Raw genomic sequence first — 56256 nt, 5'->3', positions numbered from 1 at the left:
CGGATCTCCGCGATGGCGTCGGCATCGCCGGAAAGGACCGTGTCCTGGGGCCCGTTGACGGCGGCGACGGCGACCAGGTCGGCGCGGGAGCCGATGGCCCGCTCGGCGGCCTGCGCGTCCAGTTGTACGGCGAGCATCGCGCCGGGCGCGGTCACCGACTCCATCAGCCGGGCCCGCAGGGCGATCAGCCCGAGCGCGTCCTCCAGGTCCACCGCTCCGGCGACGCACGCCGCCGCGTACTCGCCGACGCTGTGGCCGATCACGGCGGCGGGGCGGACGCCCCAGGACGCCCACAGCTCGGCGAGCGCGAATTCGACGGCGAACAGCGCGGGTTGGGTGTAGCCGGTCCTGTCGAGCGAGCCGTCGGGCTCGACGGGGTGGACGACCTCCAGCAGCGGTCGGTCCAGGACCGGGTCGACGATCTCGGCGCAGCGCTCCAGAGCCTGCCGGAACACCGGCTCGGCCTCGTACAACTCCCGTCCCATGCCCGCGAACTGGGCGCCCTGGCCGGTGAACATGAAGGCGGTCTTCACGCGGTGCGCGGCTTGGGCGCGGCGGGGGGCGGGACCGCCGTCGCCGGTCCCGAAGTCGTGCAGCCGGTCGGCGAGCGAGGCGGTGTCGCGGGCGGTGAAGGCGGCGCGGACCTGCTGCGGTGAGCGGCCGGCGGCGATGGTGCGGGCCACGGAGTCCAGCGGGGTCGCCGGGTTGGCGCGCAGGAAGTCGGCCCAGCGCAGGGAGAGTTCACGCAGCGCCGGTTCGCTGCGGGCCGACGCGACGAACACTTCTGCCTGCCGCCCCGGCCGCGGGTCCGGCTCGGGCTGCTCGGTGGTCATGGCGGGCGGTTCCTCGATGACGAGGTGGACATTGGTGCCGCTGGCGCCGAACGAGCTGAGGCCCGCGGTGCGCGGCTGCCCGTCGGACGGCCACGGGGTGTGCTCGGCGGCGACCCGCAGGTGCAGCGCGTCCCAGTCGACGTTGGGGTTGGGCGTGCGGAAGTGCAGGCTCGCCGGGATCTCGCCGTGGCCGACGGCCAGCACGCTCTTGATCAGCCCGGCGATGCCCGCCGCCGCCTCCAGATGGCCGACGTTGGTCTTCACCGACCCGACGTAGACGGGGTGATCCGCCGAACGGCCGGTGCCGAGGACGGTCTCCAGGCTGCGCAGTTCGATGGGGTCGCCGAGGGCGGTGCCGGTGCCGTGCGCCTCGACGTAGCCGATCCGGTCGGCGGCGACTCCCGCGTCGGCGAGGGCCGCGCGGATGACCTCCTGCTGCGCCTTGCCGCTGGGTACGGAGATGCCGCTGGCGTGGCCGTCGTGGTTGACGGCGCTGCCCCGGATGACGGCGAGCACCCGGTCGCCGTCGGCCACCGCGTCGCTGAGCCGTTTGAGCACCACCAGACCGCAGCCCTCGCCGCGTGCGTAGCCGTCGGCGGAGGCGTCGAACGCCTTGCAGCGGGCGTCGGGCGAGACCGCCCCGGCCTTGCTGACCAGCACGAAGCCGTACGGGGACAGGATGACGTTGACCCCGCCCGCCAGTGCCAGATCGGTCTCGCCCAGGCGCAGGGCCTGGCACGCCTGGTGGACGGCGACCAGTGAGGAGGAGCAGGCGGTGTCGACGACCTGCGCGGGTCCGCGCAGCCCGAAGGTGTGCGCGATGCGTCCGGCGATGAAGCTGTTCTCGCCGAGGAGTTGGTAGCCGTCGATCGCGGCCGGGTCGCCGTACTGCTGCCGCAGCCGTACGTAGTCGCTGGTGCTCGCGCCGATGTAGACGCCGGTGCGTGAGCCGTCCAGCGAGTCGTGCGGGATGCCGGCCCGCTCCAGCGCCTCCCAGGCGACTTCGAGCGCGATCCGCTGCTGGGGGTCCATTCCGAGCGCTTCGCCCGGCGCGATCCCGAAGAGCTGCGCGTCGAAGGTGTCGGCGCTGTCCAGGAACCCGCCTTCCACGACGTACGCCTTCGCGGGCGCCTCGGGGTCGGGGTCGTAGTACGGGTCGGTGTCCCAACGGTCACGCGGGAAGGGGCCGATGGCGTCCACGCCGTCGCGCAGCAGGTCCCACATGCGCTCGGGCGAGTCGGCGCCGCCGGGGAAGCGGCAGCCGACACCGATGACGGCCACCGGGCTGTGCAGCGCGGCCCGTTGGTCCTCGACCATCGTGCGCAGCCGCCCGATGGTCTCCAATGCCTGGGCGAGGCGGGACCGTTGGTCCGGTGCGCGCTCCGGCGTACGGTCCGATGTGCGGGGTCCGGCACCGTCGGTGGGCTGGTTCATCGCTTGTCTCCCTCGATGAGGGCGTTCACGGCGGCGACTTCGGCGTCCAGACGGGCGAAGAGGTCCGCGTCGTCGGGGTCGTCGTAGTCGTCTTCATCGGTGAGGTCGCCGGTGACGGTGGCGTTGTCCGCGGTGCCTTCGACGCCTTCGGTCCTTTCGGCGCGTCCGGTGGTCGCGGCGTTCTCGGCGCGTCCGGTGTCTTCGGTACGGGTGGCGCTGCCGGCGGCGGGCTGCGGCGCGTCAGACCGCTCGTCGCCCGATCCGCCGACCACCTCGGCGGCGAGGAATCCGGCCACGGCGTCGCCCGTCGGGTATTCGAAGGCGAGGGTCGCGGGGAGCGCGCTGCCGAAGCGGCGCTCCAGCCGTACCTTCATCTCCAGGGCCGTGATGGAGTTCAGGCCCAGCTCGAAGAAGCCCTGCCGGGGCTCCAGTTCGCCGGGTCCGTCCAGGCCGAGCACCACCGCCACCTCCTCCAGGACGCACTCCAGCAGCAGATCGCCGCGCGCCGCGTCGGGCAGTGAGCGCAGCTTGTCCAGCAGCGCGCCGGAGTCACCGGGCGCAGCCGCCGCCTCGGCGGCCAGGGCGTCGAAGAGCGGCCAGGGGCGGGCCTGTTGGTAGAGCGGCAGCAGCAGGCCCCAGTCGGCGTCGGCCGCGGCGGCGCCGGTCAGGCCGGCCGCGGTGATCCGGTCGAGCAGTTCCACGGCGATGCCGGGCGGGAGCGGGCGCATGCCGCTGCGCGTCAGCCGGTTGGCGCTGTCGCGGTCCAGCAGATCCACGTCGAGCCAGGGCGCCCAGGCGATGCCGCAGACCGGCAGGCCCAGGGCGCGCCGGTGCCCGGCGAGGGCGGTGAGCAGCGCGTCCACCGGGGCCTGTACGCCCGCCCCGATCGCCGCCCAGGCCGACGCCACGGTACCCCACACCTGGAAGAGGTCCAGGTCGGTACGCGTGTCGAGCGCTGCTTGGTGCAGCAGCCACGCGCCGCGGGCGCGGTCCTCGACCGCCTCGGCGATCGCGGCGGCGGTCGGCTCCTGGTCGATCGGCAGATTCCAGCCGACGCCGAGCCAGATCACGCCCGCGACGGGGTGTCCGGCCGCGGCCTCGTCCTCGATCAGCCGGGTCGCCTGCTTGGCGTCCTCCACGCGGGGCACGACCAGCGTGCGGCCCGCGCCGCGCGCGGTCAGCCAGGCGGCCACCCGGTCGGGCAGCGGTCCTTCCGCGCCCGCCACCAGATAGCTGCGGTCGGCGGCCAGTTCGACCGGCTCGAACAGCGGCGGCGGGGCCGGGGCGCGCAGCACCCGGGCGGTGAGCCTGCGTCCGGCGCGCAGCGCGATCTGGTCCTCGACGTCCTCGCCTCCGGCGCGGTCGGCGCCGTGGGCGAGCAGTTCGGCCGCGACGGCCGCCGCGTCCTCCTCCACACCCGAGGTCAGCGGGTCCAGGTCGAGCGCGGCGCCCCAGGCGGTGGGGCGTTCCACGCCGGAGACGATCGCGGACTGCCGCAGCGGTGCCTGTGCGGCGGCGGGCAGTTCCAGCTCGTCCACCGCGACCGCGCCCCGCGTCACGTACAGCACGCGTGCGCCGCTGCCGACCGCCGCCGTCACGGAGGCGACCGCCGTCACCCCCGCGCACGCGTCGGCCACGGCGAGGGGGTCGGGCTCGTCCCGCTCCGGCAGGTCCAGCGCCCCGAGGTGCACGACGTCCCGGCAGCCGGGCCCGGTGCGCAACTCCCGCAGCGCGTCGGCGAGTCGCTGCCGTACGGCGTCGGGCTCGCCGTCGGCCGCCAGCAGGGTCGTGGGCCGCCCTCGTGCGGCCAGTGCCCGTGCCAGTTCTTCGGCGACGCCGCCGCGGTCGGCGAGGACGACGGTGACGGGTCCGGTCAGGAGCGCCCCCGCTCCCCCGGCGGCTGTGGACGGGTCGTCGTCGGTCCGCGATGCGCCGAGGCCGTCCCGCTGGGCGGGGACATGGGCGGTCAAGCCGCGCTGCGGAGTCCCGGCTTCGAGCCGAGCCGGGGTTTCGGCCGGCCGCTGCTCAGGCTGACGGACCGTCAGCGGGCGCTCCTGCCAGCCGAGGACGTACAGGCTGGTGGTGAGGCGCGCGGTCTCCTCCTGGTTGAGGACGCGGCCTCGCGGCGGGGCGAGGCGCAGGCCGGTGATCTCGGCGAGCGGCCGGCCCTCGGGGGTGGTCAGGCGGATGTCGGCGGTCGGGTCGCCCGCGGTGTCGGGGCGCAGGGCGGCGGTGACGAGGACGCGGTCGTCGGGGGCCGCGTACAGGGTGAGGCTGTCGAGGGAGGCGGGGAGCGGCGCCGGGTCGGCCGGGTCGGCGGACAGCAGGAACGCGGGCAGCCGCAGGGCGAGTTCGAGGAGGTCGGGGGCGAGGTGCCAGCGCATGGTGGCCGGGCGCAGCCGCAGTTCCAGTTCGATGCGGCCGTCGGCGGTCCGGGCCGATTCCGGGGTCGGCGCGCAGTCCCCGGTGGCGTGCCGGGCCACCCAGGCGCGCAGGGCCTCGTCGACCGGGCCGCGCGGGTGCGGCGGGGCGTCCGCAGCGGTGTCGGACGGCGCGCGTCCTGGCAGGGCGCGGCCCGAGACGAGGCGGCGGGGGCGCGGCGCGGCGTCGCTGGCGGGCTCCCACAAGGTGAGCGCCAGACCCGGCCGGTCGCCCGACGCGGCGCGTTCCAAGCTGAGTTGGGTGGTGACGGAGCCGTCGGCCGGGACCAGCAGGGGGCGGTCGAGGGTGATGTCCTCAAGGCGGACGGGGCGGCCGGGGCCGAAGGCGGTCCCGGCCGCGGCGACGGCCAGCTCCAGCCAGGTGGCGCCGGGCACCCGCAGCGCGGCGCCGACGGGTTCGGCGCCGAGCCGGGTGGCGGTACGGGCGTCGAGGTCCGTCTCCACGACGCGGCCCGACGGGGTGCGGACGTCGCGGGTCAGCAGCGGGTGGGCGCCCTTGTTCGCGGGGGCGGCGTCGCGCTGGTCGACCCAGTACCGCTTGTGCTCCCACGGGTAGGTCGGCAGCTCGGCGAGCGGGCCGTTCCCGGGGTGCAGCCGCGGCCAGTCCACGGCCTGGCCGCCGACGTGCAGGGCGCCGAGTCCGGTGAGCAGCGACTCCGGGCCGTCCTGGTCGCGCAGCAGTGACGGCACGAACAGTCCGTCGGTGCCCGCGGCCCGCAACTCCTGCTCGATGGGCACGAGTTGGATGGGGTGGGCGGACAGCTCCACGAAGGTGTCGTGTCCGTCCGCCGCCGCTGCGCGTACTGCGTCGGCGAACCGTACGGTCTGCCGCAGGTTCCGGCCCCAGTAGGCGGCGTCCAGGGGGGTGTCGGCGGCGAGCGGAGCGCCGTCCACCGAGGAGTACATCGGCAGGCGCGGGGCGGCCGGGGCCAGGCCGGTCAGGGCGTGTACAAGCTGTTCGCGCAGCGGCTCGGCCCAGGGGCTGTGGGCCGGGCCGCCGGCGTTGACCGCACGGAAGAACACGTTGCGCGCGCGCATTCGGGCGCCCAGTTCCTCCAGTGCGGTCGTCTCTCCCGACACCACCGTCGACTGTCGGCTGTTGACCACGGCGACGCACAACCGGTCGCCGTACGGTGCCAGTTCGTCCTCGGTGCGGTCGGCGTCGAGGCCGACCACGGCCATGCCGCCCTGGCCGACCAGGGCCCGCAGCAGGTGGGTGCGGCGCACCATGATCTCCGCGGCCTGCGCCAGGTCGAGCGCGCCCGCGCACAGGGCGGCCGACACCTCGCCCATGCTGTGGCCGAGCACGGCGGCGGGCTCGACGCCCAGGGCGCGCCAGCTCGCCGTCAGGCCGTACTGGGTGGCGAAGAGCATGATCTGCTGGTCGAGTTCGTTCGAAGGCTCGCGCGCGGATTCCAGCGCTTCGCGCACCGACCAGTCCAGGTGGCGGGCGAGCGCGGCGTCGCAGTCCGCGATCGCGTCCCGGAACACCGGGTCGGCGGCCAGCAGGGAGCGGCCCATGGCGGGCCAGTAGGAGCCGTGTCCGGAGAAGACGAAGACGGGTCCGCGTGCGCGTGCGGCGGCCTTGCCGAGGACAGTGCCGGGGACGCTGTCACCGTCGGCGACGGCGGTCAGGCGTTCGGCGAGCGCGGCGCGGTCGCGGCCCACGACGACCAGCCGGTGGTCGAGGTGGGAGCGGTGTACGGCCAGGGTCCGTGCCACGGCGGCCGGTTCCGCGCCGTGCGCGTCCCGTGTCGCGTCGCCGTCCGGCTCGGCGGTGAGCAGTGAGCGCAGGGCGGCGGCCCGGTCGCGCAGTGCGGCGGGGGACGCGGCGGACAGCGGCAGGACGTGGAGGCGGGCGGTCAGGGCCGCGCCGTCGTCCGTGTCAGAGGTGCCGGAAGCATCGGGGATGTCGGATGCGTCGGAGGCGTCGGTCGCGGGGGCCTCGGCGAGCACGATGTGCGCGTTGGTGCCGCTGAAGCCGAAGGCGCTGACCCCGGCGACCCTGCGGCGCTCGCCGCGGGCCCACGGGCGGGCCTCGGTCGGGACGTCCAGGGGCAGTTCGTCCCAGGGGATGTCGGGGCTCGGCCGCGTGAAGTGCAGGTGCGCGGGCACCGTCTCGTGCCGCAGGGCCAGGACGGTCTTGATGAGTCCCGCGATGCCGGACGCGGCTTCCAGGTGGCCGATGTTGGTCTTCACCGAGCCGACCAGGCAGGGCTGCTGGGTCGTCCGTCCGGCCAACGCGGCGCCGAGCGCCCGCAGTTCGATCGGGTCGCCGAGCGGGGTGCCGGTGCCGTGCGCCTCGACGTAGTCCATGTCGTCGGCGCCGACGCGGGCGTCGGCGAGTGCGGCGCGCAGCAGTGTCTCCTGCGCGGGACCGTTGGGGGCGGTGAAGCCGCTGCTGGCGCCGTCCTGGTTGACGGCGGAGCCGAGGATCAGCGCCAGGACCCGGTCGCCGTCGCGCCGGGCGGCGGACAGCGGCTTGAGGATGACGGCTCCGCAGCCCTCGCCCCGCGTGTATCCGTCGGCGGTGGCGTCGAAGGTCTTGCACCGGCCGTCGGCCGCGAGGGCCCCGGCGGCGTCGCTGGCCCGGTGGATGGTGGGGCCGAGGATGAGATTGACGCCCGCGGCGACCGCGAGGTCGCTCTCGCCCGAGCGCAGACTGGCCACCGCGAGGTGCACCGCGACCAGCGAGGACGAGCAGGCGGTGTCGACGGCCAGGCTCGGGCCGCGCATGCCGAGCAGGTACGACAGGCGGCCGGCGGCGGCGCTGAAGGAGGTGCCGGTGCCGTAGAAGGCGTCCACGTTGTCGGGGTGGCTGCCCACGATCTGGGCGTAGTCGGTGGAGTTCATGCCGAGGAAGACCCCGGTGCGGGACTCGGCGAGCGAGGTCGGCGGGACGCCCGCGTGTTCCAGCGCCTCCCAGGCCACTTCGAGGAACATCCGCTGCTGCGGGTCCATCACCTTGGCCTCGCGCGGCGGGATCCGGAAGAACGGCGCGTCGAAGCCCGCCGGGTCGTCGTCCAGGAAGCCGCCCCACCACACGCGCGGGTCGTCGAAGCGGCCGTCGGGGGCGCGGCGTACGGCGTCGCGGCCCGCGGTCAGCAGCCGCCAGTAGGCGTCCGGGCCCTCGGCGCCGCCGGGGAAGCGGCAGCCGACGCCGATGACGGCGATCGGCTCGGGCGCGCCGGGCGTGCCGGTCGGCGCGGACGGAGCCGCGGGCGTGTCGGTCGTACGGGACACGGCCGCCGTGTCGGTCGTGCGGGCCACGGCGGGCGCGGGAGCCGGGGCGTCGCCGAGCAGGCCGTCGAGGTAGTCGGCGAACCGCCGCACGGTGGGGTGGTCGAAGGCCGCGGTCTTCGGCAGCCTCAGCGGCACGGACCGTTCCAGCACCTTGCACAGCTCGACGGCGCCGAGGCTGTCCATGCCGAGGTCGGTGAAGCCGCGACCGCGCGCCACGGTGGTGCCGGAGGCCAGCCCCAGCACCTCCGCGGCGGCGTCCGCGACCAGGTCGGCGAGCTGGTCGCGGCTGGGGCGCGCCGGGGTCGCCGGAGCGGTGGCGGGAGCGGCGTCCACCGGCGCGGGCAGGGCGGGCGGCGCCGTCTCGGACAGCGGCGCGCCCGGAGTGCTCAGGCGCAGCCCCACGGTCTCGGCGACGAGCCGCCCGGCCTCGTCGTACAGCTTCAACTCACCGTGCAGTGCGCTCAGTTGCGGCAGGGTGTCGCCATCGGCGTTCGCGTCGGGCGCGGGGATGTCGAACCACAGCTTGTCGCCCTGCCACGGGTAGCCGGGCAGGTCCGTGACGGACGTGGGTCCCGGATTGACCTCGGGCCAGCGGATGTCGACCCCGGCGGCGTAGAGCCTGGCCAGCGAGGTGCGCGCGGTGGCGACGTCGTCGGTGTCGCGGCGCAGGGTGGGGACGACGAGCCCGTCGACTCCCCGGTCCTCCAGGCTCTGGACGACGGGCTGGGCGAGCACCGGGTGCGGGCCCAGCTCCACGAAGAGGCGGTGACCGGCGTCGAGCGCGCGGCCGAGCGCGGCGGAGAAGCGGACCGGCTGGCGGAGGTTGCGTCCCCAGTAGTCGGCGCCGAAGGGGCCCTCGGCGCCCGGCTCGCAGGTGAGGTGGACCGGCACGCGCGGCTTCGCCGGGGTGATCTCGCCGAGCATGGCGACGAGTTCGTCCTGGTAGGGCGCCATCTGCGCGCTGTGGAAGGCGTATTCGCCGGGCATCGCGCGGTAGCCGTGGCCGAGCTCGGCCAGTTCGGCGCCCAGGGCCTCGACGGCCTCGGTGCGTCCGGAGACGACGGTGCTCGCGGGACCGTTGACGGCGGCCACGGTCACGTCGTCGCCGTATGCGGCGAGCAGCGGCAGCAGGTCGGCTTCGGGGAGGGCCACGGAGGCCATCCGGCCGCCGCCCTCGGCCCGTTGGAGGAGGCGTCCGCGGTGCACGATGACGCGTACGGCGTCGGTGAGGGTCAGTGCGCCCGCCACGTGGGCGGCGGCGATCTCGCCCATGCTGTGCCCGATGACGGCGGCGGGCTCCACGCCCCAGGAGCGCCAGAGCGCGGCGGCGGCCACCTGCACGGCGAAGACGACGGGCTGGGCGAATTCGGTCCGGGTCAGCCGGGAGTGCTCGGCGTCCGCGGTCAGTTCGCCGATCACCGACCAGCCCGCCTCCGCGGCGATCAGCTCGTCCACGCGGGTCAGTTCGGTCCGGAAGGCGTCCTCGTGGGCCAGCAGTTCGCGGCCCATGCCCGTCCACTGGCCGCCCTGCCCGGAGAAGACGAAGCAGACCTGCGGCAGGTCGTCGCCCGAGTCGCCCGGGTCGCCGAAGTCCCCGGCGTCCGTGCCGCCCCACTGCGCGCCGCCTCGCTCTTCCGCCGCCAGGTCCGGCACGGCGGAGTCGAGAGACGTCTCCAGCAACGCGCCGAGTTCCTGGGCGAGTTCGGCGGCCGTCCTGCCGGTGACGGCGATGCGGTGCTCGCGGTGCTGGGTGCGCCGGGTGCCCGCCGCCGTGACGTACGCGGCCAGTTCGGCCTCCGGCTGGTCGAGCAGCCGGTCGCGGTGCGCACGGGCCAGTTCGCGCAGCGCGGCGCCGGAGCGCGCGGAGACCGGCAGGAGCAGCCGGGACGGCCGGTCCTGTGCCGCCTCGGCGGGCGGGGCGACCGCTGGCGGTGCCTCGACGATCACATGGGCGTTGGTGCCGCTGAGCCCGAAGGCGCTGACGCCGGCCAGTCGCCGCCCGCCGCCGTCCGGCCACGCGGTGAGGTCCGTCGGCACCCGCACCGGCCAGCGGTCCCAGCGGATACCGGGGTTGAGCCGGTCCAGGTGCAGATGCGGCGGGATCTCGCCGTGCTGTGCGGCCAGTGCCGCCTTGAGGAGCCCGGCCGCGCCCGCCGCGCCGTCGGTGTGCCCGAAGTTGGTCTTCAACGAGCCGACCAGCAGCGGGTGTTCCGCGTCGCGTCCTTCGCCGAGAATCCGGGCGAGCGCACTCATCTCGATGGGGTCGCCGAGCGGGGTGCCGGTGCCGTGCGCCTCGACGTAGCCGATCTCGTCGGGCCGTACGTCCGCGGCGGCCAGGGCGTCCCGCAGCAGCGACTGCTGGGCGGCGGCGCTGGGCACGGTCAGTCCCGCGCTGTGCCCGTCGTGGTTGACGGCGGAGCCGCGGATCACGGACAGCACGCGGTCGCCGTCGGCGAGCGCGTCGGTCAGCCGCTTGAGGACGAGCACCACGCAGCCGTCGCCGCGGACGATTCCGTCGGCCGCCGCGTCGAAGACCTTGCAGTGCCCGTCTTTGGCCATGGCGCCGACCTTGGACATGAACACCGTCAGCTCGGCGGAGAGCAGCAGGTTGACGCCGCCGACCAGCGCGGTGTCGGACTCCCCCGTGAGCAGGCTCTGCCGCGCGAGGTGCACGGCGACCAGCGACGAGGAGCAGGCGGTGCTCAGCGCCACGCTCGGGCCGTTGAGGCCGAGCAGGTACGACAGCCGGCCGGGGCCGAAGCTGGCCTCCTTGCCCGAGGCGTACCAGGGGTCGATGCCGCGGACGCCCGCCTCGCGGGAGTGCCGCAGGAAGTAGTCGACGCTCAGGCCGCCGGAGAAGACGGAGGTACGGGTGCCGGCGAGGCTGCCGGGGACGATCCCGGCGTGTTCCAGCGCGTCCCAGGCGACCTCGATGAGCATCCGCTGCTGCGGGTCGATCTGCCGGGCCTCGCGCGGGGCGATACCGAAGAACTCCGCGTCGAAACGCGTCTCGTCCTCGATGAAACCGCCCCAGCGCGTGTACGTCCGGCCTGGCGCGTCGGGGTCCGGGTCGTAGTGCCGGGCGAGGTCGGAGCGGGACGGCGGGATCTCGGTGATCACGTCCGTGCCGTCCCGCAGCACCCGCCAGAATCCGGCCAGGTCCGCCACGCCGCCCGGGAAGCGGCAGCCGGCACCGATGATCGCCACCGCCTCCGGGGCCTGATCGGTCATCAGAACAGCGCCGCCGCTGAGGGCGCGGACAGGCTGCCCAGGTGCTTGTACCAGAGGTGGTCGGGATCGTTCTCGACCGTGGCGACGATCTTCCGCATCGCGGCGAGCGCGCGCGGTTCGTCGTCGTCGTAGACGTCGCCCTGGAGCATCTTGAGGACGTCGAGCCGGTACCTGGGGTCCTGCACGAAGGCGGTGAACAGGATGTTCAGCCGGTAGTAGATGGAGATGAACTCGTACCAGTTGCTCACCCCGCGCCGCAGCGTCCGCTCGTACTCGGTGAAGCGGGACTTGCTGAAGTCCCCGGCCTCCGCCGCCGCGATGATGTCCTTGGTCGCGATGCGGGCGCTGTTGAGCGCGACGCTGACGCCGCTGGAGAAGATCGGGTCCACGAAGCGCGCGGCGTCGCCGATCAGCACGAAGTTGTCGCCGGTGATCTCCTTCATGCCGTAGCTGTAGTCGCCCTCGGCCTTGAAGGGGCGTACGCGCTCGGAGTCCTCGAGCGCGGCGCGCAGTTCGGGGCGGCTTCCCACGCACTCCCAGAAGAAGCCCTCCAGGTCGTCCTTGGAGGCGGTGAAGTGCTTCTTCTGCGTGACGACGCCGACGCTGGTGATGGTGTCGGTGATCGGGATCTGCCAGACCCAGGTGTCGGTCAGCGGCAGGAAGTGGATGAAGATGTAGTCGGCCTTCTTCTTGTCGTGCGAGAGGGCCGTGCGGTCCAGGCCGTCGAACCAGGTGTGCACCGCGTACTGGTTGAACACCGGGTCGGGGACCTTGAGCTTGAGCTGGCGGCCGAGCATCGTGCCGCGCCCGCTGGCGTCCACGACCATGCGGACGGTGACACCGGTGTCCTTGTCGCGGACGGGGTGGATCACCGGGTGCTCGCCGGAGAAGTCGACGCTGCCGATGCGGGTGTTCTCGAAGACCTTCGCGCCGCAGGATGCGGCGTGCTGGAGCAGGAGCTGGTCGAACTTGCCCCGGTCCACGTGGTACGTGTGGGACTGGAGGACGCCGGGCTGGTCGCGCTCGTCGAATTCGATCTCGGCGGCGCCGAGGCCGTGCGAGAGGCCGCCGAAGCCCATGGTGGGGATGCCGGCCGGTGCCGCGGACGTCCAGGCCGCGCCGAATTTGCGGGGGAATCCGGCCTGCTCGACCAGGTCGAGCGCGCCGATGTCGCGCAGTACGGGGGTGGTGGCGGGCACCAGTGACTCGCCGACGTGCTCGCGGGGGAAGGTCTCCCCCTCGAAGACCGCGACGGTGAGTCCGGCCCTGGTCAGGTATGAGGCCGCGGTGGAGCCTGCCGGGCCTCCACCGATGATCCCGATGTCATAGTCGACTGCGGACAAGACTGCTCCTCTTGAGTCGGATCGGACGGGCCCTGCCTCGGCACGGGCCGCGCTTCCGGTCGGGCGGTTCGCGTCCGCGTCAAAGCGGCGGCGGCACAGCGGCGTCGGACAGAGCGTCAGGCCATGGCGGCGGGGTCGGTCTGGATCCGGACCACGAGCTTGCTGATGGCGTCCAGGCTCTTGAAGTTCCTGCCGACGATGTACTCGGGCGGCATGAACAGCCCGTACCTGTCGTGGATATGGGCGATCAGCTCGGTGGTGTTCAGCGACGTGAGGATTCCGAGCTGGAGCAGCGGGGAATCGGGCTCGATTCCCTCCTCGCCCTCGGGCAGGAATCGCGTTTCGACGAACTCCTTCAGCTCCGCGAGGACTTCGTCGTAGCCGAGCTGCGGATCAGAACTGTCGGACATGCGTAGCGACCTTCCGGAGTCCGGGGTTGACACGGCGGAACCCCCGACTCCACGAAGTCGCGGTCGGCTCGGCCAGGGCCCCAAACGTAGCTACGGGCGCCGCCGGAGGACTTCACCAGACCTGATGAATTACGCCCGCGCACACACGCCCCGAAGTGCGTACTTACGGGGGAGGCGCCGCTTCCGCTTCACGTGCGGGTCCTCATTAATGATGAGTACTCACGGCCGTGGCCCCGTGCCGCCGCAACGGCGAGGATCGAGGGACCATCCGGTGCGCCCGATCACAGGAGGTCCGCGGCCGTGCTGCTTCCCGCCCTACGGCCCCAGTTGCTGTGCCTGCCCCATGCCGGCGGCAGCGCGGTGATGTACCACGCGTGGCGGCCCGGCCTCGCCGAGGTGGCGCGGGTCCGCCCGGTCGACCTGCCGGGCCACGGCAGCCGCAGGGGCGAACCGCTCGCCCAGGACATCGGCACGCTGACCCGTACCCTCGCGGCCGAGCTGGCACCCGGTATCGAGGGACCCTACGCGGTGTTCGGGCACAGCTTCGGCGCCGTGGTCGCCTTCGAACTGACTCACCGGCTCTCGCAGTTGGTCGGGCCGCCCGCCGCCCTGATCGTCTCGGGACGCAATTCGCCCCGCACCCCGCACGCGCTGCCGCCGCTGCACAACGCGCCGCCCGCCCAACTGCTGAGCGGCCTGCGGACGTTGGAGGGCGCGCTGCCCGCCGTCGAGGACAGTCCTGAACTGCTCGACCTGTTCCTTCCGCCGCTCCGCGCCGACCTGCGGATGACGGAGACCTACCGCCGTCCCACCGAACTGCCGCCGCTGTCCTGCCCGGTGCATGTCTTCGCCGGCGACCTGGACCCGGTGGTGGACGCGCCGGGGCTGGCCGCGTGGGCGGCGGAGACCACCGGGCCGTGCCGGGTCACCACCGTGCGGGGCGGCCACATGATGCTCGCCAGCGCCGAACTGCGCTCCGCGCTGGCGGACCTGCTCACGGTGGGCGCGATGTGATCCGCGAGCCCTGAGCCCTGAGCCCTGAGCGCAGCACCCCACCTTCCGTCTCTCCCTCCCTCCCCCTCCCGATGCAGGAGCCAGCGTGGACTTCAGTTGGAGCACCGAGCAGACCGCGCGGTACGAGGAGACCGTCCGCCGGGCCGCCGACGCGTTCCCCGCGGACCGTCCGCGGCGCCCCGGTGAACGGTCCGACTGGCGGGAACTCGGCCGGATCGGCGCCCTGGGCGCCTGCCTTCCCGCCGAGTACGGCGGGGACGGCCTCGGCGCGCTCGACACCGCGCGGGTCATCGAGGCCGTGGGCCGCGGCTGCCACGACACCGGGCTGGTCTTCGCGGCCAGCGCCCACCTCTTCGCCTGCGCCGTGCCGATCGCGGAGTTCGGCAGCGCGGACCTCAAGAAGCGCTTCCTGCCGGAGCTGGCGTCCGGCCGGATGATCGCGGGCAACGCCATGACGGAGCCGGAGTCCGGCTCCGACGTCTCGCGGCTGCGGGTGACGGCGACCGAAGTGCCCGGCGGATTCGTCCTGGACGGCGAGAAGAGCTTCGTCAGCAACGGCCCGGCCGCCGACGTCCTGGTCACGTACGCGACCAGCGACCCCGACTCGGGACACCTCGGCCAGACCGCCTTCGTCGTGCCGGCCGACGCCCCCGGGGTGCTGCGCGGTGAGCCCTTCGAGAAGATGGGTCTGTCCTCCTGCCTGGCGGGCACGGTGACCTTCCAGGAGTGCTTCGTCCCCGACGACCAGGTGCTGGGCGTCGAGGGGATGGGCGCGACGATCTTCCAGACGTCCATGGGCTGGGAGCGCGCCTGCCTCTTCGCGGGCTATCTGGGCCTGATGGACCGCCTGGTCGAGGAGTGCGTCCGATTCGCCAGCGAGCGGCGGCAGTTCGGCCGTCGCATCTCCGGCTTCCAGGCGGTCTCGCACCGCATCGTGGACATGAAGCTGCGGCTGGAGAGCGCCAGACTCCTGCTCTACCGGGCCTGTTGGGAGATGGACCGCGGCGGCAGGGCGACCTTGCCGGTGGCGCTGTCGAAGCTCGCCGTCTCCGAGGCCGCGGTGCAGAGCGCGCTGGACGCCGTACGGATTCTCGGCGGTCGCGGATACCGGTCGGAGTCGGGTGTGGAGGCGGCGCTGCGGGACGCGGTGCCGAGCGTGCTGTTCTCCGGTACCTCGGAGATCCAAAAGGAGCTCGTCGCGAAGGAGCTGGGACTGTGAGGCTGCACGAATTCGTCACCGCCGCCGCCCGCAGGGCGCCGGATTCCCTCGCGGTCGACGCCGTCGACGGACGGCTGACCTACGGCGAACTGGACGCGCTCGCGGCGCGTTACGGCGCGGCGCTGGCCGCGAGCGGGGTGCGGCCGGGCGACCGGGTCGTGCTGTGGAGCGCGAAGAGCCTGCACGTCGTGGCGCTGATGCAGGCGTGCCTGCGCGGCGGCGCGGTCTACGTACCGGTGGCGTCCTCGAACCCGCCGTCGCGGCTGGCGCGGATCGTCGCGGCCTGCGCCCCCGCGCTGGTGGTGACCGACGAGGACGGCGCGGACGCGGCGGCCGACGCGGGCTGGGACGCGGCGCCCTGCCGTACCTTCGCGGACCTGCTGGCGACGGGCGAGGGCCAGCCCGTACCGTCGCCGGTCGAGGGCTCGGAGCACGATCCGGCGTACATCCTGTTCACGTCGGGTTCGACCGGTGAGCCCAAGGGTGTGTGCCTGAGCCACCTCAACGCGCTGGCGTTCGTGCGGTGGGCGGCGGCCGATCTGCGGCTGGTCCCCTCGGACCGGCTCTCCAACCACGCGCCGTTCAATTTCGACCTGTCGGTCTTCGACCTCTACGCGGCGTTCCTGGCGGGCGCCAGCGTCCATCTGGTGCCCGAGGCGCTGGCCTACGCGCCGGCCCAGCTCGTCCGCTTCATGGACGAGCACGCGATCACCGTCTGGTACTCGGTGCCGTCGGCGCTCACCTTGATGATCACCAAGGGCGGGCTGCTGGACGGGCCGCCGCCGCGCGCGCTGCGGGCCTGCGTCTTCGCGGGCGAGGCGTTCCCGATCGCCCATGTGCGGCGGCTGCGCTCGGCCTGGCAGGACGTCAGGCTGCTCAACTGGTACGGCCCGACCGAGACGAATGTCTGTACGTCGTACGAGGTCTGCGCCGCCGATCTCGACCGCGCGGGCGCCCTGCCGATCGGCGCGGTCTGCTCGGGCGACACCCTGGAGCTGGGCCCCGAGGTCGCGGGCCAGGCGGGGCGGGAGCTGCTGGTCTCGGGCCCCACGGTGATGCTCGGGTACTGGGGCCATCCGCCGCAGAGCGGCCCGTACGCGACCGGCGACCTAGTGCGGTACGACGACGCGGGCATGCTGGAGTACCTGGGGCGCCGCGACCACATGGTGAAGATCCGCGGCAACCGGGTGGAGCTGGGCGAGATCGAGAGCGTCCTGAGCCTGCACCCGCAGGTCAGGGACGTGGCCGTGGTCGTGCTCGGGACCGGGCTCACGGCACGGCTGCACGCCGTGGTGGTCCCGGCCCCGGACAGCGCTCCGGGCCTGCTCGCGCTCAAGCGGTGGAGCGCCGAACGGCTCCCCACCTACATGCTCGTCGACAGCCTCAGCCTTTTCGACGAGATACCCCGAACCGGGAACGGCAAGAAAGACCGTTCCCAGGTCGCGAAAATGGTGTCACATACTGGTACCGACTAAAGATTCTAAATTGCCGCCGGCTCTGACAATTCCTTTTTCATAAGCATATATAACGGCGTGCACTCGATTGCGCAGAGCCAGCTTGTCCAGCATGCGCTGAACGTGTGATTTCACGGTGCTCTCACTCAGAAAAAGTGCTTCTGATATTTCCGCGTTCGAATAGCCGCGGATGATGAGCTGGAGCACGTCGCGCTCACGCCGGGTTATTCCACTGGACACCAGATCGGTCTCCGATGTTTCCGCTTGCGGCGGTTCCGGCGTGATGGCCGCCGCGGTGGCGGCGGCAGTGGCGGCCCCGACGGTGGGAATCACCAGTCGGTAACCGGCGGCGACCATCCGGACAGCGGCGATGATCCGCTCCGGACTCGCCTGACTGTCGAGCACACCCCTGGCACCGGCCGCCTGCCAGTGCTGAGCGCACTGCTCCAGGCTCTGGACCAGGGCTAATATCTTAGGGCAGCCGTCGGCGCCGCCGACGATGAGCTGCTGGATGGCATGCGGAACATCCGGCGCCACATCCAGCGCGTCGATGATCACCACATGCGGAGACAACCTTGCCACGCAGGGCAGAGCGTGCCGAATATCGGCAACCTCGCCCACGACTTCCAGATCGGTTTCCCTGCTCAGCAGGACACTGAGTCCCACACGGGAAACCGCTCTGGAGTCGACGAGAAGAACTCTCGTGATCCCATCCTGAAGCATCGAGCCCCCGACCTTCAGCAAACAGCACGTTATTTCGACTCTAGCACGCACGCCTGACCAGCATCAACATGGAACATTTGAGCTCGTTATGATTGAAAGTTAAATCTATAGCCCTTTCGGGCAATGCCCCGAGCCGCCGCACAGGTCACGGCGCGCCGATAAACTCCCCTCGCGGACAGGTCGCCCGTTTGCGTCCCAAAGAGGTTTCAAGCGACCCTCGCGGGTAATTCTTCCGGGTTCGGCGAGGCGTGTCGAGCGCCCGGCGGGCGGCCGGGCCGCGTCGGCGCCGGACCGGACCGGCGCCCGGTCCGCACGCGGTCCGCGCCCGCGGCGCCGACGGTGGCCGGCGCACGGCCGGCGGGTGGTTGGCGTTTCACCCCGCCGAGGCTACTCTCATAAATCACCGAACGGTGAATTTACGTGACAGGGCGGCGGTCATGGGAGAGGCGGTCACCGGACGGCCCGGCCGACGGCCGGGCCGCAGCGGCAGCAGGGAGGCGATCCTGCGGGCGGCGCGGCTGAAATTCGCCGAGTACGGCTACGAGCGGACGACGGTGCGCGGCATCGCCCGCGAAGCGAAGGTCGACGCGGCGCTCGTGCACCACTTCTTCCGGTCCAAGGAAGGGGTGTTCGCCGCCGCCGTCCACGAGGCGGTGCGCCCGATGGAGTTGCTGCCGGTGCTCGCCGGGGATCCCGCCACCTCGGGCGAGCGGCTGCTGACGACGGTCCTCGGCCTGTGGGAGTCGGCCGAGCGGCACGACGCGCTGCTGGCGGTGATCCGGTCGGCGGTCTCGCACGAGACGGCCGCCGGGATCCTGCGGGAATTCCTCGGCCGCGAAGTGCTCGGCCCGCTGGCCCAGGCACTGGCCGAGCCACAACGCGCTTTGCGCTCGGCCCTGTTGGGCTCTCAGCTCATCGGTCTGGTCATGGCCCGCTACATCATCCGCGTCGAGCCGCTGGCATCCGCGAGCACGCCGTCGCTGATCGCCGTGTACGCGCCGGTGATCCAGAATTCCCTCACCGGCGACCTGCCGCTCCCCCGCACGGCCGACCGTCCGGGCGGCGCGGGCTGAGCCGCGCCCGGCCCGGTCCCTCACCATTCGCCGCGCAGTACACCGGTTCGTGATTCACCATCGCCGCGCAAAGCCTTTACGCGAGCTACGCGATCCGGGCTGGTGATTCGCCGTCACAATGGTGATTTAGCGTCATATCGAGCCAGCCCGGGGCCCGTTGGCCATGCATCGACCGCGCACGAATCTTGGTGTAGCGTCTGCCGCCAAGCAGCGTGTCCTTCAGGGGAAAGGGCCCGAAGAGAAGCCTGCCCCGAACACCTTTGCCGCATTCATCGGCGAATGCACAAAAGGGTAACGGGACAGCTCGGCTCCGGGTATCGCCCCAGGTCTTCGCCCTGCGCGTGTCGCAGTCGCGTCGATACGAGGAGTCACAGGATATGGTCACGGTCGCGGCATTCGCCAGCCGTAAGAAGACCCCCGCGCTCAGCGGTGCTTCCCGTCTTCTGCTGGTGCTTTTCTCGGTATTGGTGCTTTTCACGGTGGGGTTGCTCCTGGCGCGCGGCACTTCCGCCGCCGCTCCCATCCCCGGTTCCCCGCTGGACGCGTACGACAAGCAGGTCCCCTACGACATGGGCGTCCACAAGATCGCGCGACTCGCGGCTCTGATCGCGTATGTGCTGATGGTGGCCACCGTCGTCCTCGGTGTGCTGCTGCGGCTGAGATTCCTGCAGCACGCGGTCAACCGGGCCACCTTCTACGGCGCGCACATGACGCTGGCGCTCTCCGCGATGATCTTCGGTGTCGTGCACGGCGCGACCTTTCTCTACCAGCCGGTCTGGCGGATCGGCGGCCGTGAGCTGACCGTGCCGTTCACCGGCGGTGTGCAGCGGCTCCCGGTGGGCTTCGGCATCCTCGGCACCGAACTGGCCATCGCCGTGGGCTGTTCGGTGTGGCTCCAGCGCAGACTTGGCTACCACCGCTGGCTGAGGACTCATCAGTTCGCTTATGCGGCCTTCGGGTTGATCTGGCTGCACGTCTTCCTGGTGCACCCCGAGCCGCGCCATCTGAATCTGGTGTCGGTCGGCATCGCCACCGGCGCGGGCACGGTGTTGCTGGCCTTCCTGATCCGCGCCTTCCCGTCCCGCTCCCGGCTCAGACAGCGCACCTACCTCGGCAGGCCGGGAGCCGCCGAATGATCCAGCCGCCTCCCCCGGGCCGTGTCCCCCCGGCGCCCTGGCCACCTGGTCAGACGCCCGCCGCCCGGCCCACCACACCCGTCGTCGTCCACCAGGGCCGCCCGCCCGCGCGCACCGCGCCGCCGCTCCCCCAAGCCCCCATCGCCGCCGAGTCGTTCGCGCCCGCCAGGCCCGTACTGGTGCCCGAGGCGGAGCCGGTACGGATCAGCGTCGACAACAACCGGTGCCACATCTACGGCATCTGCCAGCAAGAGGCGCCCGAGGTCTTCCGGATCGCCGAGAGCGGTTCGCTGCACTACACGCGCAGCGTGCCCGCCGACTACGCGGCCAAGGCCCGCCAGGCGGTGCGGTGTTGCCCGATGCAGGCCATCACCGTCCACGGCGGGCAGAGCCCGTCCGGCGCTCCCGCCGCGATCGGGCGGCGGGCGGCGAGGCCGCTGCGCAGCGGCTCCGCGGCGCGGGCGAGCCTGCGGCGGATCGTCGTCGCGGGCGCCGGGCTCGCCGGGCTGAGCGCCGCGACCCGACTCAGGGAGCGCGGTTTCGACGGGGAGTTGGTGATGGTCGGCGAGGAGCCGCACCGGCCGTACAGCCGTCCGCCGCTGTCCAAGCAGTATCTGTCGGGCCGGCTCGCCGAGCAGCAGTTGCCCTTCCGGGCGGACGCGGCGCTGGACGCGCACTGGCTGCTCGACACCCGGATGACGGGGCTGGACCTGGCGAAGTCCGCGGTCGAACTGCGCGGCGGGGAGTATCTGCCGTTCGACGGGCTGGTGGTGGCGACCGGTGTGGACGCCAAGCGGCTGCCCGAGGCGCCGGTGTTCAGCGACCGGGTCCGTACCGTCCGCACGATCGAGGACGCGGCGGCGATACGGCGGGCGATGCACGCGGCGCGCGCCCGTCGGGTGGTGATCCTCGGCGGCGGCTTCATCGGCTGCGAACTCGCCTGCACCGCGCGGGAGAACGGGATGGACGTGACGCTCGTCGTCCACAGCGCGCCGCTGCTGCGCCGGGTGCTCGGCGCCAGGGTCGGCGCGGTGGTCGGCTCGCTCCAGCGCCGCGCGGGTGTCGACGTCCGCCTCGGCACGAAGATCACCGACTGGCAGGACCACGGCGACGGGCTGCGGCTGCGGCTCGACGACGGCGCGGTCCTCGACTGCGACTTCGTGGTGCTCGGTCTCGGCGGCCAGCCCCGTACCGAGTGGCTGCGGGGCAGCGGTCTGGAGATCTCCGACGGCGTGCTCTGCGGGCCGACCTGCCACGCGGTGGACCAGTGGGGCAGGACCACGCCGCATGTGGTGGCGGCCGGGGACGTGGCCCGCTGGCCCAACCCGCGGTTCGACACCGAGCCGCGCCGGGTCGAACACCTCATCCACGCCGTGGAGATGGGGCAGCACGCCGCCGACTCGTTGCTGCGCGGCCCCGGACGCGCGGCGCGCTTCACTCCGGTGCCGCGCTTCTGGTCGGAACAGCACGGCATCCGGATCCAGGCGGTGGGCATCCCCGCGCTCGGCACGGACACCGAGGTCATGGCGGGCTCGATGCGCTCCGACCGCTTCCTCGTCCGCTACTCCCGGCAGACCGCGTACGGTCCGCAGATCGTGGCGGCCGTCGCCTTCGACATGCCGCTGGAACTCCTGCGCTACCGCGACCAGATCGGCCGCACCCTGCCCCATACCCGGCCCACCGGCGGGAGGGGGCGCCGATGAGCCGTCGCGGCGTCAACCGCAGGAGTCGTTCCGGGCTGCTGCTGTCCGGCGGGATGCTGTCGTGGCTGCTCAGTGTCCCCGCCCGGCTGCACCTGCGCTGGCTGATGATCCTGCTCGTGATGGCGGCGGCGATGGCGGCGTACGGCAGGGTGCTGATCACCGCGGCGCCGATGCCGCCCAGCAAACCGCCGGGCGTCCGCTCGGGTTCCCCCGCGTCCCCCACCTACTCGATGCCGCCCGCGACCTCCAGCCCGCCGGACGTGCACTGAGCCGGCGCCGGCGCGGACCGACCCCCGCCGTCCCCGTCAGGACGGCGGGTTGCCCGTCGCGCCCGCGGTGAAGGGGGTGACCACGAACTCGTTGTCGCAGTTCGTGATCTTCCCCGGGAAGACCAGCGACGCCCTGCTGCCCGGCGGGTAGATCCGCAGGCTCGTGGAGGTCGGCAGGCAGGTCCCCTGCTGGTTGACCGTGTGGATGGTGTCACTCGCGGACTCGCCGGGCCGCAGCACGACGGGCCCGTGCGGGAGATTCTGGTACGTGGCGGGGGCGCCGATCTGCTTGCCGTTCGCGTCCAGCAGCGACAGGCCGGGGAAGCCGGTGACATGGCAGACCGTATCGCTGTGGTTGGTGAGCAGCAGGTAGCGGTAGAGGTTGCCCGCGCCCGCGTCGCCGTCGCCGAGGGAGGCGGTGAGCTGCGCGGCCGTGCACAGCGGTGTGGCGGCGGAGTCGGTGCCGGTGCTGGTGCTGGTCGGCGAGGTGGGCGGGGTGGTCCCTGACGGCTCGGACGTGACGGTCGTACCGTCGCCCGGGCCCTTGGTGGGCGTGGTCCGCGTCGGGGTGGGCGCGGGCGGCGGCACGACGGGCGGGGTCGTCGGTCCGGGGGCCGTGGTGACGGGCCCGCTGCTGTTGGCCGGTGTGGGGACGACCTCCTGCGAGTCGTCCCTGTTGAGCGTGCCGGCCACGTAGAAGGCACCGGTGATGACGGCGGCGGCGAGCGTGCCGCCGACCATCGCGCGGGAGCGGCGGCGCCTGGCCGCGCGGCGGCGGATCAGCTCGAACGAGCCCGCGGGCGGCGGCAGATAGACCGCGGGCGGGCGCAGCAGCGGCTCCAGCGGGTCGAAGGGCTCCCCGCCGGGACCGTCGTCAGACAGTCCGGTCATGGTGTTCCCCCAGCCTGGCGCGCAGCAGTTCGCGGGCCGCGTGCAGGTCGGCCTTGACCGTGCCCTCGTTCCGGCCGAGCAGCGCGGCCACCTGCTGTACGGGCAGGTCCGCGTAGTAGTACAGCAGTGCCGGGTCGCGCAGTCGCTCCGGGAGGGACTGGACGAGCATGCGCACCGAGGGGTCGCTGCTGTCCTGCTGCTCCTTCACGGCTTCCTCCGTGGTGAATCGGCGCATGGCGCGGCGCTCGCGCTCCAGTCTGCGCCAGTGGTCCCTGACCAGGTTGGCCGCGGTCACATAGAGGTATCCGCTGGGCTCCTCGACCTTGGTCCAGCGCGCCCACAGCCGGGTGAAGGCCTCGGACGCGATCTCGTGCGCGGTCCCGTCGTCGTCCACCAGACGGCGGCACCAGCCCGCCAGGCGCGGATAGACGGCCTCGAACAGCTCGGCGGCCGCGCGCTCTTGGGACCGGATGGCCGCTCTCCTCACTCGTCGTCCTCGTGGTGATCGTCGTCTGCCCCGGTGGCGCCGGGGCAGACCTCCCGGGCCGCCCGGCGCCGCCCGCCCCGCGCCGGCCCCGGATCGGGGCCGGTGCCGGTGACGTACGCGCGGACCAGGTCCGGTGCGTACGAGCGGTCGGCGTCCGGACGGCGGACGGGTGCGGGGTCCTGTTCAGGTTCCCGCTCCCGACGACAGGGACGCGTAGACGATCACGTTGTCCTGATAGCCGCTCCCAGTGATCCGGGTGCCGCCACAGGTGATGAGACGCAGAGCGGGGTGGTCGACGTTCCCGTACACGCGGTCCGTCGGAAATCGCGCTTTGGCGACCGTCTGGACGGAGTCGACGGTGAAGGCGGCCGTGGCGCCGTCCTTGAGGCCGATCTCGATCCGGTCGCCGGCGGCGAGCTCAGACAGGTGGCGGAAGACGCCGTCGCCGTACTGTCCGACCGTGACGTGGCCGAGGATCACCGAGGGTCCGGTGACGCCGGGCGTCGGCGAGCCGCTGTACCAGCCCGCGGGCGAGCGCGCCTCGATCGGCGGTACGGCCACGGTGCCGTCGGAGTTGAGCCCCAGTGACATCACCGGGGTGTCGACGCCGATGGCCGCGATCCGCAGCCGGACCGGGACCGAGCGGGCCAGCGGTACGGCCCCGGTGGTCGCCGGGGTCGTGCCGCCGGACGACGGCGTCGAGGTCGCGGACGCCGAGGCGGACGGTGTCCGCTCCGTCCCGCCCGGGGTGGCCCGAGCGGGCGGGTCGGACTGGCAGCCGCTCAGCAGCACCAGTACGGCGGCGGCGAGCACGCACCAGGCCCGTACCGGGACGGAACGGCTGAGGGAGGTGACGGTCGGCAACGGTCAGTCCTGTGCCCGGCCGTGCGACCTGCGGCGCATCCCGGTGACCAGGCCGAGGGCGCCGACGGACAGCACACCGGCGCCGGCCAGCGCGAGGGTGTCCTTGTCGTGGGTGCCCGAGGAGTGCGCGGTCTCGGCGAGGCCGGTGTCGGGGGCGCCGCTGGGTACGGCGGTGACCTGCGAGCCGGAGCCGGAGGACGTGGTGGTGGGCGTCGGCGCGGGCGCGGAGTTGGAGGGGTTGCCGCCGGTGCCCGCGACGAGCGGGGTGACGGAGAACTGGTTGTCGCAGTTGGTGATCTTCCCCGCGAAGACCAGCGACGCCTTGTTCCCCGGCGGGTAGATCCGCAGGCTCGTGGAGGTCGGCAGGCAGGTGCCCTGGTGGTTGATGGTGTGGATGGTGTCGCTCACCTTGCCGCCGGGGCGCAGCACGACCGCCGCGTAGCCGTTGTGCTCGCGGGTGGCGGGCGCGCCTATCTGCTTGCCGCTCGCGTCGAGCAGCGACAGGCCGGGGAATCCGGTGAGGTGACAGGTGGTGCCGCTGTGGTTGGTCAGCACCAGGTAGCGGTAGAGGTTGCCCGCTCCGGCGTCCTGACCGCCGAGGGACGCGGTGAGCTGGGAGGTGGCGCACATCGGAGTGCTCGATGTGTCGCTCGCGGGGGCGACGGCGGCCGCCGGGGACGCTCCGAGTACGGCGAAACTGGCCGCGGTCGAGAACGCGGCGGCGCCGACGGCGAGTGAACTCATGCGCATGTCCGGTCTTCCCTTCTCCCCCCGGCTGCCGCGCTCCGGAACGAGCGCCGGCCGGGCCGTAAGGGGATTCGCAGGGGAGAGACGACGCGGGGTGGCGCCGGGTTGTAAAGAGATTGCCAAATCAATCGAGCGGCGAGTGGCGGCACTTCGCGCACGGGGTTTCCCGCGCCGCCTCCCGGCGGGTCCAACGGCGGGCCTGGCAGGATCGGTTGCCATGGGCGCGCATCAGTGGGGCACGCACGCGGTGACGTTCGCGGCCGGCGGCGTGACCAAGCGGTTCCCGGCCACCGCCCACGAGCGCGCCGTGCGCGAGTGGCGGGCGTTGACGCTACTCGACCGGCACGCGCCGGGGCTGGCGCCGCGGCCGTGCTCCTGCGACCTGGGCGACGCGGGGCCGGTGGTCTCGATGTCCCTGCTGCCCGGAGTGCCGCTCCGGGGCGCACCGTTGGACGGCGAGCGGCTGACGCGTCTCGCGCGGACGGTGAACGCGCTGCACGGCGCGCTGCCCGCCGACGTCCTCGCGCGGGTGCCCGTACGGCCGGAAGGCCCGGCGGAACTCGGCGCGCGGCTGCGCGGTTGGGCGCCGCGGGTGCGGGGACGGGTGGACGCGGCCGTGGGGGCCGCTGTCGACGCGGGCCTCGCCTGGCTGGACGCGTCGGGCCTGGACCGTACGGAACAGGCCGCCGTGCCCGCGGTCTTCGGCCCCGGTGACGGCAATCTCGCCAACTACCTCTGGGACGGCTCGCGTGTGCGGGTCGTGGACTTCGAGGACTCCGGCCGCAGCGACCGGGCCTATGAACTGGCGGAGATCACCGAGCATGTGGCGAGCTGGGTGGAACACCCGCTGGACGTCGCGGCGTTCCTGTCGCACGTCGAGCTGACGGCGGCGGAGACCGTACGGCTGCGGGACTGCCGACGGCTGATCGCGCTGGTGTGGCTGTTCCTGCTGTCCTTCGAGGACCTGGCCTCGGGAGATCCCGCCGCCCGGCGCAATCCGCCGGGTACGGCGCGGCGGCAGGCGGGCCGTCTGCTGGCCCTGCTCGGCTGACCGGCCGTACGCCCTCGCGCGGACGGTCCGCCGAGCGCGGTCTCACGGCCGCGGCCACTGCCGCCCTTCGCGGGACTCGATGCTGCGGTTGAAGCGGGCGAGCATGTCGCTGAGGAGTTCCACATCCTGCGGCGACCAGTCGGTCAGGACGCTGTCGATGCCCGCGATGTAGAACGCGCGGTCGGCCGCGAGCCGTTTGGCACCCTCTTCGGTGATGCGGAGCTTGCGGGCGAGGCCGCCGTCGGGGTCGGGGACGCGCTCGGCGAGGTCGGCCCTCAGGAGGGCGGCGGTCTGCCGGTTGACCGTCGAGGTGTCGAGCGCGAAGGCGTCGGCGAGCTGTCCGATGGACATCGGGCCCTCCGAGTCGAGGCGCGCGAGCAGCAGATACGCGGACTTGTCCAGCCGCTCGGCCGAGCTGTCCCGGCGCGTCAGCACATGGTGGCGGGCCACCAGCATCAGTTCCCGCTCCAGCCGCTCCAGCACACCGCCTCCGCATGACGTATGGACGCACGACGTGGGACGTACGAACCCGGGGCGCGCGCCGTGACGTCCGTGCTCCCGCCTCCCGAGAGTACCCACGACCTGGGCAATGTGCATGACGCACATCCTATGTATCATGCACATCTCCCTGCCCACGTCGTCCACGGCCCGCGGCCCGACGACCCCCACCGAAGGCGACGACATGTCCGACTCAGCAAGCGGCACCGGCATACCGGCAGCCGGTCACACCGCCGGTGTCCACCGGCCCGCGAGTGGCGCGGTCGTCGCCGTGCTGGCCTTCGCGGGCATCGTGGTCGCCCTCATGCAGACGCTGGTCGTCCCGCTGCTGCCCGAACTGCCCGGCCTGCTGCACGCCTCGGCCTCCGACACCTCATGGGTGATCACCGCGACCCTGCTCGCCGGAGCGGTCGCCACCCCGGTCACCGGACGGCTCGGCGACATGTACGGCAAGCGCCGCGTCCTGCTGCTCAGCCTCGGTCTGCTGGTCGTCGGCTCGCTGGTCTGCGCCTTCACCTCGTCGCTGGTCCCGACGGTCGTGGGCCGGGCGCTCCAGGGCGGCGCGACGGGCGTCATCCCGCTGGGCATCAGCATCATGCGCGACGAACTGCCCGCGGAACGGCTCGGTTCCGCGATGGCGCTGATGAGCTCGTCGCTGGGCATCGGCGGCGCGCTCGGCCTGCCCAGCGCCGCGCTGATCGCGCAGCACGCCGACTGGCACGCGCTGTTCTACACCTCCGCGGGGCTCGGCGTGGCGGCGATGGCGCTGGTCCTGTTCCTCGTGCCGGAGTCCCCGGTGCGCACGCCGAGCCGGTTCGACGTGCCGGGCGCGATCGGGCTGTCCGTGGGCCTGGTCTGCCTGCTGCTGGCGATCTCCAAGGGCGGCGACTGGGGCTGGGCCTCGGGCACCACGCTGGGACTGCTGGCCGCGGCCGTCGTCGTACTCGTCGGCTGGGGCATGTTCGAACTGCGCACCACCGCGCCGCTGGTGGATCTGCGCACGACGGCCAGGCCGCAGGTGCTGCTCACCAACATCGCCTCCGTCATGGCCGGTTTCTCGCTCTTCGCGATGTCGCTGGTCCTGCCCCAGCTCCTCCAGCTCCCCGAGGAGACGGGGTACGGGCTCGGCCGGTCCATGCTCGTGGCCGGTCTGTGCCTGGCCCCGTCAGGGCTGGTGATGATGGCCGTGTCGCCGCTGTCGGCGCGGATCTCGGCGGCCCGCGGCCCGCGTGTGTCCCTGATGATCGGCATGGCCGTCGTCGCGGTCGGCTACGGGCTCGGCCTGTTCCTCACCCACGCCGTGTGGCAGGTGGTGGTCGTCGCCTCCGTCATCGGCTGCGGGATCGCCCTCGCCTACGCGGCCATGCCCGCGCTCATCATGGGCGCGGTGCCGCTGGCGGAGACCGCCGCCGCCAACGGGCTCAACACCCTGATGCGGTCCATCGGCACCTCGTCGTCCAGCGCGGTCGTCGGCGTGATCCTCGCCCACATGACCACCACGTACCACGGCGCGCCGCTGCCCTCGCTCAGCGGCTTCCGGGTGGCCTTCGCCGTCGCCTGCGGCGCGGCCGTCGCGGCGCTGGTCATCGCCGCGTTCATCCCGGCGCGGCACGTGCGCGCCACGGGCGGCGGTGCGGCGAAGGTCCCGGCACCGGCGCCGGCGGACGAGCCGGTCTGAGCGGTCCTGCGGCCGTACCCGGTCCGAAGATCTCAGGACGTCCCACAAGGTCCCAGAAGCTCAACGTGAGGTCGACCTTCAGGGCAGGATCACGGCGCGGCCGTTGATCTTCCCGGCGTGCAGCCGCTCGTAGGCGAGCGGAGCGTCGTCCAGGGAGTACGTCTCGACGTGGACCTCGACCGCGCCGGAGCGGGCGAGGTCGAGCACCTCGATCAGCTCGGCGCGCGAGCCCCAGTAGGGGGCGCGGACGGCCGCGTCGTAGGCGACGGTGCCGAAGCCGACCGTGGCGCTGCCGCCGCCGATGCCGACGATCGTCACGTCGGACTCGACGGCGGCGCACGCGGTGGCGGTGGCGACCGTGGGGGCGGCGCCCACGAAGTCGAAGACGGCCTGGGCGCCGACGCCGTCGGTCAGCGCGCGGACCCGGTCGGCCGCGTCGGCGTCGGACAGGACGGTCTCGTGGGCACCGACCGCGCGCGCCAGCTCCAGCTTCTCGTCGCTGACGTCGAGGGCGACGACGCGGGCCGGGCTGAGCACGCGCAGCAGCTGCACGGCGACGTGGCCGAGGCCGCCGGTGCCGATGACGACGGCGGTGCTGCCGGGGACCAGCTTCGGCAGCGAGGTCTTGATCGCGTGGTACGGCGTGAGGCCCGCGTCGGTCAGCGGCACCGAGGCGACGGGGTCGAGGTCACCGAGCGGCACCAGGTGCCGGGGGTCGTCGACGATCATGTACTCGGCGATGGCGCCGGGCGCGCCGAGGCCGGGCGGGCGGATGCCCAGCTCCTCGGCGCGCAGACAGTAGTTCTCCTTGCCCTGCGCGCACATCAGGCAGCCGCCGCAGCCCCACGGGCCGTAGACGGCGACCGACTCGCCCGGCTCCAGGCCGCCGACGCCCTCGCCGAGCGCGGCGACGGTGCCCGCGCCCTCGTGGCCGAGGGTGAGCGGCAGCGCGAAGGGCAGGGCCTCGGCGGGCCAGCTCATGACGGCGATGTCGGAGTGGCACACCCCGGCCGCCGTGACCTTGAGCAGCACCTGGCCGGGGCCCGGCTCGGGGCGCGGGACGGTCACCACTTCGGGGGCGGCGCCCACGGTGCGGTACTGAACCGCCTTCATCTCGGCCCTCGGCTCCGCCGTCGTTCCGGCCCGAGTCGTGGCCGTCGTCCCTTCAGGGCTTGCTGATGTCGACATTCGGTGACCTCTCTCCGGCTCTCGCTCCCCCGCTTCTGCTCCCGGTCCCACCGCCGGGACCCCGCTCCCGGCTCTTCGATTTTCCCCCGGTCCCGCGCGCCCCGCTCAGCGAACGCGGAAGGCCCCCGGCGGGTCGCCGGGGGCCTTCGGGCCTACGAGGTCGCTGGTGGGGTGCTTACGCGACGGTGCCGGATGCGGAGATGACGACCTTGGCGGAGGGCGTGCCGCTGCGCGAGCCCTTGCCCTCGATCTGCTTGACCAGTTCCTCGCCCTCGACGACCTCGCCGAAGACGACGTGCTTGCCGTCGAGCCAGTCGGTGACCACGGTGGTGACGAAGAACTGCGAGCCGTTGGAGTTCGGCCCGGCGTTCGCCATCGACAGCAGGAACGGGCGGTCGTGCTTGAGCTTGAAGTTCTCGTCCGCGAACTTGTTGCCGTAGATGCTCTTGCCGCCGCGGCCGTCGCCGCTGGTGAAGTCGCCGCCCTGGAGCATGAAGGACGGGATGATCCGGTGGAACGCCGAGCCCGCGTAGCCGAAGCCGTGCTCGCCGGTGGCCAGCTCACGGAAGTTCCGCGCCGTCTCGGGCACGACGTCGTCGAAGAGACGGAAGACGATCCGACCGGCCGGAGCGCCGTCAATGGAGATGTCGAAGTACACGTTGTCCATGGGCACCATCCTTGCATCCCCAGCGGGAGACGCCGCGCCCAGAGCGGCCCAACACGGCAGATCCGCAGGTCACAGCCGTACCGGAGGTGCCCCAGGGCCTCCGGGGGCGACCGGGGCCCTCGGAAGGCCGACCGGGTCAACCTCGTCGCCTTGCCCGTGCGACCGGTGGCAAACTGCGCGGGTCCGAACTGTGCCGGATGCGTTTCGGTCATGGCACGTCGGCAAGACGCCCCGTTGACGACAGACCTGGGAAAACGTCCGCAGGTGTCACCGCGCACCGCGGGCGACCTCCCCGGACCGTCGCCGTCCGTTGCGACCCGATGTCGAATTCCTGGAGATCAGATGGCCGCTGACAGGCCGCCGCCGGGTGGTGGGCAGCGCTCCACGCAAACGCCCCCCACCGGTATGCGAGCGCTTCGGGCCCCCTTCACGGCCGCCGCCGTCCGCGCTCTGGTGCGGGAGACCGTGGCCGCCGACCCCGAGCCGTGCGATCCCAGAGCCATGGGCGACGCGGTGCTCGCCACCTCGGAACTCGCCACCAACGCCATCGTGCACGGCGGCGGTATCACCCACTGCCAGGCCCGCCTCGTACCGCTCGGCGTCGAGGTGAGCATCGACGACCTGAGCCCCGCGCTCCCCCGCCTCACCGAACGCCCGCCGGGCACCGAAGCCCCTTACGTGGGCGGCGGATTCGGCTGGCGTCTGATCCAGCAGCTCGCCCTGCGGGTGACCGTCACCCCGCACGACCCCGCGCCCGACGGCACCCCGCGCGGCAAGCGGATCACCCTCATCCTGCCGCTGTACTGAACCCGGCGCACGCGGCGGCCTACGCGTCCGCCGCGGCGCGCACGAATCGCCGCAGGTGGGCGCGGACGGCGCCGGGTGCCTCCAGCCACGGCTCGTGCCCGGCGCCCTCGATCCGGGTCAGGAGAAGGGCGAGCCGGAGCGCGAGCGCTTCGAGGGCCGCCACCGGGCGGGGGTCGTCCGCCCCGGCGAGGAGTTCCGCCCGCTCGGGCAGCGGCCGAGGTACTGGCCATCGCCCGTACCCGTACCGCGTCCTCCACCGTCCGGTTCGTCGAGGCCGACGTGTTCGCGTGGCAGCCGCCGCGCCGCTACGACACGGTCTTCTTCGCCTTCTGGCTCTCCCACGTCCCGCCCGCCCGGCTGCCCGGGTTCTGGGGCACCGTCGCCGCCGCGCTCGCCCCGGGCGGCAGGGCCGTCTTCGTCGACGACGGCCCGGGCGCGGCGACGTACGAGGACGTCCTCACCGGCCATGCGACCCCGGCGGCGCTGCGCAGGACCGACGACGGCGGTCGGTACCGCATCGTCAAGGTGTTCCACGACGCCCGGACGCTCACCGACGACCTCACCGCGCTGAAGTGGTCGGTCAGCGTCCGCACCAGGGCCGGGTTCCTCGTCGGCGTCGCGGAACCGCCGCCCGGCGCGGGCCCCGCACCGACGGCGCAAACGGCGTGACCGGTGGTCGGGCGGGCGCGAGACTGGCCGCATGACCGTTACGGATGCCAAGACCGACCTGCGCTTCTACCTCCAGTCCGCGCGCGACGCCCTGCTGTGGAAGCTGGAAGGGCTCTCGGAGTACGAAGTGCGCCGCCCGATGACGCCGACCGGTACGAATCTGCTGGGCCTGGTGAAGCATGTGGCCAGTGTGGAGTTCGGCTACCTCGGCGACACCTTCGGGCGGCCCTCGGGCGAGCCGTTGCCCTGGCTCGACGCGGGGGCCGAGGCGAACGCGGACATGTGGGCCGCCGCCGACGAGTCACGCGAGTACATCGTGGGCCTCTACCACCGGGCGTGGGCCCAGGCGGACGCGACGGTCGACGCGCTGGCCCTGGACGCGACCGGCCGGGTGCCGTGGTGGCCCGACGGCCGGGACGAGGTGACGTTGCATCACGCCGTGGTGCGGGTGATCTCCGATACCCACCGGCACGCGGGGCACGCGGACATCCTGCGCGAACTCACCGACGGCGCGGTGGGCATGAACGAGAACAACGGCAGCCTGCCGCCGGGCGACGCGGCCTGGTGGGAGAACCACCGTGACCGCCTGGAGCGGGCGGCCCGGGAGGCCGACGCGTGAGGCCGTAGGACCGTCCTTCACCGACCGCCCGGCGTCACGGCACGCGCGCGGCCTCAGTCGGCCGCGACCGCCTCCGGCAGGTCCGCGGGGCGGTCGCTGCTGTCCGCGATGGCCAACGCGGGCCGGCACGGGGTTCTCGTCAAGTCGGCCGTCGTGATGGAGCGCCTCGGGCAGACCGACAGCGTCGCGCTGGACAAGACCGGCACGCTCACCGAGGGGACGCCCCGCGTCACCGACATCCGGCCGCTGCCCGGCAGCGGCCTCGAAGCGGACGCCCTGCTCCGGCTCGCCGCGTCGGCCGAGCACCCGAGCGAACACCCGCTGGCCCGCGCGGTGGTGGACGCGGCCCGCGAGCGCGGCCTTCCGCTGTCCGCCGCCGACGGCTTCACCTCGGCCCCCGGCCAGGGCGTCACGGCCACCGTCGACGGCCGCACCGTCCAGGTCGGCTCCCCCGCCCGCCTCCTCCCCCTCGGGACCGACGAGGCGGCGCGGGACGGGCTGCGGGACGGGGTGCGCGAGGCGGTGCGGGAGGTGGAGGCCGCCGGGCGTACGGCCGTGGCGGTGCTGCGCGACGGTACGCCGCTGGGAGTGCTGGGCATCGCGGACCGGCTGCGCCCGGACGCCGCCGCCACCGTCGCCGCCCTCGCCCGTATGACCGACCTCCCCCCGGTCCTGCTGACCGGCGACAACGTACGGGCCGCCCGGCAGTTGGCCGCAGAGGTCGGCATCACCGACGTACGCGCCGGCCTGCTGCCACAGGACAAGGCAGCGGCCGTACGCGCGTGGGAGGCACGCGGTCGCAAGGTGCTGGTCGTCGGCGACGGCGTCAACGACGCGCCCGCGCTGGCCGCCGCACACACCGGCGTCGCCATGGGCAGGGCCGGGTCCGACCTCGCGCTGGAGACCGCCGACGCCGTGGTGATCCGCGACGAGTTGGCCACCGTCCCGGCCGTCGTGAAGCTCTCGCGCGCCGCCCACCGTCTGGTGATCCAGAATCTGACGATCGCCGCGGTCTTCATCGCCGCCCTGGCCGTCTGGGACCTGACCGCCGCTCTCCCGCTCCCCCTCGGGGTCGCGGGTCACGAGGGCTCCACTCTCGTCGTCGCCCTCAACGGGCTCCGGCTGCTGCGCGACACCGCCTGGACCCGGCCGTGAGGTGGCCGGTCTCGGCGCGCCTGCTCTGCCGACAGCGGGTGTGTTAGCGTCGCTCGCTCACTTTCACAGAGCGATCAGTGCGGGGGCGTCATGAAGCTTCTCCTTACCGACTCCGGTGTCAAGAACGCCAGCATTCTGGCGGCGCTCCTCGATCTCCTGGGCAAACCGATCGCCGAGGCCAACGCCCTGTGCATTCCCACCGCCGGGTACGGGGGCCCGTACGGCGATCCGGGTGGGCCGTGGCGTTTCATCAGCGGACAGTCCCTTCACCCCATGACCGGGCTGGGATGGAAGTCGGTCGGCGTACTGGAGCTCACGGCGCTGCCCGGCATCGACAAGGAGCGGTGGGTCTCCTGGGTCCGGGAGACGGACGTCCTGCTGGTGAACGGCGGCGACGCGCTGTACCTGTCTCACTGGATGCGGGAGTCCGGCCTGGCCGACCTGTTCCCTTCGCTGCACGACACGGTCTATGTGGGGCTCAGCGCCGGGAGCATGGTGCTGACTCCCCGCGTCGGGGAGCACTTCGTCGCCTGGCAGCCGCCCACCGGTGACGACCGCGCCCTGGGAGTCGTCGACTTCTCCCTTTTCCCGCACCTCGACAGTCCGGGCTGCCCCGAGAACACCATGGCCGAGGCGGAGCGGTGGGCCGCCTCGCTCAAGGCCCCGGCGTACGCCATCGACAACCAGACCGCCATCAAGGTGACCGACGACGGCGTCGAGATCGTCTCCGAGGGGAACTGGAAGCTGTTCAACGCGGCGCCGTGACCTGCTCGACCGTGAGCACGATCTTGCCCTGGAGGTGTCCGCGGGCGGCCCGTTCGTGCGCCGCCCGCGCGCGGGCGAGCGGGAAGGTGCTGTCGACGGCGACGCGTACCGTGCCCGCGTCGAGCAGGCGTCCCAGTTCGGCGAGTTGCGCGCCGTTCGAGCGGACCTGGGCGGTCGAGACGGTGACGCCCAGCCTCGCGGTCTCCTCGGCGTCGAAGTCCCCGGGAAGCACGGGGAATTGGGCGCCGCCGCGCTTGAGGGTGCGCAGGAACCGCCTGCTGTCGGGGCCGCCGACGGCGTCGAGTACGAGGTCGACGTCGTGCACCAGCTCCTCGGGACGGCTCTTGGTGTAGTCGATGAACCGGTCGGCGCCGAGATCGCGGAGGAACGCCTCGTGCGCGCCGGACGCCACGGCGGTGACATGCGCGCCCTTCCACTTCGCCAACTGCACGGCGAAGTGCCCCACGCCGCCCGCGGCGCCGTTGACGAGCACCTTGCTGTCGGCGTCGAGCGGCGTCGGGCGGTGCCGCGCCGCCTGGAAGGGCGAGGGGTGGTCGTGTCCTGCCTCGATGAGGAACTGCCACGCCGTGAGCCCGGCCATGGGCGCCCCGGCGGCGTGCACGTGGTCGATGCCGGACGGCTTGCGCGCGAGGTCCGACGCGGGCGCGGCCACGTACTCGGCGTATGCGCTGCCGTGGAAGCCGGGGAAGCGCAGAAGGCCGAAGACCTCGTCGCCCAGGGCGAGGTCGTCCACGTCCGGGGCGACGGCTTCGACGACACCCGACACGTCCGTTCCCGGAACGGCGGGCAGCCTGACGGTCGACTCCGGCTCCCCCGGCACCGTGGTCAGCCCGCCGCGCAGGTACCAGTCCGGAGGATTGACGCCCACCGCGTGGACGCGGACGAGCACCTCGCCCGGTCCCGGCTCGGGGATCGGCACCCGGTCCTCACGCAGCACCTCGGGGCCGCCGTGCTCGTGCAGCCGGATCGCCCGCATCGTGTCTGACGGCATCTTCGTGGGCATCGTCGTCTCCTGCCCCCACCGGGGGATACGCTGAACGGATCAGTGGTCCACCTATCCGAACCACTGATCCGAATATATGGACCACTGATCCGGATAGTCAAGAGGGACCCATGCGCGCCGACGCCAGGAAGAACCGCGACCACCTGCTCGACGTCGCGGGCGCCGTCATCGCCGAGCACGGTGTCGACGTCTCGCTGCGCGACATCGCCCGCAGGTCCGGCATGGGCCTGGCGACTCTGCTCCGGCACTTCCCCACCCGGGAGGCCCTGCTCGAAGCCCTGCTCCACACGAGCTTCCGCGAACTGACGTCGCGGGCGGCCGACTTGGAGACACAGGGGTCACCCGAGGACGCCCTCGTCTCGTGGCTGCGCGACTGCGTCGCCTGGACGACCGAGTACCGGGGTGTGACCGTCCTGATGGCCGCCGCCATCGAGGACGCCGAATCCGCGCTCCACGCCTCGTGCGTCACCCTGCGCGCGGCCGGAGCGCGGCTCCTCACCCGCGCCCAGGCCGCGGGCGTGGCACGCGACGACATCGACGGCGCCGACCTGTTCGCCCTCGTCGCCATGCTCGCCTGGCTCGGCGACCAGCCCTCCCTCGCCCCCCGCGCCGACCACCTCTTCGACGTGATCGCGAGCGCGATCCTCACGAGCGCGGACTGCGCCGACACCGGCCGGCAACCACGCCCCCCGGTCCTCGGCTGAGGCCGTCGCGCCGGGGTCCGCGACGGGCTGGTCCGCACGCGTCACCGTCCACGCGGGCTCGGCGATGCCGCCGCACAGGAGCGGGCCGTCAGCGGATCAGCGGCGTCGCCGCGATCGTCGGAGGCGGCCCGGCGCCGTACGGGTCACTTGGACTCCAGGTGTCCCAGGGGGTGGGCGGCGGCGAGGACGGAGCGGGCCGTCTCCCAGTCGGTGTGGTCGTCGCCGGTGATGTGGCGCAGGTAGGCGAGGGTGACCTGCTGGACGAGAGCGACGCGGCCGGGGTCCTCGTCGGTGGTCTCGGCCGACCGGTAGCCGGAGATGCCGCCGAGGAAGTGCTCGCCGCCGCGGACGGTGAGCAGGCTCTTGTCGCCTCGGCTGAGCGTGTAGGGGTCGGTGGTCCACGCCGGACCCCGGGTCGAGAGGGGGAGGTCGTCCTTGTCGCCCGCGACGACGAGTCCGGGGGCGGTGATGTGGGAGAAGTCCTGGTCACGGAGCCAGGGAAGGTGCTCGTGGGCGAAGGGGGTGAGTTCCGCGCCGCCCTTGCCCGCGGTGGCGAGCTGGACGCTGGCCATGACCCGCGGGTCGGACAGGTCTTCGGCGAGGCCGGTCCGCGGGTCCTTGACGCGCAGCCCCACCAGGATGCCCGCGGTCTGACCGCCGAAGGAGTGTCCCGCCGCGACGACACGGCCGTGGTCGGTCCGGCCCGCCAGGCCCGGCACCGACGCCTCCAGCGTTCCGAGTTCGTCCAGGACGCGCTTCATGTCCTGGACGCGGTAGCGCCACAGGTCGGGCGTACGGGGGTCGTCCCCGGCGAGGCCGAAGCGCTTGGAGTCCAGATGGGTGGCCTGGACGGTCACGAAGCCGTGCGCGGCCCAGTGGTCGACCAGCGGCGCGTAGCCGTCCAGGTCGGACCCGAAGCCGTGCGCGAACAGCACGATCGGCAAGCGGGTGCCGGTGACCGGGGCGGAGATCCGTACCCGCAGGTCCGCGCCTCGGTGCGGGGCGGGCAGGACGAGCGGCTTGACCGAGACGGTCGGGGTGGGCGCGGGGCCGGTGAGGCCGGTCGCCGAATACGTGGTCATGCGTGTCTCTTTCGGAGGTGCGGGGGTGCGGGCGTGCGGAGGTGCGGAGGTGCGTGCGGGCGGGCGGGCGGTGGCTCGGGAAGCGGGGCTCTCCGGGAGGAAGCTCCGGGAGAAGGGCGCATTGGTTACGCTAAAACCTGACGTTGACGTCAAAGGCAAGTGGCTGTGACGCGGATCGCAGGGACGTGGAGTGGGACATGCGCATCGGGGAACTGGCTCGTCGCACGGGCGTCAGCACCAGGGCGCTGCGGTATTACGAGGAGCAGGATCTGCTGGTCTCCGAGCGCAGCGACAGCGGCCAGCGCCACTACGCGGAGGCCGCGGTCGACCGGATCAATCTGATCCGGGAGCTGTACGCGGCCGGTCTGTCCAGTAAGACCATCGCCGCGCTCACGCCCTGCGTCATCGACGGCCGGGCCACGCCCGAGCTTCTGGATCGCCTCACCGTCGAGTGTGATCAGATCGACCGGCACATCGCGGATCTGACACACACCCGCGACCGGCTCGACTCGGTCATCGCCGGCGCCTCCGAGAACCTGCGCACCGGCGCGTCCTGCCGACAGGACACGTCCGGCTAACGGTGTCGCGCCGGTCCCGCGGTGGCACTCTTCATCCCCCCATCGCCCGCCAACTGACGAGCGGCCTGGTGCGATTCCAGGGTGCGACGGTGACGCCCACGCGCCACGCGGACGACCGCGCAGAGTGCCCGCCCCGCCACCCAGGGTGCCGCCACGTTCGCGCAATGTCGCTGTCGTAATTCCCCTGCATGGTTGGTGCATGGTCCAGCGCGAAGATCGCCGGGACCCACTCTGACTAGGGGGATACGCAGTGACGTTCAGCCGCAGACAACTGCTCGGTACCGGAGGCAGCCTGGCCCTGACCGGTGCGCTGGCCGCCGCCTGCGGGTCGAACAGCGGCCGGGACGACGGGGGCGGCAAGGGCGGCAAGGTCACCTTGCAGCAGTGGTACCACCAGTACGGCGAGGCGGGTACGGAGCAGGCGGTGCGCCGGTACGCCGACGCGTACACCGCGGCGAACGTCAAGGTGCAGTGGCGGCCCGGCGACTACGACCAGCAGACCGCCGCGGCGCTGCTCACCTCGTCGGGACCGGACGTCTTCGAAGGCGGCCCGACGCTGGACCAGATCCAAGGCGGCCAAGTGGTCGACGTCACCGACCTGGTCGGCCCGGTGAAGGCCGACTTCAACCCGGCCGTGGTGACGACGTACGGGGACAGGATCTGGGGTGTCCCGCAGGTCATCGACATGCAGCTTCTGTACTACCGCAAGAGCCTGCTCACTGCCGCGAACATCGCGCCGCCGACCACGCTCGACGAACTGGTCGACGCGGCGGCGAAGTTGACCACCAAGAAGGTCAAGGGGCTGTTCCTGGGCAACGACGGCGGCGCCGGGGTGCTCGGCGGTACACCGCTCTACGCCGCCGGGCTCAGCCTGTTGACCCCGGAGGGCACCGTCGGCTTCGACGACCCGGCCGCCGCCCGCACCCTGGCCAAGTTCCGCCAGCTCTACGCCGACAAGTCGCTGCTGTTGGGCGCGCCGACCGACTGGTCCGACCCCTCGGCGTTCATCCAGGGGCTCACCGCGCTCCAGTGGTCCGGACTCTGGGCGCTGCCCGCGGTCAAGAAGGCCCTGGGGGACGACTTCGGGGTGCTGCCGTTCCCGAAGGACGGCGCGGCGGGCAAGCCCACGGTGCCGGTCGGCGCGTACAGCTCGGCCGTCAACTCCCGCAGCAAGCACCAAGCCGAGGCCAAGGCGTACATCAAGTGGCTGTGGATCGACAGGACCGAGTACCAGGAGGACTTCGCGCTCTCCTACGGCTTCCACATACCGGCCCGGATCTCGCTGGCGAAGAAGGCGGCCAAACTGCGGGAGGGCGCGGCGGCCGACGCCGTCTCGTACGCCACCGACCACGGCTTCTCGCAGCCGCTGTTGTGGACACCGGCCAGCCAGACCGCGTACCAGGACGCGCTGAGCCGCATCATCAAGGACGGCGCGAACCCCGACACGGAGCTCAAGTCGGTGGTGCGCAAGACCAGTTCCGAATTGCAGCGGGTCCGGAAGAAGTCGTGAGACACCGCACGCTGTGGTTCTGGGTCTTCGTCGGGCCATTCGCCGCCGGGCTCGCGCTGTTCACGTACGTGCCGCTGTTGTGGAGCGTCTATCTGAGCTTCTTCGACGCGCACAACACGGTGTCCCCGCACCGCTTCGTGGGCCTGGACAACTACGCGGACGTCCTCGGCGACCAGGCGTTCACCGACAGCCTGCGCACCTTCGGGGTGTTCGCGCTGTTCATCGTGCCCGCCACCTACGCGCTCTCGCTCGCCCTGGCGCTGATGGTGAACCGGCTGCGGTACGCGCAGGCGTTCTTCCGTTCGGTGTTCTTCCTGCCGGCCGCCTGCTCCTACGTGGTGGCGGCGCTGATCTGGAAGCTGTCGATCTTCAACGGCGTGCGGTTCGGCCTGGCGAACACCGTCCTGGGCTGGTTCGGCGCCGACCAGACGGCGTGGCTGTCCACCACCCACCCGCCGTGGTACTGGCTGGTGATCGTGACCGTACGGCTGTGGTTGCAGGCCGGGTTCTACATGATCCTCTTCCTCGCCGGACTCCAGCGCATCCCGGCGCAGTTGTACGAGGCGGCGGCGGTGGACGGCGCGCGGCCCGGCTGGCAGGTCTTCCGCCACATCACGTTGCCCCAACTGCGGGCCACCTCGGTGGCGGTGGCGCTGCTGCTGGTCATCAACGCCTTCCAGGCGTTCGACGAGTTCTACAACCTGCTCAGCGACTCCCGCGGCTATCCGCCGTACGCCCGGCCGCCGTTGGTGTACCTGTACACCACCGCGCTCGGGCGGGGGCAGAACCTGGGCGTGGGCAGCGCGGGCGCCGTCGTCCTCGCGCTGATCATCGCGGTGGTCACCGTCGTCCAGGCCCGCTGGTTCGGGCTCGGCAGGAGGGAGGACTGACATGGAGCAGGCCCTGCTCAGATTCGGGCGCGCGGTGCGCCTGGTGCTGCTCGTGGTACTCGCGCTGCTGTTCCTGATCCCGTTCTACCTGCTGGTGCGCAACGGCCTGTCGGCCGAGCAGGACATCACCTCGCCCGAGTGGACGTTCTTCCCCACCCACCTCCAGTGGTCCAACATCCGCGAGCTGTTCGACGACCCCGCGGTGCCGATGGCCCGGTCGCTGCTCAACTCGGCCATGATCGCGGTCACCACGACGGTGGGCACGGTGGTGCTGGCGTCGCTGGCGGGATACGGACTGGCCCGTATCCCGTACCGCTGGTCCAACCAGGTGTTCTACGCGATCCTCGGCACGCTGATGGTGCCCGCCGCGGTCACCTTCGTGCCGAGCTTCGTGCTGGTGTCCTCGCTCGGCTGGATCTCCACGTTGCGCGGCCTGATCATCCCGACGATCTTCTCGGCGTTCGCCTGCTTCATCTTCCGGCAGTACTTCCTGGGCTTTCCCGGTGAGTTGGAGGACGCGGCGAAGGTCGACGGACTCGGCTACTGGCGCACCTACTGGCGGATCGTGGTGCCCAACTCCCGGCCGGTCTTCGCGGCCGTGTCCACGATCGTCTTCATCGGCGCCTGGAACGCCTTCCTGTGGCCTCTGGTCATCGGCCAGGACACGTCGTCCTGGACGGTGCAGGTGGCGCTGTCCACCTTCACCACCGCCCAAGTGGTCAACATCCACGAGCTGTTCGTCGCGGCGGCGGTGTCGATCCTGCCCCTGCTGCTGGTCTTCCTGCTCCTCCAGCGGCACATCGTGGCGGGCATCGAACGCTCCGGCATCGACGACTGAGCCCCCGCCGGGGAGTCGCGGCGGTACCCCCGCGACCCGGTCAGCGGACGTCGCGGACCGCGGCCAGGCCGCGGTCGTAGAGGTCGAGGATGTCGCCCTCGCCGTCACCCTCGATCCAGGTCGCGGTGGCGGCGTCGAAGCAGCCGAAGGCCGTGGCGAGGACGGCGCGGACCTGTACTCGGTCGGCGCCCGAGGCTGCCAGCCTGGCTTCGAGGAGCGGGAGCAGTTCCTCCTGGCAGCGCACGCGCTTTCCGAGGTAGGCGGCGCGCAGCGAGTCGGTGCGGTGGATCAGCCGGAAGCGCTCCAGGGCCTGTTCGGGACCGGTGTGGACGGAGAGCGCGGCCTTGAGGGCGGCGCGCAGGGTCTGCCAGGCGTCGGCGTCGGCGGGCTGCTCGCGGACGGTCTCCGTCAGGAGGGTGACGAACTGCTCCTGGCTGCCGCCGATGAGGTCTTCCTTGGTGCCGAAGTAGCGGAAGAGGGTGCGCTGCGAGACACCGGCCTCGCGGGCGATCTGCGCGATGGTCGTCTCGTCGTACCCCTGCCGTGTGAACAGCCGCAGGGCGGTGTCGAGGATCTCCCGGGCCGCGAGCTGCCGCGTCCGGTCCCACAGTGTGGGCGCGGCCGGCCCGTCGCCCGTTGTTCCCTGCGTCATGACATCACCTTAGCGCGGCCTGCCATCGTGGCATTCACGCGACATTTGGCAGTCGCTGCCACGCGGGCGTACGGTGACAATCAGTGGGGCCGTCCACGCGCCCCACGCGTCGACAAGGAGAGCGACCGTGGCAGCGAAGACAGCACTCGTCACCGGCGGCACCAGCGGGATCGGCAAGGCCACCGCGGAACTGCTCCACGCGCGCGGCTACCGCGTCATGGTCACCGGCCTCGGCAGCGTCGACAGCTCCGGCCTGCCGCACGACGTGGTCGCCATCCGGGCCGACGCCGGTTCGCTCACCGACATCGACCAGGCGGTGGAGCGGGCGCGCGGGCACCTGGGCTCCCTCGACCTGCTCCATCTCAACGCGGGCATCTCCCGGCCCGGACCGATCGAGTCCACCGACGAGGCCGCCTTCGACGCCCTGTTCGACATCAACGTCAAGGGGAACTTCTTCACCCTGCGAAAGGCGCTCCCACTGCTGAACGAGGGCGCGTCCGTGGTGTTCACCATCGGCGCGGGCGAGGGGCTCGGCGCGGCCATGACCGCCGCCAAGGGAGCGCTGCTGCCTCTGATGCGCTCGCTCGCCATCGAACTGGCCCCGCGCCGTATCCGGGTCAACGCGGTGAGCCCCGGCCTGATCGACACTCCCGCGTACGGCAAGCTGGGCATCGGCCGGGAGACGGTCGCCGCGTGGGGCGAGGACGTTCCTCTCGGCCGCGTCGGAGCTCCCGCCGATGTCGCCGAGGCGGTCGCCTTCCTCGCCTCCGACGCCGCCGGTTACATCACGGGCGACAATCTGATCGTCTCCGGCGGCATGGGGATCCACGCCCGCTCCGCCTAGCGGACGGTCCGCCGCCGCGGGCCCATCGGTTTGCGACTGGTTCCGACCGCTTGCGATCAGTTTCTGACCTGGGATCGGGCTCCACCGGCGCGCGTCGACGGGGGCGCACTCGGGTTCGCCCTGATCCGCTCTTTCCTCTCCCCCGTGACGCTGGACATACTTGTCATATGTCGACACACCACGACGCGCATAGGGACCCGGTCGTCGGCGACCTCCCGCGCATTGTCACCCCGCACGGCGACCTCGACGCGGACACGCTGGGGCCGTTGCGGCAGGAGCTGACCGAGGCGGCCGAGGCCGGCCGGGTGCTGGTGCTCGACGCCAGCGGGATCACCTTCGCCGATTCCAGCTTCCTCAATCTGCTGCTGAGCATCCACCAGCACGGTGACCTGCGAGTCGCCGCCGTGCCGCCGCAGTTGGCGCGGCTGCTCCGTATCGTCGGCGTGGACCGCGTCCTCAAGGTGTACTCGACGGCGGAGGAGGCACTGCGGGCGACGGCGTGAGCCACCGGGTCCGGATCAGCGAGTGACGGTGAGTCCGGCGCACTCCCAGTGCAGCAGGCTCGTGCGCGCGTCGGGCGGGGTGTGCCCGTACGCGCCCGCGGACACGCTGATGTTCACCACCGGCCAGGCGCGCCAGGCGGGGCCGACGCCGTGGCCGTCGCGGAAGACGACCTCGTCGTCGATGGACCAGCAGACGTCGTCGGCGTCGAAGCGGACCCGGAGTGCGAAGGGGCGGCCCGGCGCGATCACGTCGGCCGCCTCGAACCCGCCGGGGCGTACGTGGTTGGACAGTTCGAGCAGCCGCGGGTTGGTGGGGTGGTACTCGAAGAGGTCGATCTCGCCGTGGCCCGGCTGGGGGCGGCCCGCGTCGCTGTCGCGGCCCCAGGTCCAGATCGCGGGCCAGGCGCCCTGCGGGGCGTGCACCACGCACGTGGCGGTGAGTTCGTCGCCCGGCAGCAGCTCGAAGCCGCCGGGGGCGTACTCGGTCGACACCAGGTCGGTGTGCCAGACGCCGCCCGCCGCCCGCCGGGCGCGGAAGACACCCCCGGCGGTGGGGGCGTAGGCGGGGCCGATCTGGTCGAGTTTGTTGTCGCCGGGATTGCGGCCGCTCTCCGGGTAGGCGGAGGTGCGGCCCGCCGCCCAGGCCGTGCGGTCGGTGAAGGGCGCGTCGAAGACCACGCGCCGGGGGCGCCGGGGCGGCGGCGGACCGTGGGGCGGGGCCTGCGGCGGGTCATGAGGGGTCGGTTGCTGAGGGGGCGGCTGAGCCGCGTCCTGGCCGGTGGTCACGGTGCTCCTGGTGGCTCGGCGAGATCCGGCCGAGAGTTCAGGCGGGCAGCTCGCTCTGTACCCAGTGAAGATCACCGCGCGGCTCGCGAACAGGAGCGTGCAGAAGCGCGGGCGGCGCGTAACGCGTCAGCCCACGCCCCCTGACCGGGTCAGGCGCTCACGCTCCGAGGGCGACGCGCACCTTGATCCGCTTGCCCACCGGCTCGCGCCGGACGTCGAAGCCCTCGCAGACCGCGAGGATGATCTCCAGGCCGTGCTGGCCGATCCTGCCGGGCTCCGCCGCGCGCGCGAGCGGCATCGACGAGTCGGTGTCCCACACGGTGATCACCAGATCCGTGCCCTGGATCTCCAGGTTCAGCGCGCAGGGACCCGGCGCGAATTTGCACGCGTTGGTCACCAGCTCGCTCACCACGAGTTGCGCGTCGGCGACGACGACCGCGGGGATCGGCTGGGCGCGCCCGCCCGTCACACCGGCCAGGAAGTCGGCGGTGAAGGCGCGGGCCGCCGCGATCGATCCGGTCTCGCCGTCGTACGCGGCTCCCGCCCAGATGTCCTGCCCGGCCTGCTGATGCGGGCCGTTCACGGCCATCGCGCTGGAACGCATGTTCTTGCCCCTGTCCGGTTGTCCGGCACAACCGTCAGGGCTTCTGCCCCACCCCAGTCGCTTCACACCCATCTTTTTTTCGGCTTCTCCTTCTGGGCCGGACGCGGGCCTCGGACGGGCGGCGCGCTCGGGGAACGGGCAGGTGGTGAGCGGGCCGTGAACGGATGACGCGCGGAGACGGCCGCCCGGCAGGACGGCCGTCTCCAGGCGGCCCGGTGGGCACGGCCGACGGCGTACGGGCGCGACGGCCCGGTCACAGCTCCAGGTCGTTCTCGATCCGCTTCAACTGGTGCCGGGCCATCGCCAGGTTGGCGCGCGACTTGTCCAGCGCCAGGTACAGGAAGAGGCCGTTCTTGCCCCGGCCCTTGAGCAGCCGGATCAGGTGGTACTGCGAGCCCAGGGTGATGAGGATGTCCTCGATCTCGTCCTTGAGGCCGAGCAGTTCCATGGTGCGCGCCTTGGCACGGACGACGTCGGTGTTGCCGGCCGCCGCGACGTTGAGGTCGAGTTCCTTGCCCCCGCCGAGGGTGCCCAGCGCCATTCCGCTGGTGTAGTCGACGAGTGCGACGCCTATGACGCCGTCGATCGAGGTCATCGCGTCCTTGAGGGCGGTTTCGGTGTTGGCCATGATGGCTGGGCTTCCTTCCGGTCGGTTCATGTGCGGTGCTGACGTGGATGCGGTGGACGCGGTGGATGCGGTCGATGGGGTGGATGGGGTGGATACGGTCGATGCCGTTGCCGCGTCGGGGGCGGTGGGCGCGCGGTGGCGGGCGCCGCTGGTCCGGGTGGGTCGGGTGGTCATGGCGTGGGGGCGTCCTCCCGTGGCTCGGGGTCGCCGTCGACCAGGTGCGCGATGTGCGCGCCGGAGCGGCGGGCCTCCATGTGCAGCCGGCCCACGTTGACCTGCGGTCCGGCCAGGACGGTGAGCACGCAGGCGGTGCCCGCGGCGTAGATGGCGACGTATCCCTGCTCGCCGCGGACCAGCAGTTCCCGGAAGGGGCCGTGGGACGCGGTGTCGGTCAGCCGCAGGCCGACACCCAGCGCCGCGGCGGTGAGGGCCGCCACTCCCTCGGCCTCCACGGTGTCCGCCTCCTGGGCGAGCACCATGCCGTCGACGCCCGCGGCGAGCGCGCCCGTGGCGTACGGCAGCCGGGCCCGCAGCCGCCGCAGTTCCTCGCGTATCTCGGCCTCCTGCGCCATCAGATTCCTTCTCTCCTCTCTCCTTCCGACCTTCTTGTCGGCGCGTTGTCGCACGACGCGCCTCATATCTGTGCGGTCCCGGTCCTGCGGGCGGGAGTGCGCTTCACGGTCGTGCCTCCAAGGCGTCGAGGACCCTGCGGAGCGTGCCGACGTCGGGAGGTCCCGGCAGGTACCCGGCGCGGTCCGCGGTGGCCGGTGCGGATGCGGCTTCCTGTGCCCGTCCCGGTGGCCGCCCCTGCCCTGGTGGCGGTGCCGCGCGCCGCGGGGTCTCGCAGTGCCCGGCGGCGGCCAGCCGCCGTACGTCGACCAGCGCGTGGAAGGTGGGCCTGCCGAGCACGGTGGCGATGGCGGACGGGGTGCGTACCCCGTCCACGAGGTCCAGCAGGGCCCGCTGCCGACGCGGTACGGGCGGCAGGCACGCGGCCCTGCGGCGGACGACGGGGGCGGTGTCGAGCTGCGGATACGGCCACAGGGCGTCGAGGAGTCCGCGGCGGCGGCGGGTCTCGCGCTCCACCTCGGCCACCCGCACCGGGCGCACGGGGCCGAACCAGTGGACGACACCGTGCCGGAAGCGCGTGGGGCCGCTGCCCGCGGCGAGGACGAAGAAGGCGGCGTCGTAGAGCGCGCCGAGGTGGCTGATCTCCAGTTCCGCGGCGGAGATCCTGCGGTGCTCCAGGAGGTGGCGGGCGGTCCGGCAGCGGGCTCCGGCGGCGTCCACCGCCTCCTGCCACACCTCGACGGGAAGTCGGCCGCCGGCGGTCAGCAGGACGTCGATGCCGGGGGTGGCCGGGCTCTCGGCGTGCACCACGACGCCGTCCGCGAGGTAGAGCGCCCCGCTGTCCCGGAGCAGCGCGCCGGTCGCGCCCTCCTCGGCCAGGCGCAGCAGCATCGGTGACAGCGGCCCGGTCATGCCAGCACCAGCCGTTCGGCGAGGTCGCGTACGCGCATCATGGCGAGGGCGAGGTTGGCGTGCTCGCGGTCGAGCCACAGGTGCAGGAACACCCCGCCGTCGAAAGGTGCTTCGACGAAGCGCAGCAGGTGGTAGCCGGTGCGGGTGACGACGATGACGTCCTCGACCGGCAGCCCCTTGGCGGTGTCTGCGGGTCCTGAGGGAGCGGCGGGCGCGGCGGGTGCGGCGGGTCCCGTGGTCCCGCCGCGCGGTGAGCCGAGGGGTTCCGCCGGTTCGAACGCCGAGTGCTCCACGGCCATGCGCGCGAATTCCGCGGTCTCGGCCGCCGCCGTCTCGGGGTCACCGCCCGGCGCGTCTCCGACCTGTCCGAGGGAGAGCCCGCTGATCCACTCCACGAGAGCGGCGCCCCGGGCTCCCGGCAGCGTCATGGCCTCGCGCAGGCACTCGTCTATCCCGGACACCCGACTCCCCTGCGTGAGGCCGCTGTTGGCCCGCCGACGGATCGGCAGTGACCGTCACGTTACGCACGGTGGCACTCGCGCGAAGGACTTCTGGCAATTTCCAGCGGTACATGACCGCACTGGGCATAAAATGCTCCCCCTCCGTCCGGCCGTCCGCGCTTGGTCGCCGTCCCCGGAGCGCCACCGGCCCCTCGCGTATCGCACGCGAGGGGCCGGGCCGGTTGTGCTCAGGGACGCCGGCCCGGTCGGGCCGGGTCGGAGGAGGTCGAGTCGGGTCCGGGCGGGTCGGGTCGGGTCGGGTCGGAGGAGGTCAGTCCGGGTCAGGTGTTCCAGACCTGGAATTCGGAGATCTGCCCGGCGGGCCAGCCGGAGTTGGCGGTGACCGTCACCCGGAAGTACCGCGCGGTGGCCGCGGTGAAGGTGAGGGTGACCGTGTTGTTGGAGGCGGGGTCGAAGGAGTAGGAGGCCGACGACTTGAGGGTGGTGAAGGTGCTGCCGTCGGTGCTGCCCGACAGGGACAGCGTCTGGTTGCGGGCGCCCCAGCCCGCGGGGAGCTGGAGGACGACCTTGCTCGCGCTCTGCGCGGAGCCGAGGTCGACCTGGACCCACTGCGGGAAGGCGTTGTTGGCACTCTCCCAGTAGCTGTTCTGGCTGCCGTCGGTGACGTTGGAGGACCCGTAGACGTCGGAGTGGCTGGACTCGCTGGTGGCCTTGCCCGCCGCCAGGTTGGTGCTCACCGTGCCGCTGCCGGTGCCGGTCAGCGCCACGGTGGTGGGGCTGTTGGAGGCGTTCCCGCTGATCGTCAGGGTGCCGGTGCGGGTGCCGGAGGCGGTGGGGGTGAACTTCACCGCGACCGAGCAACTGGCGTTGGCCGCGAGCGACGTGCCGCAGGTGTTGGTCTGCGAGAAGTCCCCGGAGGCGGTGACCGAGCTGATCGACGCGGCGGCCGTACCGGTGTTGGTCACCGTCACGCTCTGCGCGCCGCTGGTGGTGCCGGGCGCCTGGGAGGCGAAGGTGAGCGAGGTCGGAGTGACGGACAAGGTCGCGGACGACGGGTTGGTGCCGCCGCTCGGGTAGACCTGGAGGCCGGACAACTGGGCGGCGCTCCAGCCCGAGTTGGCGGTGACGTTGATCCGTACGTAGCGGGCGGTGGCCGCGGGGAAGGTGAGGGTCACCGTGTTGTTGTTGGCGCTCGGGTCGAAGGTCTGCGCGGCGGAGGGCGACAGGGTGCTGAACGAGGTGCCGTCCGTGGAGCCCTGTACGGACAGGGTCTCGGTACGGGTGGCCCACGCCGTGGACGGCGGGAGCCGCAAGGTCACCTTGCCGACCGCGTAGTTCTGCCCGAGGTCGACCTGGACCCACTGCGGGAAGGCGCCGTTGGCGCTCTCCCAGTACGTGGACGCGTCCGCGTCGGTGACATTGCCCGCGACGAAGGTGCCGTTGGCGGAACTCGCCGTGGCCGGGCGGCCTGCGGCGATGTCGGTGCTGCTGTCGATTCCGGCGCCGCTGAGCGCGACCGTGGTCGGGCTGTTGTTGGCGTTGCTGGTCAGTGTCAGCGTGCCGTTACGGGTGCCGCCGGCCGTCGGCTTGAAGGTGACGGTCACCGCGCAGGACGAACCGACCGCGAGCGACGAGCAGTTGTTGGTCTGGGTGAAGTCGCCGGTCGCCGCGACGGCCGAGACGGTGGCCGTGGTGGTGCCGGAGTTGGTGACGGTGACGGTCTGCGGGGCGGCCGTCGCGCCGACGACCGTGCCGCCGAAGGACAGGCTCGCCGGGTTGGTGCCCAGGATCGGGCCGGGCGCGGTGCCGGTGCCGGACAGGGCGACGGTGCTGGTGTTGCCGCCCGCGCCGACGGTCAGCGTCCCGGCACGCGCGCCGGTCGCCGTCGGCGCGAATTTCACGCTGACGGTGCAGGAGCCGTTGGCCGGGATGGAGGTGCCGCAGGTGTTGGTCTGCGAGAAGTCACCGCTGGTGGTGATGGCGGAGACGGAGGCGGCCGAGCCGGTCGGGTTGGTGACCGTCGCGGTCTGGGCGGCGCTGGTCGAACCGGTGGCGACCGAGCCGAAGTTGAGCGCGCTCGGGCTGGCGGTCACGCCTTCCGCCGGGTAGGGCGGGAAGACGGGGGTGGGGAAGCCGCCGCAGAACGGGGTGCCGCTGATGCCGGAGTTGCCGCCGCCGTCGGTGACGGTGAAGTTGTTGCCCTCGCAGCTATAGATCGGTGAGCTGGCGCCGATGCCGGTGGCCGTGACGTTGGTGAACTTCGCGGCGCCGCCGGTCTGTTCCTGGAGGGCGAAGGTGCCGGCGCCCGCGATGGTCACGTTGTTGAGGCTGACCCCGCTGACGGTGCCCTCGACCCACTGCACCGCCTCGTAGGGGCTCTGCTGGATCAGCGCGTTGGTCACGTTGATCGGGCCGGTGATGGCGCCCTGGCTGCCGTCGAACCACAGCGCGCCGACGCCGAACTGCCAGTTCGGGTCGAGACTGCCCGCCCTGACCAGGGTGTTGTTGGAGATCGTGGTGGTGCCGACCGGGGTGGAGGTGAAGCGCTGGCCGACGTGGATGCCGCCGCCCTGGGCGAGTCCGGTGTCCCGTACGAGGTTGCCGCTGACGGTGTTGTCGTGGCCTCCGTAGATCGCGATGGCGTTGGCCAGGATCTGGGTCTCCACGGTGTTGTTGGAGATGGTGTCGTTGGCGTCGGCGCCGAGCGCGGCGTCGGCCCAGGTGGCGATGCCGTCGTCGCCGGTGTTGCGGATCTCGCTGTTGGTGACGGTCGAATTGGTCACTCCGCCGTGGAAGTTGACGCCGTCGGCGGTGGTGTCACGGATCCGCAGACCGCTGAGGGTCAGCTTGTCCATCGGCCCGTCCATCCAGGCGCCGACCTTCAGGTGGTCAATCCAGAGGCTGGAGACGGTGGAGTTGCTCATCGCGCCGCCGATGCCGTTGACCTGGTCGCAGTCGTTGCGCTCGCCGACCTGGCCGAAGATCGCGAAGTTGGAGAGGTGGACGTTGCTGCTCACCCCGCGATTGCCGCCGACTCCGCAACTGTCGGGCTCGCCGAGCCCGTAGAAGCCGGGCGCCGCGCCGGTCACCGTCGAGTACCACATGCCCGCGCCGGTGACGGTGACGTTGTTGACCGTGATGTGCCGGGGGATCTTGAAGGTGCCCGGCGGGATCCACACCGTGCCGCCGGGGCCCGCCGCGTTGATCGCCGCGTTGAAGGCGGCCGTGCTGTCGGCGGCGCCGGTCGCGTCGGCGCCCTGGCTGGTCACCGAGACCGAGCCGGACGGCTGCGGGAGGGCGGCGCCGACCTGCTCGAAGTCGGCGAAGTCGATGGTGGTGGCGGCGCTGGAGCCGCTGGTCTGGAGGGTGAAGGTGGTGCCGGCCGGATAGGTCTGCGGGAGCAGCCGGTGGACCTCGTCGTAGAAGTGGTGCGGGTTGCTGCCCGGTGTGTTGGTGAACGGGTAGCTGCCGTAGTACCAGCTATAGGCGTTGGTGAGGGTGAAGTCGGGCTGTGCGGCGCCGTTGATCGCGAACGACAGCGGGGCGGTGTAGACCGAGCCGCCCGAGCCGTCGGGGATGCTGTAGCGGAAGTCGATCGAGTTGGTGGCGACCGGGGTGGTGAAGGTGACGTACTTGCCGCTGCCCGAGAGGGTCACCGCCTTGCGGTACGACGCCTCGTCGGCGAGCTGTCCCGCGGCGAAACTCGGGCCGATGGCCGTGCCGTTGGTGGCGGAGTTCTCCGCCTGCACCTCGACGTAGGGAAGGCTCGCGCCGCTGCCGCCGGTGGCTGCGGCGGCCGATGCCGGTGGGGCCGCGAGGGCGATGACGCCCGCGGCGGCGATCAGCGCGGTGGTGCCTCCCACGGCGATGGTGCGCCTCAGGGATCTGATGGGCTGGAACAACGTCTGCTCCTTTTCGACACGGAATGCCGGACCTGCGCCGTGCGGACAGCCGTACGAGGGCATGGGGAAGCGAGGTGACGCGGAGCTGGGCCGCCGACGCCGGAGCGGGCCTGGGACACGGCCCGTCGCGGTGGCGGTGAAGGGGATGGCGGCTGGGGCGTTGCGCTGAAGCGGTCGGCGGGTGGGGGGGTGACGGCGCAAGGGGAACCGTAATGTCGTGGACACGGCAGCGCAATATACGAACTTATCTTTGCTCAATCTCTACTTTCTCTCGCAAGATCCAATGTTGCCCGTCCATGGATTCGGGAGACCGCCGCCGCTCGCCCCGTGCGCCCTCCGATCGACGGGCACCTCGTCCACCTTCTACAACGTGTAGTAGATTCGCGGGCAGCCCCCGGCCGGGGCCGTCCGCCGAGGTCACCGCGGGGCGCGGGTCCGGCATGCCCGGCTCCCGCTGCCCACGCCCGCAAGGAGGCCGATCACCGTGACTCCTCATTCCGACCGGCGGATCGTCGCCCGTACCGTCCTGCGCACGGGTGCGGTGGCCGCGTCCGCGCTCGCTGCCGCCTACGCCGGGCCCGCGCTGTCGACCTTCGGCCCGCTGCGCAACCGGCTCATGCCGCGGCTGTCGGGACGCGGACGGCCCGACAGCGTGGCGCTCACCTTCGACGACGGCCCCGACCACCTGTCCACCCCGCACTTCCTGCGACTGCTCGACACCCGCCGCGTGCGGGCCACCTTCTTCCTGCTCGGCTCGATGGCCGTCCGCTCCCCCGGCCTCGTCACGGAGATGTACGAGGCGGGCCACGAGGTCGCGATCCACGGCTGGACCCACCGGCCCGCGCTGCTGCGCGGCCCCTGGACCACGTACGAGGACCTGGCCCGCGCCCGCGACCTCGTCGGCGGCCTCACCGGCGGCGCGCCGACGCTCTACCGGCCGCCGTACGGCGTCATGACCGCCGGTACGCATCTGGCCTGCCGCCGCCTCGGACTCACGCCGGTGCTGTGGACCGCCTGGGGCGAGGACTGGCGCGGGCGCGCGACGCCCCGGACCGTCCTCGACACCGTCACCCGCGACCTGCGCGGCGGCGGCACCGTCCTGCTCCACGACTCCGACTGCGCCTCGGCCACCGGGTCGTGGCGCAACACGCTCGGGGCGCTCCCCCGCCTCCTCGACTTCTGTCAGGAACGCGGCCTGACGGTCGGCCCGTTGCGCGATCACGGGGGGCTCGCGGTGGCCGGTTGGTCGGGCGGCCGGGGCCGGGGCGGCCAGGTCGTGCCGTAGTACCGTGAGGATTCTACGAAGGAGCGGGAAGCGTGGCCGAGCAGGAAGGCCCGGCCGCCGGGCGACGCGCGCCGGGCGAGCTGGAGAGCGAAGTCCTCGCGGCGCTGTGGGCAGTCGGCGAGCCGGCCGGGGCGGGCGCCGTACGCGAACAGGTCGCGGGCGAACCCGCCTACACCACCGTCCTGACGATCCTCACCCGCCTCCACGACAAGGGCCTGGTCACCCGCGAGCGCGCCGGACGCGGCTACCTCTACTCCCCCGTGCGCGACGAGGCGGGCCACGCGGCGGCCGGCATGCGCGACCTGCTGGAAGCCGGCGGCGACCGCGCGGCCGTCCTGGCCCGCTTCGTCTCCGAACTGCCCGCGGAGGACGAGAGGTTGCTGGAGAGGTTGCTGCGCGATCACGCCTCGGGGCAGGCCACCGGCGCCGCTCCCGGCACCCGCCCGGCGCGGCGCCCGCGCGGCCGCCGGTCCTGACGACGCCGGGCACGGGCGGGCGTGCCAGGGCCGAAGGGACCGGGGCCGAAGAGGCCGGGGCCGAGGGGCCGTTCGTGATCCGCGGAACGGACTCTAGCCCGGCGGGAGTGTCACCTGGAAGCGGGCTCCGCGCGGTGCGGGGACCAGGGTGATGTCGCCGCCTGCCGCGCGGGCGAGGCGGCGGGCCAGGGGGAGGCCGAGCCCGGCGCCGTCGTGGGCGTCCGTCTCCGAGCCGAAGCGGCGGCCCGCCTCGAAGACGGCCTCGGCGTGTTCGGCGGGGACGCCGGGGCCGTCGTCGGCGACGAACACCCGCGCGCCGTCGGGGAGTCGGACGCATTCGAGGGCGATCGCGCGGGCGGCGTAGCGGCGGGCGTTGTCGAGCAGCGGGGCGAGGACGCGTTCGAGGAGTTCGGGAGTGACGCCGACGTCCACCGGCTCGCCGGACGCCGTGACCGGGGGCGCCTCGGGGTGTTCGGCGCGGCTGCGGTCGGCGACCGCGCGGGCGACGTCGAGGGCGGCGCAGCGGCCCGCCGCCGCCGCGGACGGCTGCCGGGCCTCGCTGAGCAGTGTCCGGCAGATCTGCGCCATCTGTGTGGCCGCGGCGGCGATGGCCTGGTGGGAGGAGCGGGACTGGTCCGCGGTGCGGGGGCGGGCGGTGAGCCAGTCCGTCTCCGCGGTGATCCGGGCCAGCGGATTGCGCAGTTCGTGGGAGAGCTCGGCGGTGAGCTGCTGTTCGTGCCGCAGGACGGCCGCCTGGCGGTCGAGGAGCTGGTCCAGATTGGCGGCCAGCGCGGCCAGTTCCGCGGGCCTGGCCTCCCGCGCGCCGAAGCGCTGCGCCGCGCCGTACCGGCTCCAGCGGGACGCCTGATCGCTCATGGTGCTGACCGGGCGCAGGGCGCGGCCGATCACCATGCGGGTGACCAGGTAGACGCCGCCGACCAGCAGCAGGGCGAGGCCGAGCGAACCGGCCAGCGCCGAACGGGCGGTGAGCAGATACGGCTCCAGGCTCGCGGCGGCCACGACGGTGGCGATCTGAACTCCCGCGCTGCTCAGCGGCATCGCGTACAGCCGGGTCGAGCGCGGGGTGGAGGTGTCGGCGAATCGGGTCCCCTTGCCCGCGAGGGCGTCCGCGCGGCGCTGGAGCGGTTCCGGAGCGGCGGGGCGTTCGACGACGTGGGCGCCGCGGTAGATCCAGATGCCGCTGTCGAGCGCGCCGTCGTCGCCCGGTTCCCGGACGGCGATGGTCCCGTCGGCGCGGATGTCGACGGTCGCGGCGACGGCCGCGGCGCGGGTGCGCAGCAGGTCGTCGGCCTGGCGGCGCAGTATCTCGTGCAGCGCGACGTTGAACGCGGCGGTGAGCAGCGCCACCCACAGCACGGTGGTGACGAGGGCGAGCAGCGCCAGTCGGCCGCGCAGGGTCGCGGGCAGCGTGCCGGACAGACCCCGGCGGCGCGGGCGCCCCGCGCGCGGCTGCTGCCCGGCGCGGCTCGGGCGTTCCGCCCGGCCCGGACGTCGCACGCGGGCGGGCGGCCTCACGCGAACCGGTATCCGATGCCGCGCACGGTGTCGATGCCGCGCGTGCTGCCCGTCTCGCGGAGCTTGCGGCGCAGCCGCGACACGTACTGGTCGAGGGTGTTGTCACTGACCTGGGCGCCGTGCGGCCACGCCGCCCGTACCAGGCTGTGCCGTCGTACGGCGGCGCCGGGCGCGGCCATCAGGCAGGCCAGGATGCGGAATTCGGTGGGGGTCAGGGGTACGGCCGCGCCGCCGTCCGCGGACAGCGCGTGCGTGACGGGGTCCAGGCGCAGTCCCTCGACCTCGCGGGCCGCCACGCGGTTGCCGCGGCGGAGCGCCGCGTGCAGACGGGCGGTCAGCTCGGCCAGGTGGAAGGGCTTGGCGAGATAGTCGTCGCCGCCGGAGGAGAAGCCCGACAGCCGGTCGTGCAGCGCGTCGTGCGCGGTGAGGAAGAGCACGGCGGCCTCGATGCCGACGGCGCGCATGGCCTGGCAGACGTCCCGCCCGTCGGAGTCGGGCAGGCCGACGTCGAGGACGACCGCGTCCACGCGCGGGCCGACCGTACGCAGCGCGCTCGCGCCGTCGGCGGCGGTCAGCACTTCGAAGTCCTCTTCGCGCAGGCCGCGGGCGAGGACGTCGCGCAGTCCGTGGTCGTCCTCGACGATCAGGACGCAGTGAGCGGTCATGAGGCCCAGTATCGACGACCGGGCACGTCGGGGAAGGGCCGGGCGGCCGGAGGCGGGGCGGCGCTCAGGTTGTGTTCAGGCGCCGCGTGCCAGCCTGCGCGGCATGACAACGACCATGGAACGCTCGGGCTCCGCGCCCGGGGTGCGCACGATGCTCAACAAGGTGCCGGAAGTCACCGTCTACTTCTGGCTGATCAAGGTCTTGTGCACCACGGTCGGCGAGACCGCGGCGGACTATCTCAACACCAGTCTCCACATGGGCCTGACGAACACGACGTACGTGATGTCGGTGCTGCTGGTGGCGGCCCTGGTGGCGCAGTTCCGGGTACGGCGGTACGTGCCGGGCGTGTACTGGCTCGCGGTGGTGCTGATCAGCGTGGTGGGCACCTTGGTCACGGACAATCTGACCGACAACCTCGGGGTGGCGCTGACCACCACGACCGCGGTCTTCGCGGTCGTCCTGGCGGCGACCTTCGCGCTCTGGTTCGCCGTCGAGCGGACGCTGTCGATCCACAGCATCCGCACCCCGCGCCGTGAGGCGTTCTACTGGCTGGCGATCCTGTTCACCTTCGCCCTGGGCACGGCGGCGGGCGACCTGGTCGCGGAGCGGATGAACCTCGGCTACTGGCTCTCCGCGCTCGCCTTCGGCGCGGTCATCGCGGTGGTCGCGCTGGCGCACTTCCGGCTGCGGCTGAACGCCGTGCTCGCGTTCTGGCTGGCGTACATCCTGACCCGGCCGCTGGGCGCGTCCCTGGGCGACTACCTCTCGCAGCCGCGCGCGGACGGCGGTCTCGGCCTCGGCACGGTGGGCACCAGCGCGCTGTTCCTGGCCACGATCCTGGCCCTGGTCGTCTATCTGACCCGGACCCGCAAGGACCAGCGGCCCGCACCGCACACGCCGCTGGACGAGCACGCCCAGCAGGACCGGCGGGCGGCGGAAACCGCCTGATGACGTACGCGGCTGCCACCGTCCTGTCTGCGCTGATACGCGGCCCGCGCCGGTCACCGGCGTCCACCGGTCCCCCGTGCCGTATCGCAGCAGACAGGAACGACAGCCCGTGCGTGCTCCCTTCGTCCCCCGCGCCCTCGCGCGCGTCCAACGGTCCCTGACCTGGCTGATGGCCCTGGCCTACGCCGTCGCGACGGTCGCTCCCGCCGCCGGTCTGTGGCTACGGCACCTGCGGTGGAGCGCGCCGCGCGGGGTCGGCGTACCGGCCGCCGCGCTGTCGCCGCCCTCGGCGCTACTGGCGTTCGTGCTGTTCACGGCGGCCCTTCAGGTGCCGGTGCGGCGGCTGCCCGCGCTGGCCAGGCGCCCGGGGGCGCTGATGACCGGTACGGCGGTGAACGCGGCCGTGCCGCTGCTCGTCCTGCCCTTGCTGGCGGGACTGTTGCGGTTCTCGCCCGACACCGACGGCGGCAGCGGGCTGCTGACCGGGATCGCGCTCGTCGGCGCCATGCCGGTGGCCGGGGGCGCGACGGTCTGGGGCGGCCGGGCGGGCGGCAACCACGCGCTGGTGGTCGGCATCGTGCTCGCCTCCACGCTGCTCAGCCCGTTGACCACCCCGCTGACGCTCTCCATGGCCGCCGTCTTCGCGCACGGCCACTACGCCCACGATCTGGGGCGGATGGCCGGTGCGAGCAGCGGCGCCTTCGCGCTGGCCGGGGTCGTCGCGCCGTGCCTGGCCGGGCTGTTGGCGCAGCGGATGACGTCGCGGGAGCGGCGGGACCGCGCGCTTCCCGGTCTGAAGCTGGCCGCGCTGCTGGCGTCACTGCTGCTGACGTACGCCAACGCGTGCGGCGCGCTGGGCGGTCAACTGCGGCACCCGCAGGTGGCGTTCATCGCCGCGTCGGTCGGTGTGGCGGCCCTGGCGTGCCTCGCGGCGCTGGCCGTCGGCTGGGGTCTGGCGCGCGGTCTGCGCAGTGACCGGGCCGACACGGTCGCGATCACGCTGGCCTCGGGGATGAACAACAGCAGCGCGAGCGCGGTGCTCGCGGCGACTCATCTTCCCGCGCATCCGCAGGTGTTGATGCCGGTGCTGGCGTACAGCATCGTGCAGAAATTCGGCGCGGGGGCGGTGGACAGCTTCCTCGGCCCCCGCGCCGCCGCCGGATCCCGGCGGCGGGGGGGGGGGGGGGGGGGGGCAGACCGGTTTTACCGGCCCCCTTTGCTGGGAGGGTGTGGTGGGCCGCCAGC

Annotated in this window: 49 protein-coding genes and 1 pseudogene (1 of these 50 only partly in view); 25 read left to right on the top strand and 25 right to left on the bottom strand. The window is 72.6% G+C overall.

Annotated elements, in window-relative coordinates; translation table 11 throughout:
- From ACZ37P_RS32765 to ACZ37P_RS32750, 4 genes are all read right to left on the bottom strand, one after another.
- Positions 1-2267, bottom strand: the start of a protein-coding gene (locus tag ACZ37P_RS32765) for a type I polyketide synthase (protein ID WP_467349990.1). Its footprint begins 2446 nt before the window's first position; only the first 2267 of its 4713 coding nucleotides appear in the window; its start codon is at positions 2265-2267; the stop codon falls past the left edge of the window.
- Positions 2264-11182, bottom strand: a complete 8919-nt coding sequence (locus ACZ37P_RS32760) for a type I polyketide synthase (protein WP_467349988.1) — start codon at positions 11180-11182, stop codon at positions 2264-2266. Before ACZ37P_RS32760 ends, ACZ37P_RS32765 begins: the two co-directional genes overlap by 4 nt.
- Positions 11182-12525 (bottom strand): NAD(P)/FAD-dependent oxidoreductase, encoded by a 1344-nt coding sequence (locus ACZ37P_RS32755; RefSeq protein ID WP_355334791.1) that lies wholly within the window; start codon positions 12523-12525, stop codon positions 11182-11184. The genes ACZ37P_RS32760 and ACZ37P_RS32755 overlap by 1 nt, the downstream gene beginning before the upstream one ends.
- Positions 12526-12641: 116 nt before the next feature.
- Positions 12642-12935: an acyl carrier protein gene (locus ACZ37P_RS32750; protein WP_355334794.1), complete on the bottom strand. Its 294-nt coding sequence runs from the start codon at positions 12933-12935 to the stop codon at positions 12642-12644.
- Positions 12936-13235: 300 nt separating this feature from the next.
- On the opposite strand from ACZ37P_RS32750, the gene ACZ37P_RS32745 reads away from it, so the two are divergent.
- The 3 genes from ACZ37P_RS32745 to ACZ37P_RS32735 all read left to right on the top strand — a co-directional run bounded on the left by ACZ37P_RS32745 (position 13236) and on the right by ACZ37P_RS32735 (position 16643).
- Positions 13236-13949, top strand: coding sequence for a thioesterase II family protein (locus tag ACZ37P_RS32745; protein ID WP_401720547.1), 714 nt, complete (start codon positions 13236-13238; stop codon positions 13947-13949).
- Positions 13950-14034: 85 nt separating this feature from the next.
- The gene (locus ACZ37P_RS32740; RefSeq protein WP_355334800.1) at positions 14035-15168 is read left to right on the top strand and encodes an acyl-CoA dehydrogenase family protein; all 1134 of its coding nucleotides are present in this window, start codon (positions 14035-14037) and stop codon (positions 15166-15168) included.
- Positions 15165-16643, top strand: coding sequence for an amino acid adenylation domain-containing protein (locus tag ACZ37P_RS32735; RefSeq protein ID WP_467349986.1), 1479 nt, complete (start codon positions 15165-15167; stop codon positions 16641-16643). The genes ACZ37P_RS32740 and ACZ37P_RS32735 overlap by 4 nt, the downstream gene beginning before the upstream one ends.
- Here ACZ37P_RS32735 and ACZ37P_RS32730 read toward each other — a convergent pair.
- Complete coding sequence (locus tag ACZ37P_RS32730) at positions 16623-17288, bottom strand: response regulator transcription factor (RefSeq protein ID WP_355334806.1); 666 nt, start codon at positions 17286-17288, stop codon at positions 16623-16625. The two genes, ACZ37P_RS32735 and ACZ37P_RS32730, sit on opposite strands and share 21 nt — an antisense overlap.
- Before the next feature lie 494 nt (positions 17289-17782).
- Here ACZ37P_RS32730 and ACZ37P_RS32725 point away from each other — a divergent pair, with 494 nt between their 5' ends.
- The 4 genes from ACZ37P_RS32725 to ACZ37P_RS32710 all read left to right on the top strand — a co-directional run bounded on the left by ACZ37P_RS32725 (position 17783) and on the right by ACZ37P_RS32710 (position 21526).
- Positions 17783-18418 carry a TetR/AcrR family transcriptional regulator gene (locus ACZ37P_RS32725; RefSeq protein WP_355334808.1) on the top strand — a complete coding sequence of 212 codons (636 nt, stop codon included), beginning with the start codon at positions 17783-17785 and terminating at the stop codon, positions 18416-18418.
- Positions 18419-18795: 377 nt separating this feature from the next.
- Positions 18796-19554 (top strand): ferric reductase-like transmembrane domain-containing protein, encoded by a 759-nt coding sequence (locus ACZ37P_RS32720; RefSeq protein ID WP_467349984.1) that lies wholly within the window; start codon positions 18796-18798, stop codon positions 19552-19554.
- A complete protein-coding gene (locus ACZ37P_RS32715; RefSeq protein ID WP_467349983.1) occupies positions 19551-21257 on the top strand; it encodes an FAD-dependent oxidoreductase in 1707 nt (568 codons plus the stop codon). Before ACZ37P_RS32720 ends, ACZ37P_RS32715 begins: the two co-directional genes overlap by 4 nt.
- Positions 21254-21526 (top strand): hypothetical protein, encoded by a 273-nt coding sequence (locus ACZ37P_RS32710; RefSeq protein WP_391047703.1) that lies wholly within the window; start codon positions 21254-21256, stop codon positions 21524-21526. Before ACZ37P_RS32715 ends, ACZ37P_RS32710 begins: the two co-directional genes overlap by 4 nt.
- A gap of 36 nt (positions 21527-21562) precedes the next feature.
- Here the strand turns inward: ACZ37P_RS32710 and ACZ37P_RS32705 are convergent, their stop codons facing one another.
- From ACZ37P_RS32705 to ACZ37P_RS32690, 4 genes are all read right to left on the bottom strand, one after another.
- Entirely contained in the window at positions 21563-22417 is an 855-nt protein-coding gene (locus ACZ37P_RS32705; protein WP_401307343.1) for a DUF4232 domain-containing protein, read from the bottom strand.
- A complete protein-coding gene (locus tag ACZ37P_RS32700; RefSeq protein WP_355334821.1) occupies positions 22401-22904 on the bottom strand; it encodes an RNA polymerase sigma factor in 504 nt (167 codons plus the stop codon). Before ACZ37P_RS32700 ends, ACZ37P_RS32705 begins: the two co-directional genes overlap by 17 nt.
- Positions 22905-23087: 183 nt before the next feature.
- The gene (locus ACZ37P_RS32695) at positions 23088-23768 is read right to left on the bottom strand and encodes a class F sortase (protein WP_355334824.1); all 681 of its coding nucleotides are present in this window, start codon (positions 23766-23768) and stop codon (positions 23088-23090) included.
- 3 nt (positions 23769-23771) lie between these two features.
- Complete coding sequence (locus ACZ37P_RS32690) at positions 23772-24518, bottom strand: DUF4232 domain-containing protein (RefSeq protein WP_467349980.1); 747 nt, start codon at positions 24516-24518, stop codon at positions 23772-23774.
- Positions 24519-24732: 214 nt separating this feature from the next.
- Here ACZ37P_RS32690 and ACZ37P_RS32685 point away from each other — a divergent pair, with 214 nt between their 5' ends.
- Complete coding sequence (locus ACZ37P_RS32685) at positions 24733-25566, top strand: phosphotransferase (protein WP_467349978.1); 834 nt, start codon at positions 24733-24735, stop codon at positions 25564-25566.
- 42 nt (positions 25567-25608) lie between these two features.
- On the opposite strand, the gene ACZ37P_RS32680 is transcribed toward ACZ37P_RS32685, so the two are convergent.
- A complete protein-coding gene (locus tag ACZ37P_RS32680; RefSeq protein ID WP_391048211.1) occupies positions 25609-26022 on the bottom strand; it encodes a MarR family winged helix-turn-helix transcriptional regulator in 414 nt (137 codons plus the stop codon).
- A 226-nt stretch (positions 26023-26248) separates the two neighbouring features.
- Between ACZ37P_RS32680 and ACZ37P_RS32675 the strand changes: the two genes are divergently transcribed.
- Positions 26249-27742: an MFS transporter gene (locus ACZ37P_RS32675; RefSeq protein ID WP_467350006.1), complete on the top strand. Its 1494-nt coding sequence runs from the start codon at positions 26249-26251 to the stop codon at positions 27740-27742.
- 78 nt (positions 27743-27820) lie between these two features.
- Here the strand turns inward: ACZ37P_RS32675 and ACZ37P_RS32670 are convergent, their stop codons facing one another.
- Both ACZ37P_RS32670 and ACZ37P_RS32665 read right to left on the bottom strand, forming a co-directional pair.
- The gene (locus ACZ37P_RS32670; protein WP_391047714.1) at positions 27821-28855 is read right to left on the bottom strand and encodes an NAD(P)-dependent alcohol dehydrogenase; all 1035 of its coding nucleotides are present in this window, start codon (positions 28853-28855) and stop codon (positions 27821-27823) included.
- A gap of 250 nt (positions 28856-29105) precedes the next feature.
- The gene (locus ACZ37P_RS32665) at positions 29106-29597 is read right to left on the bottom strand and encodes a peptidylprolyl isomerase (protein ID WP_355334835.1); all 492 of its coding nucleotides are present in this window, start codon (positions 29595-29597) and stop codon (positions 29106-29108) included.
- 405 nt (positions 29598-30002) lie between these two features.
- Between ACZ37P_RS32665 and ACZ37P_RS32660 the strand changes: the two genes are divergently transcribed.
- Positions 30003-30404: an ATP-binding protein gene (locus tag ACZ37P_RS32660; protein ID WP_355334838.1), complete on the top strand. Its 402-nt coding sequence runs from the start codon at positions 30003-30005 to the stop codon at positions 30402-30404.
- Positions 30405-30423: 19 nt separating this feature from the next.
- On the opposite strand, the gene ACZ37P_RS32655 is transcribed toward ACZ37P_RS32660, so the two are convergent.
- Positions 30424-30567, bottom strand: coding sequence for a hypothetical protein (locus tag ACZ37P_RS32655; RefSeq protein ID WP_467349975.1), 144 nt, complete (start codon positions 30565-30567; stop codon positions 30424-30426).
- A 116-nt stretch (positions 30568-30683) separates the two neighbouring features.
- Between ACZ37P_RS32655 and ACZ37P_RS32650 the strand changes: the two genes are divergently transcribed.
- The 4 genes and pseudogenes from ACZ37P_RS32650 (at position 30684) to ACZ37P_RS32635 (ending at position 33612) form a co-directional block, all read left to right on the top strand.
- Positions 30684-31073: a class I SAM-dependent methyltransferase gene (locus ACZ37P_RS32650; RefSeq protein ID WP_467349973.1), complete on the top strand. Its 390-nt coding sequence runs from the start codon at positions 30684-30686 to the stop codon at positions 31071-31073.
- 31 nt (positions 31074-31104) lie between these two features.
- A complete protein-coding gene (locus ACZ37P_RS32645; RefSeq protein WP_467349971.1) occupies positions 31105-31692 on the top strand; it encodes a DinB family protein in 588 nt (195 codons plus the stop codon).
- Between the two features lie 96 nt (positions 31693-31788).
- Positions 31789-32847 (top strand): annotated as a pseudogene (locus ACZ37P_RS32640) (HAD-IC family P-type ATPase); the annotation flags it as partial.
- Between the two features lie 90 nt (positions 32848-32937).
- On the top strand, positions 32938-33612 hold the full coding sequence (locus ACZ37P_RS32635; protein ID WP_467349969.1) for a Type 1 glutamine amidotransferase-like domain-containing protein: 675 nt from the start codon (positions 32938-32940) through the stop codon (positions 33610-33612).
- Here the strand turns inward: ACZ37P_RS32635 and ACZ37P_RS32630 are convergent.
- Entirely contained in the window at positions 33596-34624 is a 1029-nt protein-coding gene (locus ACZ37P_RS32630; protein WP_467350004.1) for an NADP-dependent oxidoreductase, read from the bottom strand. The two genes, ACZ37P_RS32635 and ACZ37P_RS32630, sit on opposite strands and share 17 nt — an antisense overlap.
- Before the next feature lie 122 nt (positions 34625-34746).
- Between ACZ37P_RS32630 and ACZ37P_RS32625 the strand changes: the two genes are divergently transcribed.
- A complete protein-coding gene (locus ACZ37P_RS32625) occupies positions 34747-35340 on the top strand; it encodes a TetR/AcrR family transcriptional regulator (protein WP_467349967.1) in 594 nt (197 codons plus the stop codon).
- Between the two features lie 143 nt (positions 35341-35483).
- Here the strand turns inward: ACZ37P_RS32625 and ACZ37P_RS32620 are convergent, their stop codons facing one another.
- On the bottom strand, positions 35484-36422 hold the full coding sequence (locus ACZ37P_RS32620) for an alpha/beta hydrolase family protein (protein WP_467349965.1): 939 nt from the start codon (positions 36420-36422) through the stop codon (positions 35484-35486).
- Between the two features lie 197 nt (positions 36423-36619).
- Here ACZ37P_RS32620 and ACZ37P_RS32615 point away from each other — a divergent pair, with 197 nt between their 5' ends.
- The 4 genes from ACZ37P_RS32615 to ACZ37P_RS32600 all read left to right on the top strand — a co-directional run bounded on the left by ACZ37P_RS32615 (position 36620) and on the right by ACZ37P_RS32600 (position 40238).
- The gene (locus tag ACZ37P_RS32615) at positions 36620-37000 is read left to right on the top strand and encodes a MerR family transcriptional regulator (protein ID WP_467349964.1); all 381 of its coding nucleotides are present in this window, start codon (positions 36620-36622) and stop codon (positions 36998-37000) included.
- Positions 37001-37250: 250 nt separating this feature from the next.
- Positions 37251-38510, top strand: coding sequence for an ABC transporter substrate-binding protein (locus ACZ37P_RS32610; RefSeq protein ID WP_467349962.1), 1260 nt, complete (start codon positions 37251-37253; stop codon positions 38508-38510).
- A complete protein-coding gene (locus tag ACZ37P_RS32605; RefSeq protein ID WP_467349960.1) occupies positions 38507-39400 on the top strand; it encodes a carbohydrate ABC transporter permease in 894 nt (297 codons plus the stop codon). Before ACZ37P_RS32610 ends, ACZ37P_RS32605 begins: the two co-directional genes overlap by 4 nt.
- Position 39401: 1 nt before the next feature.
- Positions 39402-40238 (top strand): carbohydrate ABC transporter permease, encoded by an 837-nt coding sequence (locus ACZ37P_RS32600; protein ID WP_401720502.1) that lies wholly within the window; start codon positions 39402-39404, stop codon positions 40236-40238.
- A 40-nt stretch (positions 40239-40278) separates the two neighbouring features.
- Here the strand turns inward: ACZ37P_RS32600 and ACZ37P_RS32595 are convergent, their stop codons facing one another.
- Entirely contained in the window at positions 40279-40890 is a 612-nt protein-coding gene (locus tag ACZ37P_RS32595; protein WP_467349958.1) for a TetR/AcrR family transcriptional regulator, read from the bottom strand.
- A 127-nt stretch (positions 40891-41017) separates the two neighbouring features.
- Here ACZ37P_RS32595 and ACZ37P_RS32590 point away from each other — a divergent pair, with 127 nt between their 5' ends.
- Both ACZ37P_RS32590 and ACZ37P_RS32585 read left to right on the top strand, forming a co-directional pair.
- A complete protein-coding gene (locus ACZ37P_RS32590) occupies positions 41018-41734 on the top strand; it encodes an SDR family oxidoreductase (RefSeq protein WP_391047731.1) in 717 nt (238 codons plus the stop codon).
- Positions 41735-41901: 167 nt separating this feature from the next.
- Positions 41902-42237, top strand: coding sequence for an STAS domain-containing protein (locus ACZ37P_RS32585; protein WP_355334871.1), 336 nt, complete (start codon positions 41902-41904; stop codon positions 42235-42237).
- A 15-nt stretch (positions 42238-42252) separates the two neighbouring features.
- On the opposite strand, the gene ACZ37P_RS32580 is transcribed toward ACZ37P_RS32585, so the two are convergent.
- The 7 genes from ACZ37P_RS32580 to ACZ37P_RS32550 all read right to left on the bottom strand — a co-directional run bounded on the left by ACZ37P_RS32580 (position 42253) and on the right by ACZ37P_RS32550 (position 50100).
- Positions 42253-43023 (bottom strand): beta-glucanase, encoded by a 771-nt coding sequence (locus ACZ37P_RS32580; RefSeq protein ID WP_401307382.1) that lies wholly within the window; start codon positions 43021-43023, stop codon positions 42253-42255.
- 157 nt (positions 43024-43180) lie between these two features.
- Complete coding sequence (locus ACZ37P_RS32575) at positions 43181-43627, bottom strand: ATP-binding protein (RefSeq protein ID WP_355334874.1); 447 nt, start codon at positions 43625-43627, stop codon at positions 43181-43183.
- A gap of 253 nt (positions 43628-43880) precedes the next feature.
- Positions 43881-44255 carry a hypothetical protein gene (locus ACZ37P_RS32570; protein ID WP_355334877.1) on the bottom strand — a complete coding sequence of 125 codons (375 nt, stop codon included), beginning with the start codon at positions 44253-44255 and terminating at the stop codon, positions 43881-43883.
- Between the two features lie 170 nt (positions 44256-44425).
- Positions 44426-44827 carry a roadblock/LC7 domain-containing protein gene (locus ACZ37P_RS32565; protein WP_467349955.1) on the bottom strand — a complete coding sequence of 134 codons (402 nt, stop codon included), beginning with the start codon at positions 44825-44827 and terminating at the stop codon, positions 44426-44428.
- Positions 44828-44930: 103 nt separating this feature from the next.
- Positions 44931-45737: a transcriptional regulator gene (locus ACZ37P_RS32560; RefSeq protein ID WP_391162630.1), complete on the bottom strand. Its 807-nt coding sequence runs from the start codon at positions 45735-45737 to the stop codon at positions 44931-44933.
- Positions 45734-46165, bottom strand: coding sequence for a hypothetical protein (locus tag ACZ37P_RS32555; protein ID WP_467350003.1), 432 nt, complete (start codon positions 46163-46165; stop codon positions 45734-45736). The genes ACZ37P_RS32560 and ACZ37P_RS32555 overlap by 4 nt, the downstream gene beginning before the upstream one ends.
- A gap of 353 nt (positions 46166-46518) precedes the next feature.
- A complete protein-coding gene (locus ACZ37P_RS32550; protein WP_467349953.1) occupies positions 46519-50100 on the bottom strand; it encodes a choice-of-anchor D domain-containing protein in 3582 nt (1193 codons plus the stop codon).
- 508 nt (positions 50101-50608) lie between these two features.
- Here ACZ37P_RS32550 and ACZ37P_RS32545 point away from each other — a divergent pair.
- A complete protein-coding gene (locus tag ACZ37P_RS32545; protein WP_355335760.1) occupies positions 50609-51385 on the top strand; it encodes a polysaccharide deacetylase family protein in 777 nt (258 codons plus the stop codon).
- A 32-nt stretch (positions 51386-51417) separates the two neighbouring features.
- Complete coding sequence (locus ACZ37P_RS32540) at positions 51418-51861, top strand: BlaI/MecI/CopY family transcriptional regulator (RefSeq protein WP_355334889.1); 444 nt, start codon at positions 51418-51420, stop codon at positions 51859-51861.
- A 93-nt stretch (positions 51862-51954) separates the two neighbouring features.
- Here the strand turns inward: ACZ37P_RS32540 and ACZ37P_RS32535 are convergent, their stop codons facing one another.
- Together ACZ37P_RS32535 and ACZ37P_RS32530 are read right to left on the bottom strand one after the other, a co-directional pair.
- Positions 51955-53379 (bottom strand): sensor histidine kinase, encoded by a 1425-nt coding sequence (locus ACZ37P_RS32535; RefSeq protein WP_467349951.1) that lies wholly within the window; start codon positions 53377-53379, stop codon positions 51955-51957.
- A gap of 14 nt (positions 53380-53393) precedes the next feature.
- The gene (locus ACZ37P_RS32530; RefSeq protein ID WP_391124879.1) at positions 53394-54062 is read right to left on the bottom strand and encodes a response regulator transcription factor; all 669 of its coding nucleotides are present in this window, start codon (positions 54060-54062) and stop codon (positions 53394-53396) included.
- A gap of 103 nt (positions 54063-54165) precedes the next feature.
- On the opposite strand from ACZ37P_RS32530, the gene ACZ37P_RS32525 reads away from it, so the two are divergent.
- Both ACZ37P_RS32525 and ACZ37P_RS32520 read left to right on the top strand, forming a co-directional pair.
- A complete protein-coding gene (locus tag ACZ37P_RS32525; protein WP_467349949.1) occupies positions 54166-55011 on the top strand; it encodes a COG4705 family protein in 846 nt (281 codons plus the stop codon).
- Between the two features lie 109 nt (positions 55012-55120).
- Positions 55121-56256 (top strand): hypothetical protein (locus ACZ37P_RS32520; RefSeq protein WP_467349947.1); only part of this gene is annotated, 1136 nt, incomplete at its 3' end.

Source organism: Streptomyces sp. NPDC024632, assembly GCF_055559175.1.
Note: the sequence above shows the minus strand (reverse complement) of the source record. Positions and strands in the feature narration are given on the sequence as shown.

Bases quoted from the DNA above. Each gene is read 5' to 3' on its own strand.
- ACZ37P_RS32760 (WP_467349988.1), bottom strand. From the start codon at position 11,182: ATGACCGATCAGGCCCCGGAGGCGGTGGCGATCATCGGTGCCGGCTGC.
- ACZ37P_RS32750 (WP_355334794.1), bottom strand. From the start codon at position 12,935: ATGTCCGACAGTTCTGATCCGCAGCTCGGCTACGACGAAGTCCTCGCG.
- ACZ37P_RS32725 (WP_355334808.1), top strand. From the start codon at position 17,783: ATGGGAGAGGCGGTCACCGGACGGCCCGGCCGACGGCCGGGCCGCAGC.
- ACZ37P_RS32720 (WP_467349984.1), top strand. From the start codon at position 18,796: ATGGTCACGGTCGCGGCATTCGCCAGCCGTAAGAAGACCCCCGCGCTC.
- ACZ37P_RS32715 (WP_467349983.1), top strand. From the start codon at position 19,551: ATGATCCAGCCGCCTCCCCCGGGCCGTGTCCCCCCGGCGCCCTGGCCA.
- ACZ37P_RS32710 (WP_391047703.1), top strand. From the start codon at position 21,254: ATGAGCCGTCGCGGCGTCAACCGCAGGAGTCGTTCCGGGCTGCTGCTG.
- ACZ37P_RS32705 (WP_401307343.1), bottom strand. From the start codon at position 22,417: ATGACCGGACTGTCTGACGACGGTCCCGGCGGGGAGCCCTTCGACCCG.
- ACZ37P_RS32690 (WP_467349980.1), bottom strand. From the start codon at position 24,518: ATGCGCATGAGTTCACTCGCCGTCGGCGCCGCCGCGTTCTCGACCGCG.
- ACZ37P_RS32685 (WP_467349978.1), top strand. From the start codon at position 24,733: ATGGGCGCGCATCAGTGGGGCACGCACGCGGTGACGTTCGCGGCCGGC.
- ACZ37P_RS32680 (WP_391048211.1), bottom strand. From the start codon at position 26,022: ATGCTGGTGGCCCGCCACCATGTGCTGACGCGCCGGGACAGCTCGGCC.
- ACZ37P_RS32675 (WP_467350006.1), top strand. From the start codon at position 26,249: ATGTCCGACTCAGCAAGCGGCACCGGCATACCGGCAGCCGGTCACACC.
- ACZ37P_RS32670 (WP_391047714.1), bottom strand. From the start codon at position 28,855: ATGAAGGCGGTTCAGTACCGCACCGTGGGCGCCGCCCCCGAAGTGGTG.
- ACZ37P_RS32665 (WP_355334835.1), bottom strand. From the start codon at position 29,597: ATGGACAACGTGTACTTCGACATCTCCATTGACGGCGCTCCGGCCGGT.
- ACZ37P_RS32660 (WP_355334838.1), top strand. From the start codon at position 30,003: ATGCGAGCGCTTCGGGCCCCCTTCACGGCCGCCGCCGTCCGCGCTCTG.
- ACZ37P_RS32645 (WP_467349971.1), top strand. From the start codon at position 31,105: ATGACCGTTACGGATGCCAAGACCGACCTGCGCTTCTACCTCCAGTCC.
- ACZ37P_RS32635 (WP_467349969.1), top strand. From the start codon at position 32,938: ATGAAGCTTCTCCTTACCGACTCCGGTGTCAAGAACGCCAGCATTCTG.
- ACZ37P_RS32630 (WP_467350004.1), bottom strand. From the start codon at position 34,624: ATGCCGTCAGACACGATGCGGGCGATCCGGCTGCACGAGCACGGCGGC.
- ACZ37P_RS32625 (WP_467349967.1), top strand. From the start codon at position 34,747: ATGCGCGCCGACGCCAGGAAGAACCGCGACCACCTGCTCGACGTCGCG.
- ACZ37P_RS32620 (WP_467349965.1), bottom strand. From the start codon at position 36,422: ATGACCACGTATTCGGCGACCGGCCTCACCGGCCCCGCGCCCACCCCG.
- ACZ37P_RS32615 (WP_467349964.1), top strand. From the start codon at position 36,620: ATGCGCATCGGGGAACTGGCTCGTCGCACGGGCGTCAGCACCAGGGCG.
- ACZ37P_RS32600 (WP_401720502.1), top strand. From the start codon at position 39,402: ATGGAGCAGGCCCTGCTCAGATTCGGGCGCGCGGTGCGCCTGGTGCTG.
- ACZ37P_RS32595 (WP_467349958.1), bottom strand. From the start codon at position 40,890: ATGACGCAGGGAACAACGGGCGACGGGCCGGCCGCGCCCACACTGTGG.
- ACZ37P_RS32585 (WP_355334871.1), top strand. From the start codon at position 41,902: ATGTCGACACACCACGACGCGCATAGGGACCCGGTCGTCGGCGACCTC.
- ACZ37P_RS32575 (WP_355334874.1), bottom strand. From the start codon at position 43,627: ATGCGTTCCAGCGCGATGGCCGTGAACGGCCCGCATCAGCAGGCCGGG.
- ACZ37P_RS32570 (WP_355334877.1), bottom strand. From the start codon at position 44,255: ATGGCCAACACCGAAACCGCCCTCAAGGACGCGATGACCTCGATCGAC.
- ACZ37P_RS32565 (WP_467349955.1), bottom strand. From the start codon at position 44,827: ATGGCGCAGGAGGCCGAGATACGCGAGGAACTGCGGCGGCTGCGGGCC.
- ACZ37P_RS32560 (WP_391162630.1), bottom strand. From the start codon at position 45,737: ATGACCGGGCCGCTGTCACCGATGCTGCTGCGCCTGGCCGAGGAGGGC.
- ACZ37P_RS32555 (WP_467350003.1), bottom strand. From the start codon at position 46,165: ATGACGCTGCCGGGAGCCCGGGGCGCCGCTCTCGTGGAGTGGATCAGC.
- ACZ37P_RS32530 (WP_391124879.1), bottom strand. From the start codon at position 54,062: ATGACCGCTCACTGCGTCCTGATCGTCGAGGACGACCACGGACTGCGC.
- ACZ37P_RS32525 (WP_467349949.1), top strand. From the start codon at position 54,166: ATGACAACGACCATGGAACGCTCGGGCTCCGCGCCCGGGGTGCGCACG.